Genomic DNA, 57671 nt, shown 5'->3' on the forward strand with positions numbered 1-57671 from the left:
TGGGAGTCCATATACAGAATGACGACTACTTTAACAAGCTATAAACCAAAAGAGTTCGTCATCCTAGCGAGCTCAAGCGAGACTAAGGATCTAATAACAGTGCCCCCAAACTCTTCTTCATTCACCTTAAATCACAGCACAAACGGATAATAGACTCTGAATCACACTCGTTCCTTGTTGTTTAGAATGACGACATATACCCAACAAATCCACACACAAATTAAGTCAACACTTTTCTTTACTAACCCTATCGAGCATAATATGTACTGATGTATAGATGGTGGGTATATGAAGACCGTAGATAGGATTTTGCAAATCGTTAAGCGTGATGGCTCTGTCACTGCGAAACAACTCTCTTCTGAACTGGGTATGACAACCATGGGTGCGCGTCAGCATCTGCAAGGTTTAGAAGATGACGGCATCCTGTCGATCCATGATGTGAAAGTCAAAGTTGGGCGCCCAACTCGTCATTGGTCCCTTACGCAAAAAGGTCATGAGCAATTTGCTGATCGCCACGGCGAACTAACCATTCAGTTTATTGAAGCGGTAGAGCACATCTTCGGTAAAGACGGATTGGAGAAAGTCACGTCTGAGCGCGAGAAACTCACCCTACAAAACTACCAGCAACACCTTGAGCAGTGCGACTCTCTGGAAAGCAAGTTACAGACACTTGTTACTCTGCGTGAACAAGAAGGCTACATGGCAGAACTAGAGAAAGATGAACATGGGTTTATTCTCATCGAAAACCACTGCCCTATTTGCAAAGCAGCCACTCGCTGCCCAAGTTTGTGCCAATCTGAACTCAATGTCTTCCAATCACTTTTAGGTAGCGAAACCAAAATCGAACGAGATGAGCACATCATCAGTGGTCAACGTCGCTGCGTGTACCGAATCCAGCAATAAACCTTCGATCAAACTAACCGCCATTATGAACATACTCTCTTATAAATGAGACTATGACGCAATTCATCCGCTCTCATCCTCTATGTGGATTAAGCTTTTAGTAACTAGGAGCAACATCCAATGGATTTGGAGCGGCTATGCCGAACAGCTACACACCTCAAGTTTTGCCCTCATTCGATGAAATGGTAAAAATGGCAGAACGCGACCCCGAAGCCTTTGAGCAATTTCGTCACGATATGGCGAAAGAAATGATTGAAGGTGCTTCAGAGCAGATGCAACCACGATTGTGGGCACAGCAAAGTCACATAGATAGAGTCATTCATAACTGCAAAAATCCCAACCACACAAATGTCGTATTAATGAATGAATTGCAGAAACAGGTCGTGAAATTCAGAGAGGCATTACAAGGGGAAACCACCCCAACTAAAAAAGCCGATGTGGTTGAGTTGAAAACGTTTAAAGATAGGGATGATTTTTACTAAAACTCGTTGGATAAATCGAGAAAGTCAGGATTCGTTTTTCTCACTAAATCTAACTTCCACTCTCGCTTCCATTGTTTCAACTGCTTTTCTCGGTTTATGGCAGTTGCCATATCTTCAAACAGCTCAAAGTAAACGAGCTTGTGAACGTGATATTTCTTGGTAAAACCCTCAACGATTCCGTTTTTATGCTGCCATATTCTTTGGGCTAGTTGGCTAGTAACACCAATGTAGAGAACTGAGTTATTTTTTGAAGTTAGGATGTAAACGCAAGGTATCTTGTCGATGGTTCATTCTCCTTAATGATCTGTGGCTACTTTTCCATTGTAATTCACTAGCTCGGTCGTTTACTGCAAACTCGGAGCACTCGGTGAGTAGATTCTGAATCACGCTCGTCCCTCGCTGTTCAGAATGACAGTTAATTTAACTTACTATTAAATAAAAGAAATCAGTCATTTTCTATTGAGCCTCAGCGAAACTAAGAATCTACTTTCAGCAAGTACAATACCTTAGAAAGAACGCCCTCTCATAGTTACTTTAAGTCACTATTAAATAAAGGAATCCGTCATTCTAGCGAGCCCTAGCGAGACTAAGAATCTACGTCCAAGGAGTTCGATACCTAAAGACCTTACTCCGGCTCAGGACCGTATTTATTCTGACCGGCAGAACCTTTCAAGAAACCACACTCGATAAGAATCCATAGACCACATAGCAGAGAGACCGAAGCAATCAGCATTTGCGGTGTAGATGGATCCTGTGCGGCTGGGTTAGTCATTGGCGTGGCAACTCGACCAATGATCAATGGGATGTTCAACGCTAGCCAGTAAATCGACTTATTACGGTCATGCCAACGCTTAGTGGTTATCGCCAAATCTGGGATCAGAAGAATCAATAAGAAGATAGGCAGAAGAATATAAGAAAATGCAGGGAACAACTTACTGATGCCCGCACCAAAACCTAAGATTAGGATGTAGTAGATGATGTTCCACATCCAGTAAGTTTTACGACCTATACGCCCTTGGAAAGAAAACAATAACTCTTTAATCGACATCGACTTTTACCCTAATTTTGAAAGGCTATAGATTAGCCGAGTCAGCATGGTTTGAAAAGTTCATCCCCCCAGAGGAAAACATCACCAGATTTCAAACTGTAGGGATGCACATTTAGAGCCTTCAGCTTGTCGACTCTAAATGTCTAAATGAGGCAGTTTGGACTTTAACCCGAGCAATAGAGCTAGTTCACTACTTTCTGGAAGCAATCAATATCCATATCGCGCACATTCACCGTTAAGCTACGAACATGACTCGCTTGTTCCTGTAAAACAACCATCAGTGCTCTTGATAACTCGCGTTTTTGTTCTGCATTTCTACCTGCCAACAAATCAAAGTTGATGTGAATAAAATCAACACTATCGCCCTCTTCTCCCACCAACCAATTGTGGCAACGAAGCGCACGTGATTTGACGGACGCAAGCTCGAACAAACCACTCTCCAAGGTGACTTTGTGTAGATCTTCTAGTAATCCCTGAACATTCACACGCTCATCGACTGAGTTGGAATATTCTAAAACTAAGTTTGGCATTTTGATTCCTTTCTTATTACGGCGAACTTTTAACCCACAGTAATACCAATCTAAGGCGCATTTTCCGAGGAATGGACTATCATTCTGTCTACGCGATCACCAATCGATTGCTTTTGACAAAAATAACAGAACTAATGCAGCACCGACCAGATGAAGAAAGCCGAATAAGACATGACGCCAATCATGATCTGTTCACATTATTCTGTTATATTCCTACGTAGATTTTTTACATTAATAGACTATTTACATTAAAGATAAGGGAGATATTCCTATGCGTCGTCCTGTAGTGATGGGTAACTGGAAACTAAACGGTAGCAAAGCAATGGTAACTGAGCTGCTAACTGGTATTAACGCTGAACTTGAAGGCGTTGAAGGTGTTGACGTAGCAGTAGCTCCACCAGCTCTTTACATTGATCTAGCTGAGCGCGTAATCGCTGAAGGCGGTAACAAAGTTATCCTAGGTGCACAAAACACTGACCTAAACAACAGCGGTGCTTTCACTGGCGACATGTCTCCAGAAATGCTGAAAGACTTCGGTGCTTCTCACATCATCATCGGTCACTCAGAGCGTCGTGAATACCACAACGAATCTGACGAGTTCATCGCTAAGAAATTCAACTTCCTAAAAGAAAACGGTCTAACGCCTGTTTTCTGTATCGGTGAATCTGAAGCTCAAAACGAAGCTGGCGAAACTGAAGCAGTATGTGCACGTCAAATCAACGCAGTTATCGACACTTACGGTGTTGAAGCTCTAAACGGCGCAATCATCGCTTACGAACCAATCTGGGCTATCGGTACTGGTAAAGCAGCAACAGCTGAAGATGCACAACGCATCCACGCTTCTATCCGCGCACTAATCGCAGCGAAAGACGAAGCAGTTGCAGCACAAGTAATCATCCAATACGGCGGTTCTGTTAAGCCAGAAAACGCTGAAGCTTACTTCTCACAACCAGACATCGACGGTGCTCTAGTTGGCGGCGCTTCTCTAGACGCTAAGAGCTTCGTAGCTATCGCTAAAGCAGCGGCAGCAGCTAAAGCTTAATTTAGCTTTTTACTAAGCAGGAATACAAAGGGATGCATCACGCATCCCTTTTTGTTTGCTTACGATCTAATGAGTTTTGTCATTCAGAGGAGCCTAAGCGACATCAGGAATCTACTTATAACGATAGCAAAACCCACCTTCTCTTAAGCAGGCTCTGCCACTTTCACCGTTGGCTTTTTTGCCAACTCTGCACTAGATGCTTTTTTGTATAGGTTCTCGTAGCAGTAGTTTGTCGCCTCGATGTAACCCTCTACGCTACCGCAATCAAAACGCTGACCTTTAAATTTGTACGCTAGCACACAACCAGACTGTGCTTGTTTCATCAACGCATCAGTAATTTGAATTTCACCGCCTTTACCTGGTTCAGTGTTTTCGATCAGTTCGAAAATATCTGGCGTTAAGATATAGCGACCAATAATCGCAAGGTTACTTGGTGCAGTGCCCGGCTCTGCCTTTTCTACCATGTTATCAATTCGGAAGATGTCGTCTTTGATCATCTCACCAGCAATCACGCCGTATTTATGGGTTTCAGTTTCTGGAACTTCTTGAACGGCTACAATAGAACAACGGAACTGCTTGTACAGTTCTACCATCTGCGCCAATACCCCCTGAGCTTCATTCACACAGAGGTCGTCTGCTAAAACAACAGCAAATGGTTCATCCCCAACCAACTCACGCCCCGTTAGAATAGCGTGGCCTAAGCCTTTCATCTCACGTTGACGGATGTATGTGTAACTCGCTGAATCAATCAAAGAGCGAATATCATCCAATAGAGCTTCTTTACTTGTGCCTGAGATTTGATGTTCCAGCTCGTAGTTTTTGTCGAAGTGATCCATCAGGGAGTGTTTGCCACGGCCTGTGACAATACACATCCCATCCATGCCTGCCTCAATGGCTTCTTCAACACCATATTCGATCAATGGCTTGTTCACCACTGGCATCATTTCTCTCGGCATGGACTTAGTTGCAGGTAGGAAACGAGTACCGTAACCTGCTGCTGGAAATAGACATTTTTTAATCATTTAAGTATCACCAACTGAAAAAAAAGCCCCCAACGTGGGAGCTTTGTAAATTTAATAACGCTTTTCTTAGTCGCTACCAAACAAGTCACGTGTGTAAACTTTATCTGCAACGTCTGCTAACTCTTCAACCATGCGGTTAGAGACAATCACATCTGCTGTTTGCTTGAATTCGTTTAGATCTTTCATCACGCGAGAATTAAAGAAGTCATCTTCTTTTAACACAGGTTCGAAAACCACAACTTCAACGCCTTTCGCTTTGATGCGCTTCATGATGCCTTGGATAGAGGAAGCGCGGAAGTTATCAGAACCTGCTTTCATGATAAGGCGATAGATACCAACAACTTTTGGTTCACGCTTGAGGATAGATTCAGCGACGAAGTCTTTACGAGTACGGTTCGCATCCACAATCGCGCCGATGATGTTGTTTGGCACTTCTTGGTAGTTCGCAAGCAGCTGCTTGGTGTCTTTTGGAAGGCAGTAACCGCCGTAACCGAAAGATGGGTTGTTATAGTGGTTGCCAATACGCGGGTCTAGACCTACACCCTCAATGATCTGACGAGCGTCTAAGCCGTGCGCCTCGGCATAAGAATCCAGCTCATTGAAGTAAGCAACGCGCATTGCAAGGTAAGTGTTTGAGAACAGTTTTACTGCTTCAGCCTCTGTAGAGTCAGTAAAGAGCACTTGGATGTCCTCTTTTACAGCACCTTCAACTAACAAACCTGCAAACATTTCCGCACGTTCGCTACGCTCCCCTACAATAATACGAGATGGGTGAAGGTTATCGTAAAGCGCTTTGCCTTCACGAAGAAACTCTGGAGAAAAAATTAGGTTCTCACAACCCAATTCTTCTTTAATGCGCGCGGTATAACCCACTGGTACGGTAGACTTAATTATCATTACCGCTTCCGGGTTAATCGCCATCACATCTTTAATCACCGCCTCAACAGAAGAAGTATTAAAGTAGTTGGTTTGCGGGTCGTAATCCGTAGGTGTTGCAATCACTACATATTCCGCACCTTGGTATGCTTGTTCTTTATCTAACGTAGCAACAAAGTTTAGTGTTTTCGTCGCAAGAAAATGTTCAATTTCAGCATCCACAATCGGTGACTTACGCTGATTCAGTAAATCAACCTTCTCAGAAATGATATCTAAAGCGATCACCTCGTGATTTTGAGCTAACAACATGGCATTAGACAGTCCAACATAGCCGGTTCCAGCAACTGCGATTTTCATGGATTAATCCTTCATTTATTTTTGGCAGAGGATACCAAAATGCAAAAAATGAGTTAGGACAGCGACTTCTACAGCAAGTGGAATAACCTAACAAGAGAAAATTCAGCTGCCCTCAAATTATAACTAATTGTTCAACAAACTAACCTAAGCTCAGGGACTAAGATTGGCTCATGAACTTTACAGAGTCTAAATAATCAACTTCAGATTGATTATGACTCCAAACTAAGTCGCCAATACCGTCTGTAGGATTAAAGCCTGTTGGGGCGCTTAATAGTAATGTACGAATGCTTTCGTGATCCATACTGTGACATGCGAAATCAAGTTCACTTAACAATAGGTCGTATTCTTCCAAAGGTAAATGTACCTCATGAGCCGTCATGATTCGTTCATGCGCAGTCTGCTTGACATTGTCACCAATAAGTAGTTCTTCATAAAGTTTTTCACCGGGACGAAGTCCTGAGAATTGAATCTCAATATCGCCATGAGGGTTAACTTCAGATTTGACTTCAAGACCAGATAACTGAATGAGATTGCTTGCTAAGTCTGTAATTTTGACTGACTCACCCATATCTAAAACAAATACATCTCCACCTTTACCCATTGCACCGGCCTGAATTACTAACTGCGCAGCTTCAGGAATCGTCATGAAGAATCGAGTTATCTCTGGATGAGTCACGGTTACTGGTCCACCTGATGCTATCTGCTTTTTGAATACAGGAATAACTGAGCCAGAGGAACCAAGAACATTGCCAAATCGCACCATACAGAATCGAGTACCATTTGGATTTACATTTTCCTGTTCAGCGAGAGCTTGCAATCCAAGTTCTGCCATTCGTTTAGTTGTCCCCATTACGTTAGTAGGACGGACGGCTTTATCAGTAGAGATTAGTACGAATGATTCAACACCGGCTTTAATCGCTGCACAAGCAGTATAATAGGTACCATAAATATTATTACGCACACCTTCAATTACGTTAAATTCGACTAGTGGGACATGTTTGTATGCTGCTGCGTGATATACAGTTTGCACTTTAAATGCCGTCATCGTAGTTTCCAAGCGGTGTTGACGCTGAACTGACCCCAATAACGGAACAATATCGCAAGTTAAACCTCTTTCAGCCTTAAGTTGATTTAACTCTCGATCAATTTGATATAGACCAAACTCAGAAAGTTCAAACAAAATGATAGACTTAGGTGCCTGTTCTACGATCTGACGGCACAACTCAGAACCAATAGAGCCTCCAGCGCCAGTAACCATAACCACTTTGTCTTTAATATTAGCTTCCAGCAACACTTGTTGAGGAGCTACTGGATCTCGTCCAAGTAAATCTTCAATCGCGACGTCCTTAAGTTCATCAATTTTGGCTTTCCCAGAGACAATATCTGTCATGTCTGGAACCGTGAGTACTTCAACAGGTAACTTAGCTAATTCGTCCAGGATCACCTTACGACGTGAACGCTTAGCACTTGGCACTGCGAGTAAGACTTGAGAAACTTCATATTTATTTATGAGGGGCATTGCGTCTTCAATAGCAATAACCGGCAACCCTAAAATCATAGTATTGCAAAGAGTTGAGTCACCATCAATAAATGCTCTTACGCGATAGTCTCCACTACTTCTTAATGCCATTGCCAATTGTCGACCGCCAGATCCTGCACCATAAATGAGAACCTCTTTACTCTGCGTTGAATAGCTTTGAGCTATCAAAGATCGAACGATAACACGGGGACCTCCACAGAAAAGAGCGAGAAATGCACCATAGATGACAGGAACAGTTCTAGGGAAAGGGTCACTCATGTAAAAGCTAAGGGCGGCTACAAGTGTGGCAGAAATTACAGCCCCGGCTGTCACAACAAATAAAGCCTGAAAAGTGAGATAACGGAGAACAGCTCTATAGAGCCCTAATCGAGCAAATACAGCAATAGTGACTATTGTCACTGCAATTTGAATCCCCCAGACAGCAGGATAAGTAAAATAATTGGTTTCTCCAGAACGAACTAAGATTGCCAAATGAAAAGCCAAAGAGATCAGAACTACATCAATCAGAACACTGACAATTCTTTTATGCGTTCTAGAAAGCTGCCATATAAATTGTAGACGTTGCATAATAATTCTTATTTGTGGGTGTATCCGGAAAACTGGATATAGTTTAACATAAAGCATCAACCTCGTCGTAATAAGCCCTGACATTAACTCATCTTATGAGAGGGCTCTTCACTTGGAAGGAAATGAAGAGTGGCAAAAAATAAAAGAGCGACTTTCGCCGCTCTTTTTGCTATTTTACGGCATCTCCAGAACCGCTACCAGTTACTGTCATCATTATGTACTTGAAGTAACTCTTCAACGTTAAAGAGTCGATCATCTTTCTATCCGTTTCAGCTAACAGTTTTGGGGTCGACATATCGATGTTCTGAACCTGCGCAAGACCAGTAATGCCAGGAAGCACACAATAGACGCCTTTCGCGTCACGCTCTTTGATAAGCTCTTCTTGATTAAACAAATTTGGTCGTGGGCCAACCAAGCTCATTTCACCTTTCACTACATTGATTAGCTGCGGTAACTCGTCAATCTTAGTTTTGCGTAAAAAAGCGCCCAGTTTTGTGATGGACGCATTACTCGCTAGATGGCTAGCGACTGACTTTGTGTTTACTGACATCGTGCGGAATTTAATTAGTTTAAATGGCTTCTTGTTTTTGCCCACTCGAGTCTGCACGAATATCGGTGAGCCAGTATCAAACATACCCAATACGATAACAATCAGGAGAACTGGCCACAGAAACAGTAAACCCCAAAATGCTGCCAAAAAATCTACTATACGAATCATTTTCGTCCTTTATTCAGTTGTGACATGACTGCTTCCATCGAGCATGGAGGCGTCCAGTCCAATAATTGTTTTAAATTGGAATTATCAACGTGTAGGTTACCAACTAGCTGCTCGACTAGCTGTGTTTTACCTGTCAATCGACCAGCAAGTCTAAATAAACCGATAGGGATGGGAAGTTGAATAATTTTACGATTAAAACCTCGCGCAATTTGGTTAGTAAACTCCCCTATAGATACTGTCTCGCCTTCACTCGCCAAAAACACTTGGCCATTTGCGTTTGGATGCGTAGTACAATGTACAAGAAGGTCAGTTAAGTTCTGAGCTGCGATAAAATCACGCTTATTCTCGATTGAGCCAAACGGAAGGAGAGGAACTCGTTCTATGAGTTTACTCAATAAGCCGAAGTTACCCGGGGCATTTAACCCGTATACCAGTGTTGGTCTAACTATAACAACCTCAAGCCCAGTCTCGTCTGCAATTTGCTTCAAGCCTTGCTCAGCAGAGAGCTTAGAGCGCGTATAATCATTATCAGGTATAAGTGGGCTATTTGGAACCAATGGAGCTTCAAATGTGTTCGCGCCATGCACACCAATCGAGCTGACAAACACAAACCTTTTGACACCATTCAGTGCAGCTTCCCGAGCTAAATGTAATGTACCATCCACATTTACCTGCTGGTAATCATCACTCGTGAATGTTCGTGAATGAGCGAGCGCGGCAAGATGGATTACGGCATCAATACTACTAAAAGCATCAGACCAATCCGTTTGCCCATTAAGGCCGCTAATCGTAAATTGCTCACAATTCCAATGATCACAGTTATCATTTTCACGGACAACAATACGCTTTATGTTAGTGTAGCCGCAAAAGTGGCTTCCCACGAAACCACTGCTACCGGTCAGTAGTATATTCATCAATTAAGACTATCTTTGATTAACATTTATTTTTAACAACTACTTAACCGAGTAGTGTTCGCGGTACCATGCGATAAACTCAGCAACACCCTTCTCTAGGTTCATCTGAGGCTTATAGCATGTTGCTTTAAACAAATCAGTGGTGTCTGCATAAGTTCGGTAGACATCTCCAGGCTGCATCTCTCTAAAGTTTTTCTTGGCTTCAATGCCAATTTCGACTTCAAGGGCTTTAATGAAGTCCATCAAGTTTACCGGTGAGCCGTGGCCAATATTATAAACGGCGTATGGTGCAGAACTTGTTGCTGGCGTACCCGTTTCGACTTTCCACTCATCCGTTCGCTGTGGAACCACATCTGCAATTCGTACTACACCCTCTACAATGTCATCAACATGTGTGAAATCGCGCCACATATCACCATTGTTATTAATATCAATAGTTTCACCGGCAAATATCTTCTTCGCGAAGATGAAAGGCGCCATATCAGGGCGGCCCCAAGAACCATAAACTGTGAAGAAGCGCAGCCCTGTTGTTGGAATATCATACAGATGAGAATAACTATGAGACATCAGCTCATTGGATTTTTTCGTCGCGGCATAAAGTGATACTGGGTGATCTACCGAATCTGATGTGGAGAATGGGACCTTTTCATTCAGGCCATAAACTGAACTTGAAGAGGCATAAACCAAATGTCCTACGTTATGATTTCGACAAGCTTCTAGGATATTTAAGTGGCCAACCAAATTGGAGCTTGCGTAAGCTTGTGGGTTATCGATCGAATAACGAACACCTGCTTGAGCTGCTAAATGAATAACTCGGTCAAACTCGTGCTTTGAAAAGAGAGCTTCCAGCGCAACACCATCAGCAATGTCCATTTGCACAAACTCAAATGCTGGTGTTTGAATTCTTTGCAGTCTTGCATGCTTTAACTCTACATCATAGTAATCATTGATGTTATCAATACCGATGACTTCATGCCCAAAAGAAAGGAACTTTTCAGCAACGGCGCTGCCAATAAATCCGGCAGCGCCGGTAACCAAGTATTTCATATTTACTTCCAATTTTTACTGAACGCGTTAGAACAACATTCAAATTATTATTTTGTACGAGAGTCAAAAGACTTCATCAATTGGGTCAGTCTCACTTGAAGCCCAATCGGTAGCAAAGAGCGGACAAAGGGGACAAAGCAAACTAAGGATTTCATCAAACCCAGTTTACAAGACATACTCCCTTTAAATCCAATCTTGCCTTGCATCCAAGCCAGTTTCGGTGACTGTTTTTGCAGTGTATGCTGATCAAAGCGGTACTCCATCAATTTCTCTTGAAGGTTACCAAGCCTTAAACCATGCTTAGCGGCTCGAAACCAAAGCTCATAATCCTGACGCCTTCTCAACGAGTCATCATAGGCACCAATATCATCTAATCTTGCTTTGACGAACATAACACTAGGATGAATGAACGGGTTGCACCAGAGCTTGCTCAAGATATCAGCATGACTCTCTGGATTAACTCTTACGCCCGTTACTTCACCAGTAAAATCGATGACTGTAGCAGCTGTACCAACAATATCGAGTTGATTTGAGATGATATAGCGCTCTTGCTTTTCCAGCCTTTCAGCAGCACAAACATCATCAGTATCCATTCGGGCGACTAAATTCCCCGAGCAGTACTTCAACCCTTCGTTCAGCGCAATAGCCAAACCGGAGTTCGTCGCCAACGGTACCTTAATGATTGGCAACAAAGTGCAGAATTCATCAACAACTTCCGTCAGCGCATCATTTACTGGACCGTCGAAAACAATCACGACTTCGTCAGGTTGTCTTGTTTGTTTGGTTAGACTTTCCAAACTCTGGACCAAAAATTTAGAATTCTCTTTATCATAAAGAGACATCAATATAGAAATCTTATTCATCTTTCTTAATCAGCTCATATTGACCATCTGCCAATCAGCAGATCAGTGTTACTTAGCCGACTACTCCTAATTTAAGCTGATGCGATAAAGCTGTCGCTTGCCCGAAAATACAGAGTCGAAGAACACACTGTTGCCATCAGGTGACATTCTTGGGTGTAAGTCGCAACGCGTTTCACCATTAAAGTTAAACCCATGGAAAAATTCGCCAAGATGCTTAACCTCACCTGTTTTCCAATTACACAGCATCAAATACTGCATGCGGGCTTTATCTGGATACGTGTCGGTAATAAACCAGTCTCCAACTACATGTGGGTGTCCATCGCCATAAGAATCTAAGACACCGTTAGCAAAGTGGGTCATATTGCCAGTGTGAATATCGATCAGCCAGTATGCATCTTTTTCGCCTGGCCCTCTCAGATAACCCAAGATTGTTGAATCATCCGCCCAAAAACAGTGACTCACCATACCGTAGGCAGCGAGTGTCTTGACCTCTTTGCCATCACTCGTAGACAACATTAATCGGTCAACACGACGCTGGCCGACAAAATAACGATGAAGAAATATAAAATGCTCACCAGAGCGAGAAACACTCACATGGTTTACTTTGTGGGTGGCATTATCGAAGCTCGACTGATGATCAATGGCCTTCACATCATCAATAGATAGCAGTAGTTCACTTTGACCCGATTCAATTGAAACCTTCGAAATACCATCTTTATCAGTTTGCTGAAGCTCTTCTTCCGTCAGAGAGGGAAGATTTCGATAGCCATAGTCGGGTCTCATCGCCATCAATCGGCGGTAATTCAAAGACAAGAAGTAATCACTCTTGAATGAGTCTTGCACAGCATGTTCAAATCGTCTGACTTCTTGCTGAGTCTCAATTGAGAAAACGCGACTATAGTACTTCTGGAGTTCATCATCAAAGTCGTTGAAGATGAAGTGTTCCGAATCAAGCCAATGTGCCCTGGAGCCTTGTTGCCAATTGAAGGTGCGAGTATCAACTTCAAAAAGTAGCTCTTGGTTAGGATCGACCACAGCAATGGTCACCGAATGACTACTTTGTGGTAAACGATCTGTTCGCGAACTGGTTCGATGCACTAGGGTGTAACCGCTCTCTGAAACCGGAGATTTGTCGAAGTAACCAAAGAAGCTCTCGCTTTCTTGATTTCGATTTATGCAAAAAATCTCGAATTCAGACTTATAATGATAATTTTTTTTTGACCGAAAGTAGACAAGCTTAGAATAAAAAGTTTTTACTACACGCTTGGCTGTCGGGGTTTTCGTCAGAATACGAGCTATCGCTCTTTCTAAAGGGCTAAATGACTCACTCAATTTAAAACGTCCTTACTAAAATACGATAGTTAAATATGAACAACTAACAAACTACGAAGCTTTAAAATTCATTAAAAACAGAAAAAAACCATTTTAAAACTACATCCGGCTACGAATCCGTATTAACAGAATTGGCGATACCAGACCAAGAAATGCTAATATAGCAGTTTTTAGTCTTGGACAAATTAAAAAAGAATCGTAGTAATACCTAACAGCTTCAACACGACGACCAATCGAAATAGCTTGGGCTGCTAAAAAATCAAACTGCTTTGAACGCCTCAGTTTTTGTTCTTGTTCATTTAAACAATCACTAATCAACTTCTGGTGTTTTCTATTTAATAGTTCAATACCCTGTTCATAGCGACTTAAATTTGAAGAGATTCTATTCCTAACAAAAGAACGGTTTGATATAGCTAAAGGCTCTTCGACAATGCCTATTTTAAAGCGAGAGGATATAATACGAATCCACAAGTCATACTCTTCTCTTGCTTGAAAACTTGTATCAAATCCGTTAACTTTGAGAAAAATACTTTTTTTCACTACACAAGAGATTGTTGCTCCAATATAGTTTTCCATACAAATTGATTTTAATGGTTCGGAGAGATTGCGAGATTTAGTTGGATATTCTACGCCTATACTTTCGTAATTTACTATTAGCTGGGAAAAAACAGCATCAAGATTTTCTTTTTTTGCAAGTGATAACTGCTTCTCCAACTTATTAGAAAGCCAGACATCGTCATCGTCTAAAAAAGCCACAAACTCAGAATTTGCGATACTTGCTCCCAAGTTTCTTGAGGATGATGCTCCAGAGTTAGGGTTAGTAATGAACTGAATCCTCAGATCATTATAACTTTCTACTAATTCTTTCGTATTTTGAGATCCTGTGTCATCTACTACAATCACCTCGTTGGCGCGATAGGTCTGATTCAAAACACTATCGATGGCTAGCTTTAATGTTTCAACTCTATCGTGTGTTGGAATTACAACAGAAACTTTCATGTTAGACTCGTTTATTATTTATTAAATGACATATTGGAGATAATAGTGACGTAATATTGACTGATTCAATCTCATCCAAGCTAAAAAGCTCTCCGCTATGGTTATTGCGGGTGGAAAAAACCGCTTTGATACTAGCAACATCATTTTTGCAGAAAGTAAACCTATCATTGAGTGGTATATCTTTTTCAGAAAATTCCCCATCCAACAAAACTAAAACATGTCTATCGGAAATTAGAGAGTCGTATATTTTACCTGGCAACTGACCTCCATGACGATTCAGTACAATTACATCCAAGTTATAGGACTCAGAAATTTCTTCCAGTTCAGATTTAGAAACTCTTGAATTTATACTAACGGCCGGACTAGAAGTTTTTAGTTCACAACCTTCACCATAGATTGCAAGAGGTAAATCCAAATCCTCACAAGCTTTAACCAAGTTTTGAAGATTTCTTATGTTGGAATGATAATCTCCTGCATAAAGTGCTCTAACGTTATTTGGTATACCGGTGGGAATAGCCAACCTCTTAGCTCTTGCGTTTGCTAAAGAAAAACTGCTGACGCCTCTAGGAAGACAAAACATCTTATCACTACTTAGCGGATACAGTTTTTTCTGCCTTTCTAGCGTAGCTATTGAGTTATAAAGCACAATATCACTTTTTGATAAAATGCGATTCTCTAAGAATTTAACTAGCTGGCCACTACCAAATGAAAGATCATCATACCAAGGGTCGCCCCAATATTGAACTTTAACAGCATCAGTTACTTTATAAATTTCATTACAAACGTATTTGTGTATCCCTTTTGGATCAGATGATGAAAATACTACCTGATATTCCTTAACATTCAGGTTATTTGGTAGTGAATCCCTGAGTAAGTATACCTTATCGGGGATAACTTTCTGTACCTTATCAATAACAAACTTTTTTAATTTTCTAATGAAAGATTTCTGAGCATCATTCGCCTTAGTAGTCCGAATGCACTCTATAGAAAAGTAAGTACTAATATACTGACTTAAATCTGTCGTCTTATTTTTCTTATCATCACGAATAATCTCCAATACATCAACAGCGTAGTATTCGGAAAGCCCCTCAACCAAAAGACGATTTCTAATCGCTGCAGATGAGTTTGAGTATTGAAGCTCAGGGGTAACAAACAATAACCTATCCAATTTAGTCACCAATAATAATTAAAATATTATATTTTGATATAACGGCAAAGAAGAAAAGTTATACCAGAGATTTAGAGTGGAATATAATAACAAACAATAATAGAGAGCAAAAAAAGCAACCTTATTATACTCTACGAAGAATTTTAATATCACGTCAATTACAAACACAAGTGGCAGCATAACTAACAAGTCAGACGCTCTAACTGAAAATATAGCTATATTAGAAAACAATGCATTGCAGCTTAAACCAATCAAAAAAACGAGCACCATAGTCCTATGTAATGGGGAAACTACTAAGCGCCTATGTAATATAAATAAAGCTACGAGACCGAGAGCAAGATAGATCAAACTACGAGGTCCAAAAATACTAATAGCATCGTAACGGCCCAACTCCGTATACCCTAACATTTTTGTCGCAAGGCTTGGGTCTACCAATGTTAGAATTTCATATATTATGTCGAATGGACCATTAGAAAAAAGAGCTACGGATAAGTAAGTACTACATAAGAGAAACAAAACAACTATCTCACTACGTCTTACACTAACCACTGCATATAAAGGTAAAGCCAAAATTGAAAAGATCTGTATTAAAGAAGCCAATATAACTAAACCGTAAAATTTTATATAATTTTTCTGATGAATTTCTAAAAGTGCGTAAAAAACAATAGCCGCTGATAAAGCGTTTCTTATTTGTCCCATATCTTTAGACAGAGTAAAACTAAAGCAAACAAACAACCCTAGAAATGGAAAGAAAGAGTTTCTTTGAATTATTGAAGCTTTTAAAAAAAGAGTAATAGCCCCAATAAAGAAGATAAAAAATTCAAAAGGAAAGCCTACTATTCTAAACAATGAGCTAGTAGTAGCAAAAATAAATTCTTTTCCCGAAGAACTTATATTATATTCATATAATGGAAATGATAAATCCTCGAAGCTAGTACTGTAATATAAGTTTTGATAACTAAAATAGTCAATTCCATCATATCTAAGGGAAACAAACAAAATAATAGGGATGAGAAGAAAAATTATAATATGATTTCCTAACCTATTAAACCGCCCGTCAGCCCCTAAGAAAGCAAAGACGAAGTATGGTAATAAAACTAAGAAGTAGTAAAAATGCATCGTTATCTAAGAACCTCTAGACGTCCATAGCCGGAAGAGTATAGAGTTGGTGATTCAAGGTTTTGACTTTGGAAATTATCAAGAACAAACAAACTTCCCTTTGAATAGGCGATAGTTCTAACCTTGTCAGAAAACTTGACTTCAAAAAAATTTGGCATGACTTTTATACTACATTTTTTATAATCAAAGCTCGAAGAGAAAGCCGTGGGGAAACTATAAGCTTCTTTAGCAAAGCTTCTACCAAAATCAACTCTGAATTTATCTCGCATAACAATATCCCTTGTATACGTATAAGTCCCAAAGAACTGGTTAGTAAGCGTCCCTTTGTGATATACCGCATAAGCTCCATAATCAGCATGAGCATGTCCACCCTGACCACTTTGCCCAACATCACCATGATAAATGACCAATTTAAAAGTATTTTCTGTATCATATATAGACGTCAGACCGAAACAACTGTGAGTCTCTATTTTTAACTTGATATCACTAACATCAAATTTTTGATAAGCTAGAGACCTAGTCTTACATAGATCATTAAATGCGCTAAAACATTGAGCAGTTTCAATTCTAGATAGACCTAACGTTCTTCCTTTAGTTAGCATCCTCACTAAAGTCCCCTCACAAGAGGTTGGTTCACCCCCACAGACAAGAACATTATGAATATCTACAAGAGTGTTATGAGAATTGACATTCTGCTCCCAATGGCAATTTAGATAACTACTCTTAACATCCTTTAGGTTAATAAATCTTTTCTTCGCATTAGATAAGCTATACAACTCTCCGACAGGGTCTATACAAATAAATCTTCCAGAGTCATTATCACCTATTTGAACAATATCGCCATTAGGCATAGTGCCAGCAATAGTAATGTTTACGAGTTTACCAATCTTTGAAATTCTTTGATTTCCTAGCCATTCTTTTACCCAGTCAACGTCGTACAGCCCCATTAGAACTGCTACAGGATACATTAATAATTCAGAGCTTAACCTATGATAACTCAAAGACGATTCAAAATTACTTCCATCAAAATTGAACTGATTATCGAAACATGACAATAGCTCACGTTTTGAGAACTCATGCCAATTAAGCACACTTCTATCACCAGTTTTCAGTAACCAACTAGATATAAAAATCAACCCACTAATATTTGACAAATAGTGATTATTTGAACGTTCTGGATAGACTCTATTTCTCTCTAGATGTGAATAAATGAAATCACCATGAAGAAAAATCAAATTTTTTAATTCTTCAATAAATATATCACTACCTATACTTCGTTTACTAAATGAAGATATAAAATCAAAACAAATTATGATATTCGTAGCCCTAATGGCAACATCCATAGGGCAACTCCAATTCACTCCGTAACCGCAGCGATTACTATTAGTAAAATCTTCAATTATTCTTTGAAAAAAGACAAAAACCTGTTCAGAACTCGCTCCGTTATTAATAGAAAGAAACGCATACTGAAGCAAAAATTGTAAACGTCCTAGCTCCCAAGGATGCTTAATGTCAACTTCCTCAATGGATATTGCCTTGGTCGCATCATAATGAATTTTGTTCTCGTCCCAAATATAACCAGAAATAACATCTCGGTTCCATATAATTCCATTCATTTCATTTGAAAAGTCAACCCAACCACTCCCCAGTATATCGAAATGATGATTCTCATAAGCGCCTAAAATATATTCTGAAGATAAACTATCAACCTCAACCTTATCAAAGCGATCTGCTGACAATAATGAGCAAAAAGATAGTTCTTTGGTATAGCCAAACTTTCTAATTATTGGATACTTAAAACTGTCGACGATTCTTACTCTAAATCCCGTCATTTTAGACAGTATTTTTTTGAAAAAAAATCTATTTAATAGCATTTAGATACAACTCACAGAACTTATTTATCTGATTTTCCCAAGATAAAGGATTAGAAACAATTTCAAAATTATCTCGATGTGTAAGCTGCTGCATCATCAATCTGACTTTGTCACCAAGTTTTTCTTCCGGTTGCACAGGTATGTTATATCCAACGTTAAATATATCATTCATCTCACAAATGTTACTGTAAAAACCAATTACCGGTGTACCTAATAATATTGACTCTAAATATCCAATACTAAAACCCTCTTTAAGGCTTGGTGCGAGATTGAACTTAGCGCCTTTCACATATGAAAGCATTGACTGGCGATCCATTGGGAGTTGATGCTTAATTTTTTGACGGATATATTCATTAGAAACAGATTCCATTAGCTTCTCATAGTCCTCGGCATTACAAACAACAACCAAATAAAGATCTTGCATTTCTAATATGATATGCTCTATTTCTTCAGCGATTCTACTGAGACCCTTTCTAACCCAAGTATCCGAAATCCCGTTAAAAATTGCATACTCATAATCTAAGTTAACCTTCTCAACTTCATTAATGGTTATGGGGTTATTTATCTTTACTATTTTGTCATCATTGACCAATTGTAGAACGTTTGACTTTGAATAATCAGAAATCGAAATTACTTTAAATGCAGAACAGATATTTCTATGTAGAAAACCTTTATCAACATCGAAGACTTGCTTATGACCAATACCATGGTCTGTAATAACAAAAGGAATTTCTATTACTTCGCAAGCAGTAGCTATGATATTATGAATACCGTGAACATGAACCAAACTAATTTTGTTTTTTCTTGTAAAATAGCTAAGCGAACCACAGTCAGCGATAACCCTCAACTTCCTTTTTAAAGGCATTTCTTTCTCTATTAACCGGGAAAAGTATCGAGCACCAACAAAAAGAAAGCATATAAAAGAAAACCACGTTGAGTATTTAAAGCAATTATTACCTATATTAGTCCGTGTTCTATTAGACAGTGGTAATGAGTTATCAAAAAAGTAGCTATTAACACCCTTAAAGAGTAGATTTTGAGCAAGCTCAGATACATGGGATTCGACCCCGCCTTTTTCAACACCGCCTAAAACTGTCGGAATTGGCGATACATGTAAAACATTCATTCTAAAGTCTCTTTTGCTTGCTTTGTTATATTTATATATAGTCTTCGGGGTTAATATTGGTTCTAATTACCCTTGCTGGCACCCCAGCAACGATAGAGTTATCTTCCACATTCTCCAGCACCACAGAGTTTGGTGCAACAATTGAGTTATTACCAATTACTATCGGACCAAGAATTCTAGCGCCAGGACCTATATATACATTATCACCAATAACAGGTACATCATTATACTTAGAACGCCCCCCAATAGTAATTCCCTGCCCTATATTGCAATTGTTACCTATTTTAGCGCGAGCATGAATAACGACACCAATACCACCATATGCAAAAACTACGTTTTCCCCTATTTTAGTAGTATGAGGAATAGCGCAGTTGAACATAAAGAATTGAAGTTTGTATATTAATCTAGACAGGTTTTTAAAACCTTTTATGTGAAGGTAACTTCCAACACGTATGAGTCTCAATAACATAATTCTTCTCTATATATACATTTCGAGTTTTCGAACCTGATGTAGATAGTCTTTCATAGATTTAGACCTAATCCTTTTGGCTAAATAGTCTAGTATTTTTCTAGATATATTCGGCATGTATTTTATCGAAATTTGAGCGGACTTTAAAATCATTCTGTCTCCAAAAGATCCAAAGTTTTCATAATACACACGCAACTTCATCAACAACAGCAGTGAAGTATACTTCTGGTTATATTCAGTAACACCATATAGTAATGACAAATAGAATTTAAATATAGATTCCTTGTTCATATTCAATGAAATCTTGCAAAAGACTATCTCCTTATATTCTTCTTCAACAAGATCCAAATACGAGAAAACATTAAAAAATGTGCATCGGTTCCAAGAATTTTCTTTATCTCCTCCCCCCCAGTGTACTATCGATTTGCATGAATATAAAACCGTAGTATTAGAATTCTTTTTAGGAAGGAAAAATGGTACGAGCTGTGGTCCGGACATACAGCAACCATGCCTAATTAAACTCAATGCTGGTAAAATGAACTCTCTTTTATAAACATTATTTGAGATTAGAAGTAAATTCGAGAAACTATCTAGCTGCTTAAAAGAAGATTCCATACCTTTACAAATAAGGTTTTCTTTACGGCTATCCATCAGTTCCGTCGAAAAGTTGATAAATTCAGGTTCATCGTTATCTATGATAGTTTTCTTAATTATCGCTACAGCATTGTATTTAACAGGATCATCATCGCTTAGAAGCCAAAACCATGGTTTTGATATATTTTCAAAACAAGTAGATATATTTGATGTCAAACCAATGTTAACTGAATTTCTCATATAAATAACGCGACTATCGCTGATTAGCTTGGAGACTGTATCTTCATCAATTAAATCATTATCGTAAATTTTCACAATATCATTCGGACCAAGTTGAACCAACAAATTATCAACCTGTTCTATTAGTTTATCTACTCTTTTATATGTAGGAATACAAACTTCAATCTCAATTGAATTCATGATTTAAAACCTCACTTTGAAATATTTTAGCTGACCAAAAAACAAAACACGTATTAACTATTAGCGGCCCAAACATCCCATATTCCGTACTAATAAAAATTGAAAATATATAAGATAAAGGAATTGTGATATTTTGAAGAATAGAAAACTTAAAATAAGGCTCTTTCTTAAAGCATCTTGAAAAATTAGCCTCTGTTGTAATAATCAACATACTAAAGAAAAACAAGAATATTAGAAATGTAGTTTCATTTTTCGTTACTTTTTCAAAGATATAGAAATCAGGAAGAATAAAACTTATTGCAAAAAATGTTAAATACCCAAAAAATAATATTCCCAATGAGTACATTTTATGACGTTTGAATTTAGACACAGCTTCCACAACGCTACCGGATGATATTTTATTTGAGAAGTAAGTAATTTGACTGTTTATTATCGATGAAGCTACTATATAACCTGCTCTTGCAAGAGCTAAGGTAAAAGCAAAGCGACCAGCAAATTCAATATCGGACATTTTATAGCTTATTAGAGTCATAGAGTTCCACAAGAAATACCCCAAAATCCAAGAGACTGATATCTTAGATAGCAAGGGCCAAATATTAGTAAAAGTAACTCTAACGCTGTCTTTAGATTTAACTGTTACAAGCATCTTATATATGTAACTTAAGTCACGTCTCAATAGAAAAATTAATAATACATTATTTGTAAATAGTAAAACTGATGTACTGTATAGACCCCAGCCGAAATAAATAGCTGAAACTAACGTGATCGACGACACTACACTTGCGACTGTTCTACATTTATACAATTTAACTTGTCTTTGTATACTTTCAACTAGCACTTGGATCGGCGTTAAAACAGTAAAAATCGAACTTAGCAGTACTATGAGTAACCAAGGCTTTTTCCAGTCTATATCTCCTGTATAGTCTGAATAAAATATTAGCCCACCAAGCCCTATGAAAATTAGGATAAATAACGCAACTACTAAAAACCAAATTATCGAAAAATTAAATAAAGATCTTATTTTCTCTCGAGAAATTTGACTCCACTCACCGTTGTCATTTAATGAAAAATCATGAGATATATATTGTTTTAATACAAATCCAACTCCGGCTTCTGCTAATTGTTGAAGAGCGATTAAATTAAAAAATGAAAAATAAAAAAACATTTCATCTACACTCAATTCTTTAGAGATTACTAGTAATGTAATAGGACCAATGAGTATGCGCGCAGATTGTGAGATCAATCCTTGGATTGCTATATTATTCAAAGTAATACCTAAACTTGATTATCAATAGTCTTTCAAATACTTGATAACTCTATATATAACTTACCTCTTACGAAATGAGAACCGTTGAAGTAAGCATCATGAACCTTAACAAGCAATAAAGCTCGAATGATTGTAACGAATAACTTTTCAATGAATAGATAGAAATGAGAATGTTTAGATTAAATAAAAAGAGACAAATCATGCCTAAGAAAAATTAATTATGATAAGCTATTGATGCTGCTAGCAAGATTTAAAAATCATCATAATAACCATCAATTCACATTAGCTTAAATACACACTAACCGAAAATTTTTAACATAAAAATCCGGCACAAAAAATTTTATTGAGGCATTTACTTATAAATAAATGCTTAGTTATATATCTTTATCTTAACCAACAGTCAGTAATATAGATACAATTAACTCTTGTGTTTGATTGCTTCTACACAAGATAATAAATACAACGCCTGGTTGTAATAAGTGTAATTTCATTTATATCTGAACTATTACATAGTAAAATTACATTCAAACTAACCTTATTTATTAAGCATCAAACCTACCTTCTCATATTTTATTTTTTACTTGGTATAAGTAATTTTGATCTGATATAGTCTTCTATCTTATCTTGGATTATAACACTCTCATAATCTTTGTTATCCCAGAGATTCATCAACTCAACATCCCTGTAAGGGATTGCGCCAAATTCCACTTCGATATTGATGTTTTTATTGATAATATCAACAAGCTGTTTTGGACTATAGTTTGACGATGATTTTATCTGTATCTTATTGTTTTTTGTATTTTTAAATTGTTCTATTATTACTTTACAAACTTCTCCCACTTCAGATAAATTAAGCTCCTGCTCCCCCTCTGTTATTTCAATCTTCTCCCCTATCTTTGCCATCTTCAGTAAATAATCTAGGAGCTTACCTCTATTGTCATATTCACCATATGTACCGTACAAAACTATTTCTCTACATCGAACCGAAGTATAAGTATTGTAGTAGTCAAAAAAAGATACAAGCGCCCCTTTTGAAGCTGAATAAGCATCAATCGCACACCCCTTATGAGTCGCATCTCCAAACTGCCAATAGCTACCTATATAAGTAAAGTTACAATTCGATATTCTTCTAATCCTTTCAATTATCTCTAAAGGTTTTCTAATATTAACATCAATTATCTCATTGATATTCTCATTATTATAACAAGCTGAAAGATATATTATCTCTTGAGGTTCAAATCTATCGAGCACACTTTCTATATCTTCATCAAATGAGAACTCAGCTACTGGCGCGATATTAACAGGCCTTCGGCTAACGTTTCCGACCTCATAACCATAAGAAAGGAGTCTATTGATTAATTCTCCACCGATATACCCGCTACCGCCAAATATTAAAACTTTCATTCTATTTATGAGAGTGAGGTAAACCCTCACTCTCCCCATTTAATTTAGAAACTTATACCAAAAAACTCTTCGAACTTTTCAACTACAAAATCTAAATGATCTTGCTCAAGACCAGGATAAACACCAATCCAGAAAGTATTATTCATAATAAGATCTGTGTTAGTTAGGTCACCAACAACACGGTAGTTGACGTTCTCAAAATACGGTTGGCGTGTCAGGTTGCCAGCAAACAGAAGGCGAGTACCAATCTTGTATTGGTCCATAAACTTCAGCAAGTCTACACGATCAATACCAGAATTTTCACGAATGGTAATTGGGAAGCCAAACCATGATGGGTCAGAGTTTTCAGTTGCTTCAGGAAGAATAATAAACTCTTCACATGATGATAGCCCAGCACGTAGATAGACGTAGTTATCTTTACGCTTTTGAACTAGGTCTTCAACGCGATCCATCTGAGCAAGGCCACAGGCAGCCTGCATGTCAGTAATTTTCAGGTTGTAACCTAGGTGAGAGTAGGTGTATTTATGATCGTAACCATCGGGCAAAGAGCCTAACTGTTGGTCGAAACGCTTACCACAAGTGTTGTCACAACCTGGTGGGCAGTAACAATCACGTCCCCAATCGCGGAAAGATTCAACTAGCTTTCGTAGTTCTTTATCTTTTGTAAATACAGCTCCGCCTTCACCCATGGTAATATGGTGGGCTGGGTAGAAGCTCACCGTCGCGATATCACCGATAGTACCGACCATTTGACCATTGTAAGTTGAGCCTAAAGCATCACAACAGTCTTCGATAAGCCACAGGTTGTATTTATCTGCAACTCGACGAGCTTCAGTTAGGTCGAAAGTGTTACCCAATGTGTGTGCAACCATGATTGCTTTAGTTTTTTCGGAAACCGCCGCTTCAATCATCTCAGATTTGATTTGGTAGGTTGGGATATCAACGTCTACAAAAACAGGTACTAGACCATTCTGGATGGTAGGGTTTACTGTTGTTGGGAAACCAGCAGCAACGGTAATCACCTCGTCACCAGGTTTTAGTTGACGTTCACCTAGCTTAGGGGATGTTAGTGCAGTTAATGCAAGAAGGTTAGCTGAAGAGCCTGATGTCGTGGTTAGGACGTAAGGCACACCTAAGTATTCACCAAGACGCTTTTCGAATGCCTCATTAAAACGCCCCGTTGTTAACCACCCGTCTAGGGAGGCTTCAACCATTAGTTGAAGTTCTTTTGCACCAAGAACTTTACCTGATGGAGGGACAACACTCTCCCCACCAACAAATTCTTTTTGTGCGTACTCTAGCTCTGCATATTGCTCGACAAGGTCAGCAATCTGAGCCCTTAGTTGCTCTTTCGACATTATTTATTACCTGCTCTTGCGGTCATGTATTCTTTTATTTCATTAATCGTGTAGGCTTTAATGTCTTCGCCATTAAGCCAAGCTTTTTGCCAACTAACGATTTTATCTAAAGTTGTTCTAAGATCCCAAACCGGCTGCCAATTGAGGCGCATTTTTGCTTTAGAACAATCCAGTTTTAGATAGTGAGCCTCATGAGGGTGTACTTCTTTGCTCAAGAACCACTCTGCACCCTCCCCCCATGATTGGGTTAGGTGATTGACGATTTTCTCAACGGGTTGGGCATCTTCATCTTTGGGGCCGAAGTTCCAGCCTTCAGCAAAACTTGGACCTTCTAAGTATAATTTTTCTGCTATCGTAATATAGCCTGATAGCGGCTCTAAAACATGTTGCCATGGTCGAATGGCATGAGGGCTTCTGATTTCAACTTTGCGATTATCTCCAAAGGCTTGAAGAATATCTGGTATCAAACGATCTGCCGCCCAATCGCCACCACCGATAACATTACCAGCACGGACAGATGCAATAGCACAGCCATGCTCTGGGTATTTTTCAACATTAAAGAAAGATTGGCGATAAGAAGAAGCAACCAACTCAGCACAGCCTTTACTGTTACTGTATGGGTCATAACCGCCCATCGGTTCATCTTCACGATATCCCCATACCCACTCTCGGTTCTCGTAACACTTATCAGATGTAATGTTGACGACAGCTTTCACCCCACCAACTTGTTTCACGGCTTCCAATAGATAGACCGTTCCCATTACATTGGTAGAGTATGTTTCCATTGGGTCATCATATGAATGGCGGACCAAAGGTTGCGCAGCCATATGAATAACGATTTCAGGTTTAAAGTCGTTTATTACATGGCGCAGGTGGGTAAAATCACGAATATCGCCTTCTTCTGTAGACATTCCTTCCCAGACCTTGGCTTCTTCAAACAAGCTTGGGGTTGTTGGAGCTGCTAAAGAATATCCCTTTACAATAGCTCCCATTTCCTGAAGCCAAAGAGATAACCAACTACCCTTAAAACCGGTGTGACCAGTAATAAAAACTCGTTTACTAGCCCAAAAACTAGGGTTCATAATTACTCCCAAATTTTCCAAGGGGCTTTGTTTTCTTGCCAAAGCTCTTCCAAGTACACTTTATCTCGCAATGTATCCATTGGTTGCCAGAAGCCATGATGCTCATAGGCCATCAACTCACCATCTTTTGCTAGTTGATTAAGCGGATATTGCTCCCACACGCTACTGTCACCATCGATGTACTTCAATACGTCTGGAGAAAGCACAAAAAAACCACCATTAATCATAGCACCGTCGCCTTTTGGCTTTTCTTTAAAGCTGTTTACTTGGCCGCCTTGAATATCTAATGCACCGAAACGACCCGGTGGGTAGGTTGCTGTCAACGTTGCCTTTTTGCCATGTGACTTGTGAAATTCAATAGTACTAGTAATGTCGATATCACCAACACCATCACCGTAAGTGAAACAGAATGCATCCTCATCTTTAATATGCTCTGCTACACGGCCTAAACGACCACCTGTCATCGAGTTATCACCGGTATCAACCAAGGTTACTGTCCAAGATTCCGCACGCTTACGGTGCACAGTCATCTCATTGTTTTGCATGTCAAAAGTAACATCTGACATGTGCAAGAAATAGTTAGCGAAATACTCTTTTATTACATAGCCCTTGTAACCACAGCAAATAATGAAGTCATTAATACCATGCGATGAGTACTGCTTCATGATGTGCCAAAGAATAGGTTTACCTCCAATCTCTACCATCGGTTTTGGTTTCACGGATGTTTCTTCGCTTAGGCGTGTACCTAAACCACCAGCGAGGATCACTGCTTTCATATTATTAGCTCCAACTAACTTTATTTTGCGGGGGTAAATGCATCTGAAAAAAAGCCACTTTCAGGTAACCCTTTCTTTTCAAAGACAACTTTCGCTTGCTCTATCATTTTTAAGGACCCACAGGCATAGATATCAACCGAGGACAAGCTTTCAAAATCTTGGGTCACGATATCTTGCACATAACCGACTCTGCCTGAAGGTATTAACTCTTCTCTCGATAAAACGGGTGTAAAAACAATATTTTTATATTGTTTAGTTAAATGTTCAAAGCCTATGTCGTAAAATTCATTCTTGTATCTCATACCCCAGTAAATATGGATAGAGCGTGAATCTTTCGCTTCCATCAGTTGCTCCACCGCTGCTTTAACCGGAGCGATACCTGTTCCTGTCGCGATCATTATTATGGGCCTGTCCCCACCACGAACGAAAAATGTGCCTTTTGGCCCTTCAATTCGCATCAATTGATTTAACTTCAAATTTGATGCGAATAGAAGATCTGACATTTCTCCATTTTCAACACGGCGAATGTGCAGTTCTATTTCCTTAGTTTGCGTTTTCGCATTGGCAATAGAGTAGCTACGTTTTATACCTTTATAATTGAGATCAACATATTGACCCGGCAAGTAATCAAAATCCGAGGTTGGCGGAAAACGGAGCTTTAATACGATGATATCAGAGGTAGGAAATTCAATGCTAGATACTTTACAGGGTAGTGTCTGAGTTTTGATGTTTGCTAATTCTGGGTAGTAGTTGGCTCTTAGTACGACATCGCTCTTTGCTCGTGATTGACACGTTAAAAAATGCCCTTCAGAAATAATTTCACCATTTTCATCCTCAACCTTACCTTGAATTAACTCAGCAGAACAAACACCACAATCACCAGTTTTACAACTATGCTCTAAAGTGACTGACTGTTGGAGTGCGTCCTCCAATAGGTTATCCTTACTCTTATAATTCAAACCTGCTGGTTGAATTTCAATCTTATACTCCATCTACCAAATACCTTTAGTATCAACAATAAAATCGGAGTGCATTTCTTCTACTTTGAATTCTTTATGGTCGACAAGCAGCACATGGACATCTGCACTTTCTTTTGCAATATCAAGGCTAACCAACTCAACATCTAAATTAGTTGGTTTTGATCCAATATTTGGTTCAACCGCTAATACTTTTCCAGCATGCATTTCTGTTATCTCCTTCGTGATTAACATCGCTGGGCTTTCACGTAAATCATCGATATCAGGCTTAAATGCAAGACCGTAGCATGCAATAGTAATGGTATTTGCTGTTTTTTGGGGGTTGGCTTGCAGGAAGTCTGCAATAGCTAACTTCACTTTATTGATTACCCATTCAGGTTTTGTATCGTTCACTTTGCGTGCTGTATGAATGATCTGAGCTTCTGCTGGCGTTTTTGAAACGATAAACCAAGGGTCAACAGCGATACAGTGTCCACCAACACCGGGGCCAGGTTGAAGAATATTAATACGAGGGTGACGGTTAGCTAATGAAATAAGCTCCCACACATTAATATCTAATTTGTCACAAATCATAGATAGCTCATTCGCAAAAGCAATCTGTACATCACGACAAGAGTTTTCTGTCAGCTTAGCCATTTCAGCAGTGCGTGCATTAGTGATCACACACTCGCCTTCAACAAACGCTTTGTAAAGCTCAACTGAACGGTTTGAGCACTTGGGTGTTAAACCACCAATAACACGGTCATTTTCCACCAACTCACGCACAACATGACCAGGCAAGACACGCTCAGGGCAGTGCGCAACATTAACGTCAGCGTCTTCACCTGCTGTTTGCGGGAAGCTGAGATCAGAACGAGCTTCTGCAAGCCAGGCTGCCATTTTCTCTGTGGCACCTACTGGAGAAGTCGACTCTAGGATCACCAAGTCACCTTTTTTCAATACTGGCGCAATGGCCTTGCTAGCCGCTTCAATGTACGTCAAATCCGGTGCAGGCACTTCACCTTCAGAACACGGTAAAAAGGGGGTTGGTACTGCGATCAGGAACGCATCAGCAGGCTCAGGTGTTGTCACTGCTTTCAAGTAACCTTCTGTAACCGCCGCACTCACAATCATATCAAGTTCAGGCTCTACGATATGAATTTTGCCTAGGTTAATCGTATCCACCGCATGTTGGTTAACATCAACACCAATCACCTTCTTTTTTCTTGACGCAAACATGGCCGCTGTTGGTAGTCCAATATAACCAAGACCAACTACTGAAATTGTTTCAAATGACATAAACTAATCCAAAATCTATTTTAATAATACTCTAAGAATGCGTTGACAAGCTTCTCCATCCCCATACGGATTGTGTGCAAAGCTCATCTTTTCATATTCATTTTTGTCCGTTAGGAGTAGGTGAAGGTTTGAGACGATCGTATCAATATCTGTACCGACAAGCTTAACTGTACCTGCCTTTACCGCTTCTGGACGCTCCGTGGTATCACGCATTACAAGAACAGGTTTACCTAAGGAGGGCGCTTCTTCTTGAATACCACCTGAGTCCGTCAAAATGATGTCAGCGCAAGTCATTAGATAAACAAACGGCAGATATTGCTGTGGTTCAATAAGATACACATTGTCCACTTCCGAAAGAATTCGATTCACAGGCTCACGAACGTTTGGGTTTAAATGCATAGGATAAACAATCTGCACTTCAGGATGTTGCTTTGCTATTGTGGCCAAGGCTTCACAAATTCGTTCGACCCCCCCTCCAAAGCTTTCACGGCGATGCCCTGTAACAAGAATAAGTTTCTTTGATGTGTCTAAAAATGGAAATTGCTCACGCAACTCTTCATTAAGTACAAAATCATTCTGGATTTTATTTTGCACCATCAACAAAGCATCAATCACTGTATTACCCGTGACTGAAATATCTTCTTCGGCAAAACTCTCTTTTATTAAGTTTTGTTTTGAGGTTTTAGTTGGCGCAAAATGATATTTAGCTAGTGCACCAGTTAAACGACGATTGGCTTCTTCTGGCCATGGTGAGTAAATATTGCCAGTACGAAGACCAGCTTCCACATGCCCTACCTCGATTTGCTCATAATATGCAGCAAGACTTGCCGCTAGCGTGGTAGCGGTATCACCATGCACTAGAACTACGTCTGGCTTAAATTCCTGTAGTACAGGTTTGAGCTCTAACAATATGCGCGCAGTAACATCATTGAGAGCTTGACCAGGTTGCATGAGGTTTAGATCATAATCAGGTATAATTTCAAAAAGCTCTAACACTTGATCAAGCATTTCACGATGCTGAGCGGTCACGCAGCACTTCGCTTCAAACCTATGATCTGCTGCCAATGCATGAACAAGTGGTGCCATTTTGATGGCTTCTGGGCGTGTACCAAATACCGTTAGCACTTTTTTTTTGGACATTTTTTAGCCTAATTTCAATTATAAATTTTGTCATCTACGTGAGATTTCACTTCAACGCCTCAGACTTTTCTTCGTCTGAAACGCTTGTTGTTCAAGATGAGACAGCTTTATTTTACTATCTCGCTGTAATTAATTGATTTCACCTATCTTAAACAAGCCACTCCAAATAGGTCCTTGAAAACTAGCTCCTAGCTCCTAGCTCCCCTTTATCTTCCTTTCGAAACGCAAAGCGTACTAGTACAATCGCCACACCTAGCATCCCCCCAAGCAATGTAACTAGCACACAAATTAGAGCGCGTTTCGGACCATCTTTAAGCTCCGGTACAACGGCAGGGTCAACAACTTTGAATATGAACTCTTCTTGTACTTCAGCCAGCATCAAACTTTTGGTCTGCTCTTCGATCAGTCGGTAAAACGTGCTTTGCATATCCGTAACAGCAGTTTTTTGTAGCTGAGCGTTTAGGTAAGCTAAATTTTGTGAAGTTTCAGCAATCGTTCGTTCACGCATTACTTGGTTGATGTCTTCAATTAGCCAGTTGACCCATTGCTGAGCTAAGTAAGGTGAGTAGTTTTTAACAGATACTGTGTATAAACCACTCTCTTTATCTTGGCTAATATTCAAAACCTCTTTACTGAAAACTTCAAACGCTTCCTGTGCTGTTGGTGTCGCACCACGTAGGCCATCGGGTTCGCGAAGCCACTCACTATTCTTCGAGTTATAAAGTTCCTCATCAAGAATGAGCATATTGCTTTCTAAATCCCAATTTTTTGCTGCCATCAAAGGAACAAGCAAATCATGCTTTTTAATAAATGCTTCTACAAACTGACGAGACTTCATTACTTGCACTGCCAAATCTGTTTGCGAGGATTCTCCTGCACCAAGGTTAACACCTGCTAACGCAGCTAAACCTCCTAGCTGGCCTGCCATTTTTGATAAGCCACCACCATTTGAGCTTTCTGCCGGCGCAAGTAATGCATCTGATTTGTATATATTTGGCAGGCTAAGTGCGTATAGCACCGCACCGACCGCAAAAACAAATGTGGTCACAATGATGAACCACTTGCCTTTCCATAGAGCGTTAAAAAGTTCACGCAAGTCAATCTCATCATCTGCAGATTGAGGTGGATATGGTAAGTAGTTTGGATTGAGTTCTTTTTGTGGTTCCATGGAAGTTCTAGGTCCTAGGATCGGTGAAAATGTTTACGGAATACGGAATACGGAATACGGAATACGGAATATTGCTCCGGTGAAATACCATGCAAACCGTTTACCTGAGCTTTCAAACGCAATCTACACTCAATCCGAGAGTAGATTCCTAGTCTTGCTTCTGCTCGCTGGAATGACGTTTTCTTCTCCCGTATTCAGTAGCTAAGCGCTCCATAATCTGTATTTAAAAAAGTTCTAGGCCCTAGGAACGTTTATTCCTAGGACCTTTATTTACCTTTACTTCAACGCGTTGATCGCTACACCTGTTTGGTAAAGGATCTGGGTGGCAGCAGTCCAAGTACTTAATGCATCGCGGTAGTCGGTATCAATTGGCACAACAATTGTGTCGCCCGCTTTTAACTCTTCATGATTGTTACCGAACCAGTAACCAGAAGTTGGTTTGTATACTGAACCATCAGCGCGCACGACAAAAATACGATCTTCATCTGCTTGTTTTTTCGCGCCGCCGGCTTTGTTTAGGTAATCATCTACGTCTAGCTTGTTATCTAACAAGTAAGTGATTGGAACCTGAACTTCACCCATGATTGAAACCGTATTACGGAAAGTCGGTACAAATAAGAAGTCTCCATCTTCTAACATAAAGTCCGCAGAACGCTCGTCTTTTAGGATGCGATTAAGCTGCACAACCATGCGACCAAGCGCTTTGCTCTTACTTGCTTCTTCCACAAACGCCAAGGTTTTTTCTGGGTCAGAAATCACTGAGCTCATATTGCTGTCTGCACGAAAGGTTTTTTTCGCGGTTTCTGCGCGCATATCTGCGGCGTATTGATTTAGTAGCTTTTGCTCTTGTAGGCGAAGCGCTTCACGTGTGAAGATCGCACCTTGAGGATGGGCAAATTCCGTCAAACCACCAGCACGCTCAAGTAACTCGCCTAAGGTCTCCCCCTGACGAACCGTGTAAGTACCAGGGAACCGCACCTCACCCTGCAGGGTTACTGTGCTCTGTAGTTTAACGTTCGGCTTTTCTAGGATGTTCAAACGGTCACGGCCAACAAGGATTGCATCATCTGCTGTACCTCCTTGAATCGCTTTGCGTAAATCAATGCGTTCCACATCAATAGAAGCGCGTTCGTCCTTGCTACTGATCACAGTACGAGCCAACTCTGCATTAATGGTAAATGCATTGTACGTTAGACCACCTGCCGCTTCGATAAGGGTAGACACTGACATGCGTGGCGTAAGTGGGTAGCGACCAGGGTGTTTAACCTCACCAAATACTTCAGCGATTTGCGGTGCTAAGCCTAAACGAGATTGTTGCTGGAGCTGCAAAAGCACCGGAGCAAGTAAAGTTCGACGAGTGTTTTGCTTCAACGCATCAAAATCTTCTTTTGTGATTTCTTTGCCACGGAATATGATTTTTGGCTGTTCTGATTCTTCAGTTGAAGATCGTCCCATCGGCATATTGTCTGTTGCTGAAGAAATAGCAACAGAAGAGCTCATCACTTCTTGCTCTTTTTGTTGATCCAGCTCAGCTTTAAATTGTGCTTGCTCAAGCGTTTTCGCTTTCGTAACCGTATCTTGATCTGCAAGGGTATCTAAATCTTCATTATTGAAACGGTTAAATACCAGCACTCGGTCACGTGAGTTTAACTTTAGGTTATCTTTGCTGCTCGGCGAAAGAATCGCGTTAGCAAGATTTACTTGATAAACCTCGATGTCACGTTGTGGGTTAATCTCACGAACAACGACAGCATAGTTAACATCTGCAGTAGAGTTAAATGACGTATCTACCGATTGGAACAAGTCAGCAACGCGAAGGCCACTCCTCCATTCGATAAAGCTCGGATGACGAACATCACCTTCAATTTGCACGTAACGGGTTAGTTCTTCGCTCTTCTTCAGTACATTAACGGCGTCGCCATCTTTGACTTTGGTTTGTTGATCATGTGACTGACTGAAGTTCAGGGTTAATGCGTCACGCGCACCTTTCGCTGCATAACGTTTGACTTCAATTTGGTCACTGTAAGCGTTGGCAGTAAAACCTCCCGCCATTTGAATCGCCTGTTTGTAGGTTTCGCCTGACTTTACTTCATAGATTGCAGGGCGGTTTACCTCACCATCAATAGTGATGGTATTGCCAACAGCACCAATAAAGACCACATCACCAGGTAACAGTCGAACATCGTTGCGCGCGTCGCCTTTCAGCAATAGGTCATACATATCAAGTTTGCGAATCACCTGACCATTGCGCTTTAGCTGCACGTTGCGCAATGCACCGCTCTCCCCAAAGCCGCCACTGTAATAAATGGCTTGAGAAATGGTGGTTAGCGCGCTAACGGTGTAAGCACCAGGTTTGTAGGCATCCCCCATAACAAACACTTGCATGGTACGCATTTCTCCTAGCGAAATATCGCTACGCACACCGATCATTTGCTCTTTTACTCGTTGGTTTAGGGAGTCACGAACGTCAGAAAAGCTCATGCCTGCTAATTGGACTGGGCCAAGTGAAGGAAAGTTGATAGTACCCGCGCGATTTACTCGCAAACGGTGAGTCGTATTCTCTTTACCAAATAGCTGAATAACAATTTCGTCACCAGCGCCGACAGTGTAGTCAGCAGGGACAGGCACATCGTTTACTGGAGCAAATGTTGTTGGTGAACCCGCAAATAGATCCAAGCCGAAGCGCTTTAGCTCTTCATCTTCTTTCATTACATCCGCTTGGTTCGTTTGATTAGCGTTACTCACCTCTGGGCGAGGATCAATCACTTGAGGGTTTTGATAGCTACTCGGCTGAGAAGAAGAGCCAGAAGGGAGAGAAATGCCGTACTTACTTGCTAGTGCTTGTTGTTGGTCAGCAGGTAGACTTTGGAACATTTGCATTTGTTCCGGGGTTGGAGTTTGCGCATGACTGAATGGCGCAAAAACACTTGCCAATACACAAGCGGCAATCGAGAAATATCCTTTAAGCATGATAATTCGCTATTTAAATCGAGAGTTAAAAAATCCTAGTTACTAAAACTAGGCACTAGGTCTTTTAATTAAAATCGGTGCTGAAAGCCGAGTGTCAGGGCATTCAGACGAACTTGGTCTTCTGATGTATTGTCAATAAACTCGAAAACAACCGCATTGTGCTTATCTAAGGCGTAATGCATACCTAAACCAAAGCTAAAGCCTTGATCTTTATTAGAGCCGACGTTCTGTTGGTCAATTTGGACACTGGAGTAACCCGCCAGCCCGTAAAGTGCGAAACGTTCAGAAACCGGCATGTTCAACTTAACAAAACCACTTGCTAAGCTGTCTACTGCAAGTCCGCTTTCGCGCTGTACTGAGGTGCCGTAACGCGCTTCTAACGCGACATAATCGTTAAAGAAATAGCCTGCTTGCGCTTGAAGAAGGAATGGATTGCCTTCGGTTACGGAAGAAATAGAAGAGTGGTGGTATTCGGCATTAGAGTAGCTCACTAACGCACCTGCATAAAAATCTGCTGAGGCCGTAAATGAGCACAAGCCTAAGCTGATTGCACTCAACGCCCCTAGCCATGGTCGTTTGTTCATCACGTAAGTGTTCCTTGGGTATTGACTGACCGCTGCACATGAATAACGCACGCAGTGAATGTCTGTTAACTCTTTGTCTGTTTGCTTGTGCGTTTTCACGCTACCGCCCTGCGGCATTACGCGTAGCCACTGTTCGCTGATTACCGAGCTGCTCGGCTTATTGATATAAGTGCTTTTTTCAAGCGTCGCTTTTGTGAGGAGAAAATCAAAAGCTCATACTTGAAAAGCACAGCATAAAAGCTGGCAAATTATGCATGGATTAGCGCAAAACGGCAAGGGGGCTCACTCTAAGGTTTGAGAATGGGCATTCTTGTTTTTGAGAGCAATGAAACTCTGGCATCATTCCTTTATAATGTTACAAAGCGTAACGTAAAACTTATATCGAATGTCGATTCGCTACTTACTTTTGATATTGACTAGTTGGTGTTACTTAGTGGAGTTATCCTTCATTACTCCACTAAGCTCTAGTTAAAATCACTAATACCGCCTGCAAATGAATTGTCTTTTCAATGAGACGCATTCTTTAGAACTTGGTAAAATTCCATAGGAAACTATTTACATGCTGATTGTTTTTTAACTAAAATGACAGATGGTATGTTCTAAACAGACCAAACATCGATGTTTTAAAATCTGAAATACAAGGATTAATAATGAAGAACACAGCTCTAGCTATTCTTATGGCTCTAAGCGCATCAACTGCATTCGCAGCTGAAGAAGCAGGATCTGCTGGTGCAGCATCTGCATCTGCAACTGGTACAACTGCAGTAGCAGTAGGTGCAGCAGCAGCAGTAACTGTAGTAGCAGTTGCAGCGTCAGACAGCGACTCGTCAACAACTACTACTGGTTCTGCGACTACTTCAGCGAAGTAATTTTTGTTTAAGTCGAACTAGATAAATCGCCCTGAACTGTTTCAGGGCGATTTTATTTGTACGAGGGAAAAATGAATACCTTTCTATCGCAGAAATGGATGCGCTTACTTGTTGTTTTACCTGTATTAAACCTCACTTTTGGGTGTACTCAGAAATTCAATGATGTCTCGGCGACCGTTCAAGAAGCTTATGGTAACTACATCGATGTTGAGTTGACACCAAAAGAAATTGAAGCCGTTCCTTATGCCAGCGCTTATCTAAAAATCGGCAGCCAAAAGCAAGTCTTCGTTGTTCTCGCCTTTGCTGAATCAAACCCACTAACGGGTCAAACTCAACTCAAATGGGTCAGTGCCGATAAAGCGATGGTGGTAACAGAGAATGGCCATATTGTTAAAACCATTGGATTGCAAACCACTAACCTAGCCGGTGTCTACGGTGACGTGCCTGCTTACTCAAAATCATCTGTTCAATATGCGCTATCTTACGATTGGTCTGAGCAATACCGTTACGGCTTTCAAGCTCATGTAGAGCGATCACGTCAAGGCAAAGAGACGGTAACCACCCCTATTTCATCGACAGAAACTGACGTTTATACTGAGCTCGTCACTTTTCCAAGCTTAGAAGAAAGCGTAGAGAACACCTATTGGGTAGACAGTGATGGGCAAGTGGTGAAAACACGTCAGCACTTGGGACCAAACATGGTGCCAGTTGAATTGACAATTTTGAAAGGGTACAGCAAATCATGAGTAAGCGACTGCTCTCTTTACTAAGCTTGGCAGGTGCTGTAAGTATTACCACACTGCCTACGATGGCCAAGAACCACAGTTTACCGCCATTACAAGTTGAATTAGTGGGTACTGGAAAAGCCTTACAATTTGAACAGCCAACTCGTTTAGACCACATCCTAAAACTCGCACAAGAGCAGAACGTTGTCTTGCAATATCCTCTTGCGATTAGTTTGTTTGATGATTCAGAACAGGCACAGCAAGAAAGTCTGACGTTAAAAAACGCCGTGTTGAACCAAATGATTCAATACAACCTTATTGGCCATCCATTTTACAAATTTATTCAGCAAAGTCAGTTTGCGCCTCGCGTTCTTTCCGCCGTCGATGTTGATCAAATTCGCTTAGATAAATTTGATAACCCACTTTTAAAAGGACAGTTTGCCTTAAGTGCACCTAAGCGAGCAGAAAAAGTATTGTATGTGGGCAATGTGGACAAGGTTTATGCCATCAAACATCTAGCTGGTATCCCCCTACATGAACAAATCGATAGCCTAAAAAGCAGTGAGGTTGGTGAACTGGCTCAGCCACCTATTCTAATCTACCCAAATGGTGAAGTGGTTACACCTCATCATGGAAGTTGGTTGACCAAACAATATTATTTACCGCCCCTGACCATGGTCTACATCCCATTTGACGATTTTGAACAATCACCAATGGATCAAGACATCGTCAAACTGCTGTCACAGCGTAAACCAGCCCCATCGAAGAGTTAAATATGAACCTGATAAGAACCAGTTTATCGCTTTCTTTAATGGGTCCAGCGTTGGTTTGGGCTCAAGATATGCCTTTTGAGGCACCGCCATTACAACCTTCACAGATGGATTTTGGTGGTGTGGGCTTAATGCAAATGCCAACCGGCCGTATGGCACCTGAGGGCGAGTTCAACTTTGCTATTAACAATAGCAATGAGTACACGTTTTACAATGTGACTCTACAAGTGATGCCATGGTTAGAGACTACAATTCGCTACACTACTGCAAAAGATGTTCTTTACAGCGAAGACCCTAATTTTTCTGGTGACAATGAATACACCGATAAAGGTATCGATTTTAAAGTTCGCTTATTAGAAGAGTCTGAGTACTTACCAGAGCTGTCTGTTGGTATTCGTGACTTTGCGGGTACTGGCCTGTTTGATGGTGAGTTTGTTGCTGCAACAAAACGTTACTCTAACCCTAACCTTGGTACCTTTGATTTTACCTTAGGTATGGGCTGGGGTTACCTTGGAACGCGTGACAATATCAGTAACCCCGCTTGTAAGTTGTCAGACAGTTTCTGTGAGCGACCTTCCGACTTTAAAGGCAATGGCGGTAGCGTAGATTTTGAGCGTTGGTTTAAAGGACCGGCAGCTCTATTTGGTGGTGTGGAATATCAAACACTACATGCACCACTGCGCTTCAAGCTTGAATACGACAGTAATGACTACAGCGAAGATTTTCCTGTGGTACGCGGTGGCATAGACATGACGCCCCACACCCCTTGGAACTTTGGTATACTTTATCGTTTAGGCCACATGGCGGATCTGCGTTTGAGTTATGAACGTGGCGACACGTTGGTTGCTGGTGTGAGTCTTTATACTAACTTCAATGAAATGCCGTCTTTCTGGCGTGATACACCAACACCAGAAGTTGAAGAAAAGCAACCAGAGCAACTGTCTGATGTAGATTGGGAACGTGTTACTGAGGAGCTGGATAAGATTGCTGGCTACCAAAATACCCAGCTCTATGTTGAAGACAATACCGTTTCGGTTGTTGGCGAGCAGAAAAAGTATCGTGATCGCAAGGAAGCTCATGAAAAAGCAGCGGCAGTCCTTTACAACGAAATGCCAGACAACATTGATACCTTTACTATCAATGAACGCAGCCGTGGCTTGCTCGGTGATCAAACGGTTATCTCAAAAGATAAGTACCGTGACTTTGCAGAAGTTAACTACATCAACCCGACTATTGAAGATGCGACGTCTACATCAAGCAATAAGCCTCAGGGCAAACCTGCTTACGATGGGTTTGAGCGTTTTGATTGGGGCTTTGCACCAAAACTGGCTCAAACCTTGGGTAACCCAGAAGACTTCTACTTGTTTAGTGTTGGTTTGAGCGGCAACACTTCTTACTGGCTAACGGACAATCTAGAAATCGGCGGCTCACTTTACTGGGATTGGTACAATAACTACGACAAGTTTAACTACGTAACACCACCTGATGGCACAAGCGTCCCACGTGTACGTACTATGTTCCGTGCTTATCAGAATGAACACGCGGTAACTATGTCGAACCTTCAATTGACTTGGTTCCAAGAGTACTCCGATACCATGGACCAGCAATTCTATGCAGGTTACCTAGAAAGCATGTTTGCGGGTGTAGGTACCGAATTCTTGTACCGTCCAAAAGGCGCAAACTGGGCGCTTGGTGCTGATGTTAACTTAGTTTCTCAACGTGATCCTGAAAGCTACTTTGGTGTTTACGATGAGAAGTGGCAGCATATCCCTGAATACGGCCGCCCATTCCAAGTGGTAGATAAAGGCTTTACTGGCTTTGTGTCTGGTTACTACTACCCTCAATGGGATTTCCTACAAGATTTGATGATCCAAGTCGATGTGGGCCAGTTCCTAGCGGGTGATGTAGGTACGCAAGTGAACGTGTCTAAGCAATTCAAGAGTGGCGTGATTGCAGGTGCTTTCGCCTCATTTACCGACTTATCTGCTGAAGAATTCGGCGAAGGTAGCTTTACGAAAGGTTTCTACATTTCGATTCCATTTGACATAATGACGGTGAAACCAAGCAACAACCGTGCAAACTTTAGCTGGCAGCCATTGACTCGCGATGGCGGTCAGAAACTCGGTCGTAAGTACAGCCTAATTGAGCTGACGGATGAGCGTAATCCTTGGTACCAACGCCCAAATACGTCAGACGAAAAATAATATAGCTCTGACTAAACTATTCAACTAAAACAAAGGGAGCTTCGGCTTCCTTTTTGTTTAGCTAATGACAAGGACTTACCCTAGTACTAGCACCTAAAGGCTTAACTCTGCTAAACTTCCTGAGAAAATTTTAATCTATGGTGGAAGTCTTATGATCATCGTAACTGGTGGTGCTGGCATGATCGGCAGCAACATTGTTAAAGCACTGAACGAAGCAGGTATTAACGATATTCTGGTTGTCGACAACCTAAAAAATGGCAAGAAGTTTAAAAACTTAGTTGATCTTGATATCACAGATTACGTGGATCGTGATGACTTCCTTACTCAAATCATGGCAGGTGACGACTTCGGTCCTATCGAAGCTATCTTCCATGAGGGTGCTTGTTCTGCGACAACCGAGTGGGACGGCAAATACATGATGCTAAACAACTATGAGTACTCGAAAGAGTTGCTTCATTACTGTCTAGATCGTGAAATTCCATTCCTATACGCATCCTCAGCAGCAACATACGGCGAAACAGAAACGTTTGTTGAAGAACGTAAATACGAAGGCGCACTTAATGTATACGGTTACTCAAAACAGCAATTTGATAACTATGTGCGTCGCCTATGGCAAGATGCCCAAGAGCATGGTGAACAGCTTTCTCAAATCACTGGTTTCCGCTACTTCAATGTGTACGGTCCACGTGAAGATCACAAAGGCAGCATGGCATCGGTAGCCTTCCACCTAAATAACCAAATCAATGCTGGTGAAAACCCTAAATTATTTGCAGGCAGCGAATCATTCAAACGCGACTTCGTTTACGTTGGTGATGTGTGCAAAGTAAACCTTTGGTTCCTAGAAAATGGAGTTTCTGGCATCTTCAACTGCGGTACTGGTCGTGCAGAATCTTTTGAAGAAGTAGCAAAAGCAGTGGTCAAACACCACAACAAGGGTGAAATCCAAACCATTCCGTTCCCTGACCACCTAAAAGGCGCTTACCAAGAATTCACTCAAGCGGACCTAACTAAGCTTCGTGCAGCTGGTTGTGATGTAGAATTCAAAACGGTAGCTGAGGGTGTTGCTGAATACCTAGCGATTCAAAACCGTTAATTCCCTTCAAAGGTGGTAGTTAACTCTCTACCACCTTTACTCTGATACGATTACTAGTATCATTTCTACAGACCCCCAATCGCCTTTCTTCAAAAATATAGGTACTTAAAACTTCATGACTAATCAACGTGATGATTTCGATCCTAAAGCTTATAACCCTGAATTTGAGCGCCACTTTTTAGCGCCGAAGTATTGGGGGACATGGATAGGCGTTGCCCTTTCTTTGCCGCTTGCTTTATTACCTTTAGGGGTTCAGAAATGGCTAGCAAAAGCCATTGCGAAGAAACTGGCTAAATCGCACAAAGGTCCGGCTCACCGAGCTCGTGTCAACTTTGAGCTGTGCTTCCCAGAGAAATCATTTGAAGAGCGCGAAGCACTGATTGAAAAAACGCTTTATACCGCAGCATTGTTCTTTTTCCGTTTCAGCTTACTAAGCTTACGCTCATCTAAATGGTTACAGCAGCGTTGCCAAATCCGAGGTTTAGACATCCTACAAAAACACATCGACAATGATGAGAAAGTCATTTTGATGGTTCCACACTCATGGGCGATTGATATTCCTGCGGTGTTGCTTGCTTCGATGGGAATGCCCGTCTCTGCAATGGCAAAAAAGCAGAAAAATGAAGTGGCTGATTGGCTAATGCACGAACAACGTGTGCAATATGGCGGTCGTGTTTATGAGCGCTCTGGTGGTGTTAAGCCGTTTTTGAAATCAGTTCGTGACGGTTACATTGGCTATTACTTACCCGATCAGGATCATGGTCCTGAACACAGCGTTTTTGTCGATTTCTTTGCGACCAGAAAAGCAACGCTTCCAGGCTTAGGTAAAATTGCCAAACTATCACGCGCTAAAGTGTTACCTATGTTTGCTTCTATGAACACAGAAGATGGTACGTTTGATATCGAAATCTTACCGGCGTTTGAGCTAGATAAAGGCGAAGAACAAGACGCTCGCACTTGTAATCAAGCGATCGAGTACTTTGTTGCAAATAAACCAGAACAATACATGTGGGTGCTACAACTTCTGCACTCTCAAGAAGACGGCAATAACTATTACAACCTATTTAAACCGAGATACAACACTGACTGGCAAATAAGCAAATGAAAAAAATCTTAATTATTGGCCCTTCTTGGGTTGGCGATATGGTGATGTCGCAGTCTCTTTATATCGTCTTAAAGCAACTCCATCCAGAAAGCCAAATTGATGTAATTGCACCTGGTTGGTGCAAACCAATTCTTGAGCGCATGCCAGAAATCCATCAAGCTATTGAAATGCCTATTGGTCATGGTGAATTCAACTTACTCGGTCGTCGCGAAATCGGTAAATCATTACGAGAAAAACAGTACGACCACGCATACATCCTGCCGAAGTCTGCAAAATCTGCTCTTATCCCGTGCTTCGCAAACATTCCTCTTCGTACTGGTTGGAAAGGTGAAATGCGTTACGGTTTACTTAATGACTTGCGACCAAACATGAAGTCTTTTCAGTTCATGGTTGAACGCTATGTGGCATTAGCTTACTCACAAGAAGAGATGATCGACTCATCCTCATTGGGTGGTTTAGAAACCCTACCTCGCCCTAGCCTGTTTATTGATAAAAAAGAGCAAGCTGAAGCGATTACTAAGTTTAACCTCAATCAAGAGGCACCTGTTGTTGGCCTGTGCCCAGGAGCAGAGTTTGGTCCTGCGAAAAAATGGCCTGAAACACATTACGCAGAAGTCGCGTCAGCAATGGCAAATGCAGGAAAGCAAGTGTGGCTATTTGGTTCTCAAAAAGACCTTGAGACCTGTAACAACATCAAGCAATTAGTACCTCAAGAATACCAGCACCAGATTCATGTTTTGGCAGGGCAAACGAGCCTGATTGAAGCAGTTGATCTTCTAGCAGCATGCCACACTGTCATCGCGAACGACTCAGGACTTATGCACGTGGCAGCTGCCGTTGGTTGTAACGTCGTTGCGGTCTATGGTTCCACATCACCAAAATACACACCACCGCTTGCGGAAAAGGTAGAGATTGTTCACACCGATATTGACTGCCGTCCCTGCTTTAAGCGTGAGTGTGAGTTTAAGCATCTTAAGTGTTTAACTGAGTTATCACCAAAACAGGTGCTAAACAGCATCCAAAAACTTGAAGCGATAACGGTAAGTTCATGCTAATCCGCATTTTTTACACATTGCTACTTGCCCTTGCGTCCCCTTTCCTTTTATTTGGTTTATATAAAAGTAAACCAAACAAGCCCAAATTTGGTGAACGATGGAAAGAGCATTTTGGTAGAACCCCAAAACTAGAGACAACTGAGCGCCCCATTTGGATTCATGCGGTTTCGGTCGGTGAAAGTATCGCCGCTATCCCACTCATTAAAGAGTTGAAAAAGCAAAACCCAACCCAACCTATTTTGGTCACCACCACAACCAGTACTGGTGCGGAACAAATTGCTAAGTTGGGCGACTTAGTGGAACACCGCTATATGCCTATCGATTTCGGTTTTGCTGTGAAAGGTTTTCTAAAGGCAATACGCCCAAAGCAAATGTTGATAATCGAAACCGAACTTTGGCCAAACACGCTTAATAAAGTCCACAATGCAGGAATCCCTATCATAGTGGTCAACGCTCGCCTCTCTGAAAAATCGTGTAGGAACTACGCAAAAGTGCAGCCTCTGTTTGACCTATTACCCCCTTGCATAGATAAGGTCCTTTGCCAGACGGAGTCAGATGCTGAGCGTTTCGAACGTTTAGGTGTCGAGAAAAACAAACTTTTTGTCACTGGCTCGATAAAGTTTGATATCCAGATATCGAACGACGTAAGAGAAAAAGCTAAATCGCTAAGGAATGCTCTCGGATTAGAGCGCCCGATTTGGATTGCAGCCAGCACTCATAAAGGCGAAGATGAGCAGGTATTAGAAGCCCACAAAAAAATCTTAGAATGGCACCCAAATGCACTTTTAATCCTTGTTCCACGGCATCCAGAGCGATTCGAAGATGTATTTGAGCTTTGCCAAGGTCAAGGCTTTGAAACTGCTCGACGTACAAGCCAAGAAGAAGTAACAACATCGACCCAAGTTTATCTTGGAGATACCATGGGTGAGATGCTTACCTTGATTGGATCAGCCGACATTTGCTTTATGGGTGGTAGTTTGATTGGCGATAAAGTTGGTGGGCATAATGTTCTAGAGTCTGCGGCTTTAGGTGTGCCAGTCATCACTGGGCCGAGCTATTTTAATTTCCAAGAAATTGTCGACAAGATGGTATCTTTTTCTGCGATAGCTATTACTTCAAACGCAAACACCCTTGCAATTGAAATAAAGGATCTAATTCAAAATGAAAGTGCTTACCATCAAGTAAAGGTAAGCCTACTTTCTGTCGTAAACTCAAACCAAGGCTCATTACAAAAAACTCTGGATAAGGTAACTTTATAAACTATGGATCTTTTTGTTGTTACATCACCCATGCAGTATGTTTGTGCATTAGAGGCTAAAACATTCTTTAACAGCCAAGAGGCGATCTTACTGTTGGTAAACCAAAAAAGTACGCTTGGTTTAGAGCAACAAAACCGACTTTTTAATACTAAAGAGTGGCAAAATATCATCACCATTGATAGGGGAAACCGCAGTATTGCTGTCCCTAAAGCAATCAAAGAGATCAAGAAAGCCCTAAATGGGCGTTCGATACAACGTTTTTTCTATGCTGAATTTAATGCCTGGCGAACAAAACTAATACTAAAAAACCTCAATATAGAGAAACAAATCTATTTTGATGATGGTACGCTTACACTGTCGGAGTATCCGAAGTATATACTGCCTAAACAAGACTTTTACCGCCCAAGGTTCCTTCAAGATTTAGTAGTGCGTCTTAATGGATGTAAACCAATTGGTCATTTAAAACCTTCTGATAATCTAGAAGTTTTTACGATGTTCAACTTAAACCCAATAGCACATAAAGTACATAAGAATTCCCTGAGCAGATTAAAGGGGGAGTATGGTAACCCATCTCTATATAACAGAGATGCCCCAATTGGCTATATAGGACAAGGGGCTATTGGTGACAAGTATCAAAAATCGGTATCACAATACATTGAAGAGATTGATACTCTTGCTAAGTCTAGCAATCGAAAAATTATATACTTCCCTCACCGAACAGAGCGAGATGAAGTAAAAGAGGCGCTACAGGGAAAAAGCTACATTATATACCACCGTAGTGAATATCCTCTAGAAATAGAGTTAATCGATAAAGGTATTGAGCTCTCTGGATTCGTAGGGACTTACTCCACTGTAATGTTTACTTGCAGACTACTCTATCCAGATATGCCCATTTATACGATATCCGACGACTACCCTGATAAAGTGTTTCGAGCAGAACTAAGAAGACAATTCAAAGCTATTAATGTAAAAAAAATTAATAGCTTTGAAGACCTATAATTAAGACCTTTTATTCAGAAAATACTCTGCTAATTCAAAATCCAACTGCTGATCAATATCGAATGAGTCCTTGTTTTCCATCACAAAAGCAAAGGACTCACTTGTATAGCAGATCTCTTGGTATTCGAGTAATTTTTCAACATCAAATATATAAATCGCACCATTGAAGCGATAAAAGCTACCTAAATCTTGAGAACGCTTTAGAGCTTCTGGTCGAATAAAGTTTTCCATTGAACCATTATCTGGCAATATATTTGACCAAAGTGGAGGATGCTCGCAAGGTGTCACAGATACAACAGAAAAAGCTTGTTTCTCAATAAATAGCTCCAGAGCCTGATCGATATGCTGTGAGGTACGCAACGGCGATGTGGGTTGGAGTAAAATGACTATATCAAAACCAGTACCAAATTTTTCCAAGGTGTACGTCAGGACATTCGCTGTCGATGCAGTATCAGAAGCTAAGTGCTCTGGACGAAGTTCAGGCGCAGGAATCCCTAAATCTGCAGCTACATCAGCGATCTCCTGATCATCTGTGCTTATAAAGATATCATCAATATACTCACTACCTTTAGCTGCATCAATAGACCAACCAATTAATGGCTTCCCTGCAATTGGCAAGATATTCTTTCTTGGTAACCGTTTACTCCCTCCTCGAGCAGGGATAAACGCTAATACCTTTTTTCCATCAATCATTAGAACATCCCCAAGCTGTGGATATCCGCTTGTGCGCGATTAAAATCATCCATACGACCGATATCAAGCCAATACTCATGAATAGGAAACATTAGGATATTGTTTCTTTGCTCCATGTGCTGCTCTAGCAAAGTTGGCATATCAATTTTGTGATTTTGGGGAACCGAGTTAATCACTTGTGGAGAAACCACATAAATACCAGCATTGACAAAGAAACGTTGAATTGGTTTTTCGACCATACTCGTTATTTTGTTACCTTCTCCATTGATCACACCATAAGGGATCTGATAATCGTACTCTCGCACACACATTGTCGCATCAGCTTGATTTTCGTTATGGAAATCAAGTAGGCGCTGAAAATCCACCTTCGTAAGTACATCACCATTCATCATTATGAGCGGTAAACCTTTCGGTAGATCATCGGGTAGAAGCCCCAGAGCCCCTCCGGTACCAAGTGGCTCATCTTCATGAACGTAAGTGATATTCACGCCTAGGTCGGTACCATCTCCAAAGTAGTTCTCAATTTGCTCTGGCATGTAGTGAGTCGAAATATAAAAGTTTTGGAAACCCGCTTTTATAAAGTTACGTATCAACGTTTCAAGGATCGGTTTACCACCAACTTTTAGCATAGGTTTAGGACAAGTATCGGTTAAGGGTTTAAGACGGGTACCAAAACCACCAGCCATAATAAACACTGGGTTTTCATACCTAGGTTTACAAAGTGCACCTTGCAAGGTTTCTAAACCAACAACCCTATAATTCTCAATTAAAGGAACGGAGAGAATGCCTTTTGACTCCATTAGGTCAATAAGCACTTCTCTTTCTGCATTAACATCAGCAGTGGTAGGACTGGTGTTCATAACCATTGCAATTGGGTCTGTGAGTGGGAGATTTCTTAACAACCCTCTTCGGATATCACCATCTGTTACGACCCCAACTAAGTGCTGCTCGTTATCAACCACTAAAGCAACGCGCAAGGCTTCTTTGTTGATAATTTCTAATGCTTCTAGAATTGTTGCTGAAGGTTCTAGCAGCACATTTTTCCACTCGTGACTCATTGACAATCACCATAAATCTTTATGAACTTACAGAATTTTACTGGCTCGACTTCTTGATTAAAAGATCGAACTTCTTCTTCTACCGTTTTTATAAATCCTAATGATTCAACCGATTTAATAGAAGGGATATTTGAAGTTGCAATCCAGGCGATTACTTTATCGACTTTATATTTCGTTGCAGATAATCCTTCCTTGATCATGAACTTTGCTAACCCACGACCACTCTTCTCAGAAGATATACCATATGCGATCTCAACTTCGTCAGCATAAGAATTATAATCTATATACAAATAACCTATCGCTTCACCCTTTTCACATAAAAGGTAGAACTCTCTAGAGCTACTCTCGATGGCCGCAAAAAAATGATGCTCTAGTTTTTCTTTAATAGGAGCCTCAGAAAAGCCCGACCAGTAGATATTTTGGGGTTGGCTTCTCAATCGAAAAAAGCTTTCAAAATATTCATAACTAGCGAGCTTCAGCTCTAATTTTTCTTCATTCATTTATCTAGTTTCTTAATCAAGTTACAAATTCGTGAGATATCTTTTTGCGTATATCGACTATCCAAAGGTAAGGAAAGAACGTTTTCTGATAACTGATTTGAAACCTGCTCAACTTCAGGCCAGTGAATCGCCAAAAAGATTGAATGCTCCATCAGTCCCTTTCTCACTTTATCGCGATTAGCTAACAGTAGTGGCAAGAAAGAGGGGAAGTTCACATTAATATCTATATATTGGTCGCTTCTAAGAAGTTCTTTGGCGGTCGTCAGATTTTCTTTACGTATCTTTAATTCTACGTGTTTATCACTATAGAACTGACATGCTAGAACCGTACTTTTATCTTCTGGTTCATAGATTCCAACACCGCTATCCAACAAATTTTCGGCATATGAAAAAGATGATAAGTAATCACTCTCATTACCGATAGAATTACTGAGAAACTTAGCCTTTATGCTTTTTGCTTGATATTTGATCTCTGAAAATTCTGACAAACATAACTTATTCAATCGTTCTAATGGCACGTTTGATATCAGTTGGCTGAAATCAGCTATTGCGGTTATTTTTCTTAGGCTATTAAAGTAACACCACTGTACATCAGCCAAGACCTTAGGAGGCTCGACACCAAAAACATCATCGATAATGAATGGAACTTGAGAGCACTCTATCAAATTGAGAAACGAAGTACTCTCATGACCAAAATACTTAACTAAATATATTGCACTAATATCTTGATAATCATCAGAAAAATCGAATTCGAAGTTATCTTGAACTGCATAAAATAGTACTTCGATATCAAATTCTAGTAATACATCAACAACAATTTGACATACAAAGTCTGGAACAAGAACCCTTTTCCCCTGAAGTGACATTGAGCGAACAGCCCATCTTAGCGAAGAACGCCCACTATTCGTCACTCCATAAAAGAGACCATCCTTGGCAAGCTCTTGCTCACCGCCTATCGTTCTATTTTCAGTATTTAACATCATAAAATGGCTTAGTTTTTAAACTATTCAAATCAACAGCTCTCAGAACATCTACCACTTTTTTAGAACTATTTCCCTGTCCGTAAGGGTTCACTATTTGCAATAGAGATTCTTTAAATGCAACGCTATACACTTGGTCTAAAGCAGACGAGATTTCGGTGGCGCTTACGGCTACATCAAGAGTACTGTTCGCTCTCACTCTTCCTTTCTGGCGATCGCCGATATTAATAGTGGCAAGTTTAAACGATGGCGCCTCTACGATACCGCTAGATGAGTTCCCGACCACGGCATCAACGTATTGTAATGCTGATAAATACCTGAGCTGCCCCAGCGAAGTAAATGCAATCGCTTTGTCACTATTCTCTGCAACATAAGCATCGATCATTTTATTAATCAAACGACCACCAACATCAGCATTTGCCTTAGTAAATATGATTAACGTGTCATTGAGATTGTCAAAACCTGACAGAATCTCAGAGAAGTCACGTTCAACCTCTTCAACATTCTGAGTGGTCTCTGGATGATAGGTAAATAGCAAGTTTTTTGCTTTCAGCTTACAATCTATCGAGTTTTCAAATTCTTCTTTGGACATCAACTGCATGCGCAGCAAGTTATCTAAGCCGACTTCCCCAACCGTAAACACTCTTTCTGGCAACTCTCCCATTTGAATAACACGCGTTGAATATTCATCCATTGCGGTAAAGTGTAAATGAGACAATTTGGTCACTGCGTGACGAATCAGTTCGTCGATCGCGCCTTCTGTTAGCTCTCCGCCACTTAAGTGAGCCACTGGAATACGCGCAATATTTGCGGCAGAAACAATCGGGATTAACTCGTAACGATCACCTAATACAACCACGATGTCTGGCTGCAATTCATCAAATGCTTCAGCGAAGCTGATCTGCGCAAGCCCCATGCTTTTGTTAACTCCGATTGGAGTATCTGATGACAACAATATTTCTATTTTCTTGTTTACACAAAATCCATCATCAAGAATTTGCTGATTCGTCAGGCCAAATTCAGGAGACAGGTGGCTGCCTGTTGAAATGATCTGCAACTCTAGCTCTGGAGCATTTTCAATGTCTTCCAATAGACATTTTAATAAACCATACTCAGCTCTCGTAGCCGTCACGACACAGATTTTTCTCATCAGATTAGCTCTCCAATTTGGTAGTCTTTTTGGGCTACAGAGCCAACGACTTCATCCCATCTTGTTGGAGAGATGCCATTACCAGGGCGTTTAATTTCTAGCATATCAGGAGTAATCAACTGCCCTGCTGAGATCTCTTGTCCTGCAACAATACTTTTTCTAACAACATTTCGATTAGCCTGCTCTGTTTTTGTCGGTACTTTCCAACCTGAACCAAGCGCTTTTTCAATATTACGAATTGATGTGACCATATCTGACAGCTCTTGTGGTTCAAGGCTCGCTTTATGGTCTGGTCCTTCCATAGTGTTGTCTAGTGTAAAGTGCTTTTCAATAACCTTTGCTCCCATTGCCACGGCTGCAACGGGAATTTCGATGCCTAAAGTATGGTCAGAGTATCCGACTGTAATACCTGGGAAGGCCTTTTCTATCGTTAACATCGCCGCTAAATTAACATCTTCTGGTGCAGTAGGGTAATCTGTCGTCGCATGCAAAACTGTAATGTCACCTAGAGTTAAGCCTGCATCAACTAGGGTCATGATTGCATGTTCAACTTCATGTAAGTAACCCATTCCAGTAGATAGAATAACTGGCTTTTTAAAGCTAGCGATATGACGTAAGAATGGTGTATTGGTTAATTCACCAGAGCCAATTTTGAAGACATTTTGCAGCTGATCAAGAAATGTTGCGCTTTGCTCTTCATCTGGCGTAGACATAAAAGTAATCGCTTTTGAGTCACAGTAAGCCTTCAAATCTGAAAAATCATTGTAGCTAAGCTCTAAACGCTTCAGCATCTCAAACTGCGTCTCTTCTCGCTGAGTATTCTCTACTTGATACTCGGCCATTTGCGCATCTTCCGTAACCAGCAGCTCTGTTTTCCATGTTTGGAATTTTACAGCGTCAACGCCAGCTTCTACGGCTGCATCAATCAATTTCTTTGCTAGCTCAAAGTCACCATTATGGTTTACACCCGCTTCTGCGATGATAAAAGTCTTGTTTGTCATGGTTACCTCTAAGCTCGGTATAATTGAAATAGTTTTGGAGGGCTTACATCTTTATGTTGTTCAGCCCACATTTGATTCAGCATTTGACGTTTTTCAGGAAGAAAGTCTAAGCCCGCAATGTAGAATGGCATCGTAAGTGGTGAGAACTTCGACTTAAACTTAAACAGGCTGTCATCAGGAGAAGACGTTCTACCACCACCCAGCATCATATAACGGCAACCCTTGCTTTTGGCATGTTCAAAGGCGGCATCAAGTAGCAGGTAGTTACCATTTTCTTTGGCTAACGCTTGGTTGTTCGCCGACAAATGATAGTGAGCTAATTCTTTCCCGCACATAAAAAAGCCGATAGAGGCGAAAGTACTCTCTTTCTTCGTTGCTAGTAAGTCGACTCCTTCCAGAGCGCTCAGAGCATTAAAATAATCTTCTTGGAAATAAAAAAAGTCACTTGCAGAGTTTTTCTGCATCGTTTCGTAATACATTTCCATAAAGCTGGAAAGCTCGACTGAGCCCGTCTCTATTGTGAGTTTTTTCTCAGCCTTTTTTATTATGTTTCTTGTCGTTTTTGAATATAACTTGCGTCGTTCTTCTGTGCTTTTTTCCAAATCAACAATGACCACTTGCCTTTCTGGTAAGTTCATTTCGAAAAGCGAGGCCATATTCCCTAAAGAATTAAATGGATGAAAACGGATAAATTCACATACTATGTTTTGCTCTTTACAGAAATCTCTGTAGGCACCAAAAGCACGACATAAAAACGGCTCATCTAATGAGTTCGAAACTGGACCACCGTAACCATATGGAGTCTCTAAATCATATAACTCTTCGTCAATTTCTTTGCCTGAAACATTTTTGATACGGCGTTTTAGAGCACTAAACTGCACATTGGAATCACCTTCTTCATACTTGAATTCAAAGTGTTCACATTCACCTTCATACAACGCGGAATATGCTCGTTGGTAATAGATATCTGAGGGTAAATTTCTAATTGTAATATCAGTCATCATCTAGCTCGAAGTATTGGAGTACTAGGCAAATTAATTAGGTGCGCCTCAATAAACTCAGAATACGTTAGGTCACCACGTATTGAATTCTCAAACATAGGCAATCTATGCATAAGCTGCCAAATTGGCCGAGTCATCACTCCAGAATCATTTGTGACACTGAGGATCTCTTCACGGCTTTCTTTATCCGAGCAAATGATCGCATTTAACCAATAGTTTGACTGCGCATATTCAGGCTCAGTGACAAACTTGATGTCTGAACCTTTAAAAAAGTCATTGTAACCTTCAGCAAGCACTCTCTTTTGTTTTAGGTACTGCTCGATAACTTCCATCTGAGCACACCCTAGAGCTGCATTCAGGTTTGGCATACGATAGTTGAAACCAGGTTCATCATGGAAGAACTCATACGGATGAGGAACTTTTGCTGTCGTAGTAACATGCTTAGTTCGCACACCTAATTCTTGAGTCTTACATAACACCATGCCACCACCGCCTGTGGTGATGATCTTATTGCCATTGAAGCTGACAGCACCAAAATCACCAATAGTACCGGTGTGTTTGCCCTTATAAAACGAGCCTAGACTTTCTGCGGCATCTTCAACCAACGTGATGTTCCATTTCAAACAAACAGCAACCAGTTCATCAAGCTCTACAGGGTGGCCAAACGTGTGCATTGGTACAACGGCTTTGATTCTTCTACCTGTTTTTTTATGGATACACCCCGCGTCGGTGACTTCAGCATTCTCTTCTAAAAATGCATCCACAGCCTTAGGGCACAACCCTAAACTCACTGGAGATACATCTAGAAAAATAGGCTCAGCCCCCATATGATAAAGAGCATTGCAGGTTGCAACAAAAGTCAAAGCTTGCGTGACGACCAAGTCGCCTCTTTGAACATCAGCCATGTACAATGCAGCATGCAATGCTGCTGTACCATTCACTGTCGCTACAGCTTTAGCCGTACCAGTGTAAGTTTCAATTTTTTTCTCAAAATCATCAACAAACTTACCGACGCTAGAAACAAATGTACTTTCAATCGTTTCCATTACGTACGCTTTTTCGTTGCCATCGAAAGTCGGTGCATGTAAGGGAATAAATTCGTCTGTTTTGTAAGTATCTCTCACAAATTCAACAATAGATGTCGCTTTCATTGAATGCTCCACTTACATCTTGCTATCGAGGTATTTACCTGTTTCTTTGTGCCCAAAATCAGGGATCATGGTAAAGAACAGTTTCACAATCTGCTCTTTAGTCCAAGCTCGCTCACCTTTCATCTCAGAGATGCTGTTTTCAAACAAAGTAAGAAGCTCTTGCTCATAAAGAGGTTCATTTTTGATGATGCCCAGATTTTCGAATCGAGACATATCCAGATCTTCTTTATCTGTAAAAAACTCTTCGAAGTCTTTTTCACCCGTTGTATCACTTGCAGTAAACAAACATGGCCACTTGCCCTGCTCTGGAAGTGTATGTGCAAGTTGACGAGCTTCTTCTTCTGTTTCACATAGGTGAGGTTCAAAACCAAGTTGCTCTAGGTATTTCACCGCGATATCTGCAAACGAAATAAGATGTAGAGCTTCACTCAGTTTCGGGAAGAAAATGTCACGGTTTTCGCCAAAGATACAAGACATTAAACATAGTTCTCCCGACTCTTGAGGGGTAACAAAGTAACGCTTGATGTCGTTTGGGGCCACGATAGGTTGGCGCTTTTGAATACGTTGGTTAAATCCGTGAAGTAGCGAGCCATCAGAGAATGCCACATTTGCAAATCGAGCCGTTGAGATTGCCATTTGCTCGCTTTTACGCATCAGGAACATTTCCATAATACGTTTGGATGCTCCCATCATATTGACTGGGTTTGCAGCTTTATCTGTTGAAACACAGAAATACTTTTTCGCGCCAGCATCAATAGACTGCTGGATCGTTTTGTCGGTATTAAAAACATTCACATCGATCATGCGCATCAGTGTGTAAGGATCTTTTTCACTTCTAACATGCTTAAGCGCAGAGAGGTTCAATACATAATCGAACTTACCATCAGCTTTGATGAATGCGTCGTACTCTAGAGAACCAATGTCCAAAGCAAATGTTTGGAAGTCACCATCAATATAACCAAATGAGCTACGGATATCTCGAACAAGCTCTACCATATTGTTTTCACTAATATCGACAACATGTAGCTTCTTAGGGTTACGTTTAAAAATCTCTTTAGTTACCGCTTGTCCGATAGAGCCAGCGCCACCCAGAACAAGGAAACTTGACGCAGAAACAATGCGTGACAATTCAGATTCATGATGCTGAATGTCTTGATCAAACAAAGCCTCAGTTCGGCCAATCAGGTTTAATATTGAAGTCATTGCTATTCTTTCTCTATTTGAGGCTATCTAGCCGTAATACTTTTATTATCGCCCACTATCGAGCTGTTATCAGCCACGTTTTTTGTGATGACCGCATTTGCTCCAACGTAACAATTCTTACCAATTGAAATCCCACCAATGATCTTTGCCCCACTGCCAATGTAAGTATTTTCTGACACGTGAGCCATCGAGTTATCGGAGTCAAAGTTGCTGCCAATCGTGACTTGTTGATAAATTCGACATCCTTTTTCCACTTTTGCTTGCGAACCGATCACAATTCCACAAGGGTGAGGAAACAAGACTGTTGGATGAATGTCGGCTAAATGGCTAACATCACAGTTGTAAACATAAAAAATACGTCTTTGAAAACGCTTGCGTATAAAACGAGAGTGTTGCGTCCCCCAAAACATTAGATCTAATTCGGCGCGAAACTTATTTGAGGGTTCAGACGTAGAAAGCCATTTTATCAATAGTTTAAGCATTCTATTTGACCTTCTTCGGTGGGTTACGAAATAAATGCCACTTACGCCAAAGAGCACACTGAATAGAGTACAACTCGCGCGTAAGTCGATTCATTTTATTACTCTTCTCGAGCTTACCGACACTAGAATCAAAATCTGTTTCATTCTTAACGATACCTGGCATTATGCCTCGGCATGCAACTTCATTTGACCAAAACTGGTCCATGTAATCATCAACAGGCAGTAGCCATTCTTGAGCAGATTCAATGAACCTTTTTGCTGCCATTGGAGTGACGAAGTAAGATCGAGTTGCGCCTGGGCCTCGTAAATACTCGACGACATCATGAGATTTATATGAACCAATTTTGACGAATGGCCGTTTGCGTCCATTAACAAATAAACGAACATAACCATATGGTTGGAGCTCGTTGATGTTTTTCATCGAATCATCAAAACATTCTTCTAGTTGAGCATCATCCTCAATGACAACAATCGGCTCATTTAACTCTAGGCACTTTTCCCAAAGCAAATAGTGACTGGCGAAGCACCCCAATTCACCTGGTGTCATTCCATAGCCTTTCACTCTAAGTCTTTTCTCAACGTTGTACTTGCTAAACAGAGGATGCTCGCCTTTACGTCCATCTATTGCATCAAAAAACTCAAAGTCTTGCTCTACACCAGCAAATTGAGCTTCGATATGCGCGCGGCGCTCAACTGCGCTTTCCAAACTAATCACAAACGTACGCATTCTCTATCCTTTATTACTTTGGTGGTAACCGCTTAGCAAACAGTCAAAATCTTGGAGGCTCCACGCAATCGCGCATTTACCTTTTTCTTTATTAAATGAGCGCAATAGTCGCTCTAAGTTCTCTTTAGAAACCTTAGTATCTGTAGATGAAAAGCACTTATCAAAGTCGATAATCCAGACCTTGTCTTGATCATCAATTAAGATGTTATGAATGTTCAAGTCGGTATGGTTCACGTTAGCTCTATGCATCTTGGCAATTTCTTGCCCAATCTTCTGGTACATCACTTCCGGTAATGGTTTTTCTCGCAAAATACTGACCAAATCTCTGGCATTTGGGATTCTTTCGCTGAGCAGACCCGCTTGGTAAGTCAAACCTGTTTTAACTGCTCGCGCGGCAATCGGGCGAGGAACATTAACGCCGGCATCTATCAAAATCTGCAAAAGATTTAACTCCTGAGCACTACGAGTTTGTTCCCAACCAGAAAACCAGTATTGGTCTTTCACAAGTTTGCCGAATAGGCCACCTCGGCGATAATGTCGAAGGGCTGCTTGCATAGAGTCGAGTTGAACAAACCAGGTTGTTCCCCGACCAGAAGCGCTGCCCAAGATTTTACCTTGTTCTTGCCAATAGCCGGCATCAAACAATGGCAATGTTGGGTCTGAAATGATTTCATCATCAAACCAAATCGTGCAATTACCTTGTTGTGAAGTTTGAATCATATCTTTGATACTCACAGATAAAGTGATTTAGAGATACAGACTAAGCAAGATATACAGCCATGTGAATCCAGCGAACGCTAATGCCACCATAACCGCCGCTGAGCCGATATCTTTTGCTCGCCCACTCAATTCATGATGCTCGACACCCACGCGATCCACTACCGCCTCTATCGCGGAGTTGATCAACTCAACAATCAGAACAAGAACGACGACACCAAGCATCAAAATGCGTTCTATGACACTCAAGTCAAAAACACAGACCAAAACGATGGCAATGGCTAGCATCACAAGCTCTTGTCTAATCGCCGCTTCATGTTTAAACGCCGCCCTTAAGCCTTTCGCAGAATATCCCGTCGCTTTGATGATGCGCTTTAAACCAGTGTTTCCAGGTTTACCCGAATTTGGAGATTGATGTTGTTGGCTATTTGACATTGCGAAGACTCGTCAGTGCTCAGTATAGAAGCGGTGTATTTTACATTTATTGGGGATGTCTGCATAATTTACCTGCATCTATTTATCTGATCAGACAATAACTATGTTCACTTCTGCCCCTTCTTCACTCTGTATATTGCGTTTATCTGCAATTGGTGACGTTTGTAATACTATCGCGACGGTTCAAGCGATTCAAAAACAATGGCCTGAGACCCATATCACTTGGATTACTGGCAAACTTGAAGCTCAATTGCTACAAGCGATAGATGACGTTGAAGTGATTGTTTTTGATAAAAAAGCAGGACTTGATGGCTACAAGTCATTGTGGAAGCAACTCAAAGGACGCGAGTTTGATGCTTTGCTTCATATGCAATATGCCATTCGAGCGAGCGTGGCGACGTTGGGTATCAAAGCGAAATACAAACTTGGGTTCTCTTCTGACCGCAGCCAAGATTTTCAAACTTTGTTCACCAATGTCAAAGTTCCTTCACCAAGCTCTTTGCATGTTGCGGATGGTTTAATGGCGTTTGCCAATCAGATTGGAGTACCTCAATCGGAACTATCTTGGTCTTTATCTTACTCAGAACAGGATGGTACTTGGGCTAAGACAAAACTAGATACGGTGAAACCAAACTTATTATTGGTTCCCGGAGCAAGTAAAGCCTACAAGAACTGGAACGCGAAGGGTTATGTGGATGTCATTAATCATGCGCGAAAGAAAGGCTGGAATGTCATACTAGCCGGCAGTCCTGCAAAGGTCGAAGTTGACCTAGCAAATGAGATTCAAGCTCTGTTGCGTGAACCTTGTTTAAACTTAGTAGGAGAAAGCTCCATCCTACAAATGCTAGCTTTAATCGATAAGGTGGAGATGGTGATAGCACCAGATACTGGCCCAGCCCACATGGCGAGTGCAATGAATACACCGATTATTGGTTTATATGCCCATCACAATCCTATTCGAGTAGGCCCTTATCGCTTTTTAAAGTATGCCGTATCTGTATATGAAGAAGTGATTCTTGCAGAAACAGGAAAGACTAGCCAAGAATTAAGTTGGCGAACCCGAGCAAAGGATGAAGCCGCAATGAACCGCATTACAAGCGACCGTGTCGTCGCTATGTTCGACCAAGTCGTAGAAGATTTGTATCCACAATATCAGTAAATTATACCTGTAGAAGATTGTTTAAGAAGGAAACTACCTTGTCTAAACCTACCTTAGCCGTCGCGTTGATCGTAAAAAATGAAGAGAAGCACCTGAAAGCTTGTCTAGACACAGTAAAAGATTGGGTCGATGAGATTGTTCTTCTAGATTCAGGTAGCACTGATACCACTGAAGAAATCGCTAGGCAGTATACTGATAAGTTTTATACAAATTTAGAATGGCCTGGGTTTGGCAAACAACGCCAACTTGCTCAAGACTATGTGGAATCGGATTTCGTGCTTTGGTTGGATGCCGATGAGCGTGTTACCGATGAATTACGCC

The 57671-nt window shown here is 40.8% G+C and carries 56 protein-coding genes (1 of these 56 running past the window's edge); 14 read left to right on the forward strand and 42 right to left on the reverse strand.

The annotated features are described in order from the left end of the window. Positions 1-288 precede the first annotated feature (288 nt). Both H735_RS24190 and H735_RS24195 read left to right on the forward strand, forming a co-directional pair. A complete protein-coding gene (locus H735_RS24190) occupies positions 289-903 on the forward strand; it encodes a helix-turn-helix transcriptional regulator (RefSeq protein WP_005446749.1) in 615 nt (204 codons plus the stop codon). Positions 904-1040: 137 nt separating this feature from the next. Continuing rightward, a complete protein-coding gene (locus H735_RS24195; RefSeq protein ID WP_020195822.1) occupies positions 1041-1385 on the forward strand; it encodes a DUF3135 domain-containing protein in 345 nt (114 codons plus the stop codon). Here the strand turns inward: H735_RS24195 and H735_RS30455 are convergent. The 3 genes from H735_RS30455 to H735_RS24205 all read right to left on the reverse strand — a co-directional run bounded on the left by H735_RS30455 (position 1382) and on the right by H735_RS24205 (position 2963). Beyond that, positions 1382-1669: a GIY-YIG nuclease family protein gene (locus H735_RS30455; RefSeq protein ID WP_080628652.1), complete on the reverse strand. Its 288-nt coding sequence runs from the start codon at positions 1667-1669 to the stop codon at positions 1382-1384. The genes H735_RS24195 and H735_RS30455 overlap by 4 nt on opposite strands. Positions 1670-2010: 341 nt before the next feature. Then, positions 2011-2433: a DUF805 domain-containing protein gene (locus H735_RS24200; RefSeq protein WP_005451171.1), complete on the reverse strand. Its 423-nt coding sequence runs from the start codon at positions 2431-2433 to the stop codon at positions 2011-2013. Between the two features lie 182 nt (positions 2434-2615). Then, positions 2616-2963 (reverse strand): 5-carboxymethyl-2-hydroxymuconate Delta-isomerase, encoded by a 348-nt coding sequence (locus H735_RS24205; RefSeq protein WP_020195823.1) that lies wholly within the window; start codon positions 2961-2963, stop codon positions 2616-2618. A 271-nt stretch (positions 2964-3234) separates the two neighbouring features. Between H735_RS24205 and tpiA the strand changes: the two genes are divergently transcribed. Further along, positions 3235-4005, forward strand: coding sequence for a triose-phosphate isomerase (gene tpiA / locus H735_RS24210; RefSeq protein ID WP_005428123.1), 771 nt, complete (start codon positions 3235-3237; stop codon positions 4003-4005). Positions 4006-4148: 143 nt separating this feature from the next. Here tpiA and galU read toward each other — a convergent pair whose 3' ends face one another. From galU to H735_RS24340, 26 genes are all read right to left on the reverse strand, one after another. Beyond that, positions 4149-5027, reverse strand: coding sequence for a UTP--glucose-1-phosphate uridylyltransferase GalU (galU, locus tag H735_RS24215; protein WP_020195824.1), 879 nt, complete (start codon positions 5025-5027; stop codon positions 4149-4151). 66 nt (positions 5028-5093) lie between these two features. Continuing rightward, the gene (locus tag H735_RS24220; protein WP_020195825.1) at positions 5094-6260 is read right to left on the reverse strand and encodes a nucleotide sugar dehydrogenase; all 1167 of its coding nucleotides are present in this window, start codon (positions 6258-6260) and stop codon (positions 5094-5096) included. Positions 6261-6417: 157 nt separating this feature from the next. Beyond that, positions 6418-8367 (reverse strand): polysaccharide biosynthesis protein, encoded by a 1950-nt coding sequence (locus H735_RS24225; RefSeq protein WP_027726661.1) that lies wholly within the window; start codon positions 8365-8367, stop codon positions 6418-6420. A 169-nt stretch (positions 8368-8536) separates the two neighbouring features. After that, positions 8537-9085 carry a sugar transferase gene (locus H735_RS24230; RefSeq protein WP_020195827.1) on the reverse strand — a complete coding sequence of 183 codons (549 nt, stop codon included), beginning with the start codon at positions 9083-9085 and terminating at the stop codon, positions 8537-8539. Then, on the reverse strand, positions 9082-9999 hold the full coding sequence (locus H735_RS24235) for an NAD-dependent epimerase/dehydratase family protein (protein ID WP_020195828.1): 918 nt from the start codon (positions 9997-9999) through the stop codon (positions 9082-9084). The genes H735_RS24230 and H735_RS24235 overlap by 4 nt, the downstream gene beginning before the upstream one ends. Before the next feature lie 39 nt (positions 10000-10038). Further along, positions 10039-11046 (reverse strand): NAD-dependent epimerase, encoded by a 1008-nt coding sequence (locus H735_RS24240; RefSeq protein WP_020195829.1) that lies wholly within the window; start codon positions 11044-11046, stop codon positions 10039-10041. 47 nt (positions 11047-11093) lie between these two features. Beyond that, positions 11094-11909, reverse strand: a complete 816-nt coding sequence (locus H735_RS24245) for a glycosyltransferase (RefSeq protein WP_020195830.1) — start codon at positions 11907-11909, stop codon at positions 11094-11096. Positions 11910-11975: 66 nt separating this feature from the next. Further along, positions 11976-12956 carry a glycosyl transferase gene (locus tag H735_RS24250; protein ID WP_227741535.1) on the reverse strand — a complete coding sequence of 327 codons (981 nt, stop codon included), beginning with the start codon at positions 12954-12956 and terminating at the stop codon, positions 11976-11978. 384 nt (positions 12957-13340) lie between these two features. Then, positions 13341-14240: a glycosyltransferase family 2 protein gene (locus H735_RS24255; RefSeq protein ID WP_020195832.1), complete on the reverse strand. Its 900-nt coding sequence runs from the start codon at positions 14238-14240 to the stop codon at positions 13341-13343. A gap of 1 nt (position 14241) precedes the next feature. Then, complete coding sequence (locus tag H735_RS24260) at positions 14242-15408, reverse strand: glycosyltransferase family protein (RefSeq protein WP_152447619.1); 1167 nt, start codon at positions 15406-15408, stop codon at positions 14242-14244. Positions 15409-15426: 18 nt separating this feature from the next. Beyond that, on the reverse strand, positions 15427-16527 hold the full coding sequence (locus tag H735_RS24265) for an EpsG family protein (protein ID WP_020195834.1): 1101 nt from the start codon (positions 16525-16527) through the stop codon (positions 15427-15429). Positions 16528-16529: 2 nt separating this feature from the next. Then, positions 16530-18401, reverse strand: a complete 1872-nt coding sequence (locus H735_RS24270) for a hypothetical protein (protein WP_020195835.1) — start codon at positions 18399-18401, stop codon at positions 16530-16532. Then, positions 18388-19527 (reverse strand): glycosyltransferase, encoded by a 1140-nt coding sequence (locus H735_RS24275; RefSeq protein WP_020195836.1) that lies wholly within the window; start codon positions 19525-19527, stop codon positions 18388-18390. The genes H735_RS24270 and H735_RS24275 overlap by 14 nt, the downstream gene beginning before the upstream one ends. 31 nt (positions 19528-19558) lie before the next feature. After that, complete coding sequence (locus H735_RS24280) at positions 19559-19996, reverse strand: serine O-acetyltransferase (RefSeq protein WP_020195837.1); 438 nt, start codon at positions 19994-19996, stop codon at positions 19559-19561. A 9-nt stretch (positions 19997-20005) separates the two neighbouring features. Beyond that, the gene (locus tag H735_RS24285) at positions 20006-21010 is read right to left on the reverse strand and encodes a glycosyltransferase (RefSeq protein WP_020195838.1); all 1005 of its coding nucleotides are present in this window, start codon (positions 21008-21010) and stop codon (positions 20006-20008) included. Further along, the gene (locus tag H735_RS24290; protein ID WP_020195839.1) at positions 20997-22277 is read right to left on the reverse strand and encodes a hypothetical protein; all 1281 of its coding nucleotides are present in this window, start codon (positions 22275-22277) and stop codon (positions 20997-20999) included. Before H735_RS24290 ends, H735_RS24285 begins: the two co-directional genes overlap by 14 nt. Before the next feature lie 570 nt (positions 22278-22847). Then, a complete protein-coding gene (locus tag H735_RS24295; RefSeq protein ID WP_161624577.1) occupies positions 22848-23681 on the reverse strand; it encodes an NAD-dependent epimerase/dehydratase family protein in 834 nt (277 codons plus the stop codon). Positions 23682-23725: 44 nt separating this feature from the next. Then, positions 23726-25039 (reverse strand): lipopolysaccharide biosynthesis protein RfbH, encoded by a 1314-nt coding sequence (rfbH, locus tag H735_RS24300; protein WP_020195841.1) that lies wholly within the window; start codon positions 25037-25039, stop codon positions 23726-23728. Then, positions 25039-26121 carry a CDP-glucose 4,6-dehydratase gene (gene rfbG, locus H735_RS24305; RefSeq protein ID WP_020195842.1) on the reverse strand — a complete coding sequence of 361 codons (1083 nt, stop codon included), beginning with the start codon at positions 26119-26121 and terminating at the stop codon, positions 25039-25041. The genes rfbH and rfbG overlap by 1 nt, the downstream gene beginning before the upstream one ends. A gap of 2 nt (positions 26122-26123) precedes the next feature. After that, positions 26124-26897, reverse strand: coding sequence for a glucose-1-phosphate cytidylyltransferase (gene rfbF, locus H735_RS24310; RefSeq protein ID WP_020195843.1), 774 nt, complete (start codon positions 26895-26897; stop codon positions 26124-26126). Positions 26898-26917: 20 nt separating this feature from the next. After that, positions 26918-27889, reverse strand: coding sequence for an FAD-binding oxidoreductase (locus H735_RS24315; RefSeq protein WP_020195844.1), 972 nt, complete (start codon positions 27887-27889; stop codon positions 26918-26920). Beyond that, a complete protein-coding gene (gene wecC, locus H735_RS24320; RefSeq protein ID WP_020195845.1) occupies positions 27890-29152 on the reverse strand; it encodes a UDP-N-acetyl-D-mannosamine dehydrogenase in 1263 nt (420 codons plus the stop codon). A 15-nt stretch (positions 29153-29167) separates the two neighbouring features. Continuing rightward, positions 29168-30292, reverse strand: coding sequence for a non-hydrolyzing UDP-N-acetylglucosamine 2-epimerase (gene wecB / locus H735_RS24325; protein ID WP_020195846.1), 1125 nt, complete (start codon positions 30290-30292; stop codon positions 29168-29170). Between the two features lie 181 nt (positions 30293-30473). Beyond that, on the reverse strand, positions 30474-31460 hold the full coding sequence (locus tag H735_RS24330) for a Wzz/FepE/Etk N-terminal domain-containing protein (RefSeq protein ID WP_020195847.1): 987 nt from the start codon (positions 31458-31460) through the stop codon (positions 30474-30476). Positions 31461-31736: 276 nt separating this feature from the next. Beyond that, positions 31737-34430 carry an SLBB domain-containing protein gene (locus H735_RS24335; RefSeq protein WP_020195848.1) on the reverse strand — a complete coding sequence of 898 codons (2694 nt, stop codon included), beginning with the start codon at positions 34428-34430 and terminating at the stop codon, positions 31737-31739. 68 nt (positions 34431-34498) lie between these two features. Continuing rightward, entirely contained in the window at positions 34499-35014 is a 516-nt protein-coding gene (locus tag H735_RS24340) for a porin family protein (protein ID WP_020195849.1), read from the reverse strand. Between the two features lie 650 nt (positions 35015-35664). On the opposite strand from H735_RS24340, the gene H735_RS24345 reads away from it, so the two are divergent. The 9 genes from H735_RS24345 (at position 35665) to H735_RS24385 (ending at position 45093) form a co-directional block, all read left to right on the forward strand. Next, complete coding sequence (locus H735_RS24345) at positions 35665-35883, forward strand: hypothetical protein (protein WP_020195850.1); 219 nt, start codon at positions 35665-35667, stop codon at positions 35881-35883. A gap of 71 nt (positions 35884-35954) precedes the next feature. Then, positions 35955-36629, forward strand: coding sequence for a YjbF family lipoprotein (locus H735_RS24350; protein WP_027726665.1), 675 nt, complete (start codon positions 35955-35957; stop codon positions 36627-36629). Further along, positions 36626-37381, forward strand: a complete 756-nt coding sequence (locus H735_RS24355) for a capsule biosynthesis GfcC family protein (RefSeq protein ID WP_020195852.1) — start codon at positions 36626-36628, stop codon at positions 37379-37381. The genes H735_RS24350 and H735_RS24355 overlap by 4 nt, the downstream gene beginning before the upstream one ends. A 2-nt stretch (positions 37382-37383) precedes the next feature. Next, positions 37384-39582: a YjbH domain-containing protein gene (locus H735_RS24360; RefSeq protein WP_027726666.1), complete on the forward strand. Its 2199-nt coding sequence runs from the start codon at positions 37384-37386 to the stop codon at positions 39580-39582. Positions 39583-39733: 151 nt separating this feature from the next. Then, entirely contained in the window at positions 39734-40675 is a 942-nt protein-coding gene (rfaD, locus tag H735_RS24365) for an ADP-glyceromanno-heptose 6-epimerase (protein WP_020195854.1), read from the forward strand. A gap of 115 nt (positions 40676-40790) precedes the next feature. Further along, the gene (gene lpxM, locus H735_RS24370) at positions 40791-41780 is read left to right on the forward strand and encodes a lauroyl-Kdo(2)-lipid IV(A) myristoyltransferase (RefSeq protein WP_020195855.1); all 990 of its coding nucleotides are present in this window, start codon (positions 40791-40793) and stop codon (positions 41778-41780) included. Continuing rightward, positions 41777-42835 carry a lipopolysaccharide heptosyltransferase II gene (waaF, locus tag H735_RS24375; protein WP_020195856.1) on the forward strand — a complete coding sequence of 353 codons (1059 nt, stop codon included), beginning with the start codon at positions 41777-41779 and terminating at the stop codon, positions 42833-42835. Before lpxM ends, waaF begins: the two co-directional genes overlap by 4 nt. Next, on the forward strand, positions 42829-44094 hold the full coding sequence (waaA, locus tag H735_RS24380; RefSeq protein ID WP_020195857.1) for a lipid IV(A) 3-deoxy-D-manno-octulosonic acid transferase: 1266 nt from the start codon (positions 42829-42831) through the stop codon (positions 44092-44094). The genes waaF and waaA overlap by 7 nt, the downstream gene beginning before the upstream one ends. Positions 44095-44097: 3 nt before the next feature. Then, on the forward strand, positions 44098-45093 hold the full coding sequence (locus H735_RS24385; protein WP_012126835.1) for a polysialyltransferase family glycosyltransferase: 996 nt from the start codon (positions 44098-44100) through the stop codon (positions 45091-45093). On the opposite strand, the gene H735_RS24390 is transcribed toward H735_RS24385, so the two are convergent. Genes H735_RS24390 through H735_RS24450 form a run of 13 tightly spaced genes read right to left on the reverse strand, consistent with a single transcriptional unit; the run spans position 45094 to position 56191 of the window. Next, positions 45094-45786, reverse strand: a complete 693-nt coding sequence (locus H735_RS24390; RefSeq protein WP_020195858.1) for an acylneuraminate cytidylyltransferase family protein — start codon at positions 45784-45786, stop codon at positions 45094-45096. It lies immediately after the preceding gene. Continuing rightward, a complete protein-coding gene (locus tag H735_RS24395) occupies positions 45786-46844 on the reverse strand; it encodes a nucleotidyltransferase family protein (RefSeq protein WP_020195859.1) in 1059 nt (352 codons plus the stop codon). Before H735_RS24395 ends, H735_RS24390 begins: the two co-directional genes overlap by 1 nt. After that, positions 46841-47344 carry a GNAT family N-acetyltransferase gene (locus H735_RS24400; protein WP_020195860.1) on the reverse strand — a complete coding sequence of 168 codons (504 nt, stop codon included), beginning with the start codon at positions 47342-47344 and terminating at the stop codon, positions 46841-46843. The genes H735_RS24395 and H735_RS24400 overlap by 4 nt, the downstream gene beginning before the upstream one ends. Then, a complete protein-coding gene (locus tag H735_RS24405; protein ID WP_020195861.1) occupies positions 47341-48327 on the reverse strand; it encodes a pyridoxal phosphate-dependent transferase in 987 nt (328 codons plus the stop codon). Before H735_RS24405 ends, H735_RS24400 begins: the two co-directional genes overlap by 4 nt. Beyond that, the gene (gene neuC / locus H735_RS24410) at positions 48311-49474 is read right to left on the reverse strand and encodes a UDP-N-acetylglucosamine 2-epimerase (protein ID WP_020195862.1); all 1164 of its coding nucleotides are present in this window, start codon (positions 49472-49474) and stop codon (positions 48311-48313) included. Before neuC ends, H735_RS24405 begins: the two co-directional genes overlap by 17 nt. Further along, positions 49474-50475, reverse strand: coding sequence for an N-acetylneuraminate synthase (gene neuB, locus H735_RS24415; protein WP_020195863.1), 1002 nt, complete (start codon positions 50473-50475; stop codon positions 49474-49476). Before neuB ends, neuC begins: the two co-directional genes overlap by 1 nt. Positions 50476-50483: 8 nt before the next feature. Beyond that, positions 50484-51476, reverse strand: coding sequence for a GNAT family N-acetyltransferase (locus H735_RS24420; protein WP_020195864.1), 993 nt, complete (start codon positions 51474-51476; stop codon positions 50484-50486). Continuing rightward, positions 51476-52627: a LegC family aminotransferase gene (locus H735_RS24425; protein WP_020195865.1), complete on the reverse strand. Its 1152-nt coding sequence runs from the start codon at positions 52625-52627 to the stop codon at positions 51476-51478. Before H735_RS24425 ends, H735_RS24420 begins: the two co-directional genes overlap by 1 nt. 12 nt (positions 52628-52639) lie before the next feature. After that, positions 52640-53830, reverse strand: coding sequence for a UDP-N-acetylglucosamine 4,6-dehydratase (locus tag H735_RS24430; RefSeq protein ID WP_020195866.1), 1191 nt, complete (start codon positions 53828-53830; stop codon positions 52640-52642). A 23-nt stretch (positions 53831-53853) separates the two neighbouring features. After that, on the reverse strand, positions 53854-54312 hold the full coding sequence (locus H735_RS24435; protein WP_020195867.1) for a serine acetyltransferase: 459 nt from the start codon (positions 54310-54312) through the stop codon (positions 53854-53856). 1 nt (position 54313) lies between these two features. Continuing rightward, complete coding sequence (locus H735_RS24440) at positions 54314-55039, reverse strand: glycosyltransferase family 25 protein (RefSeq protein WP_005428216.1); 726 nt, start codon at positions 55037-55039, stop codon at positions 54314-54316. A 3-nt stretch (positions 55040-55042) separates the two neighbouring features. Beyond that, positions 55043-55759, reverse strand: a complete 717-nt coding sequence (locus tag H735_RS24445; protein WP_020195868.1) for a 3-deoxy-D-manno-octulosonic acid kinase — start codon at positions 55757-55759, stop codon at positions 55043-55045. A 27-nt stretch (positions 55760-55786) separates the two neighbouring features. Then, the gene (locus tag H735_RS24450; RefSeq protein ID WP_020195869.1) at positions 55787-56191 is read right to left on the reverse strand and encodes a diacylglycerol kinase; all 405 of its coding nucleotides are present in this window, start codon (positions 56189-56191) and stop codon (positions 55787-55789) included. A 103-nt stretch (positions 56192-56294) separates the two neighbouring features. Here H735_RS24450 and H735_RS24455 point away from each other — a divergent pair, with 103 nt between their 5' ends. Beyond that, complete coding sequence (locus H735_RS24455) at positions 56295-57350, forward strand: glycosyltransferase family 9 protein (protein ID WP_020195870.1); 1056 nt, start codon at positions 56295-56297, stop codon at positions 57348-57350. Between the two features lie 38 nt (positions 57351-57388). After that, on the forward strand, positions 57389-57671 hold the beginning of the coding sequence (locus tag H735_RS24460; protein ID WP_020195871.1) for a glycosyltransferase family 2 protein. 500 nt of this gene lie beyond the right edge of the window; only the first 283 of its 783 coding nucleotides appear in the window; its start codon is at positions 57389-57391; the stop codon falls past the right edge of the window.

The sequence above is a fragment of the Vibrio owensii CAIM 1854 = LMG 25443 genome (assembly GCF_000817815.1).
In the GTDB taxonomy this organism is placed as follows: domain Bacteria; phylum Pseudomonadota; class Gammaproteobacteria; order Enterobacterales; family Vibrionaceae; genus Vibrio; species Vibrio owensii.

Excerpts from the sequence above, each read along its gene's own strand:
- neuB (WP_020195863.1), bottom strand. The coding sequence starts at position 50,475 with ATGACAAACAAGACTTTTATCATCGCAGAAGCGGGTGTAAACCATAAT.
- H735_RS24420 (WP_020195864.1), bottom strand. The coding sequence starts at position 51,476 with ATGACTGATATTACAATTAGAAATTTACCCTCAGATATCTATTACCAA.
- H735_RS24335 (WP_020195848.1), bottom strand. The coding sequence starts at position 34,430 with ATGCTTAAAGGATATTTCTCGATTGCCGCTTGTGTATTGGCAAGTGTT.
- waaA (WP_020195857.1), top strand. The coding sequence starts at position 42,829 with ATGCTAATCCGCATTTTTTACACATTGCTACTTGCCCTTGCGTCCCCT.
- neuC (WP_020195862.1), bottom strand. The coding sequence starts at position 49,474 with ATGAGAAAAATCTGTGTCGTGACGGCTACGAGAGCTGAGTATGGTTTA.
- H735_RS24205 (WP_020195823.1), bottom strand. The coding sequence starts at position 2,963 with ATGCCAAACTTAGTTTTAGAATATTCCAACTCAGTCGATGAGCGTGTG.
- H735_RS24220 (WP_020195825.1), bottom strand. The coding sequence starts at position 6,260 with ATGAAAATCGCAGTTGCTGGAACCGGCTATGTTGGACTGTCTAATGCC.
- lpxM (WP_020195855.1), top strand. The coding sequence starts at position 40,791 with ATGACTAATCAACGTGATGATTTCGATCCTAAAGCTTATAACCCTGAA.
- H735_RS24235 (WP_020195828.1), bottom strand. The coding sequence starts at position 9,999 with ATGAATATACTACTGACCGGTAGCAGTGGTTTCGTGGGAAGCCACTTT.
- H735_RS24435 (WP_020195867.1), bottom strand. The coding sequence starts at position 54,312 with ATGCTTAAACTATTGATAAAATGGCTTTCTACGTCTGAACCCTCAAAT.
- H735_RS24400 (WP_020195860.1), bottom strand. The coding sequence starts at position 47,344 with ATGAATGAAGAAAAATTAGAGCTGAAGCTCGCTAGTTATGAATATTTT.
- H735_RS24285 (WP_020195838.1), bottom strand. The coding sequence starts at position 21,010 with ATGAATTCAATTGAGATTGAAGTTTGTATTCCTACATATAAAAGAGTA.
- H735_RS24430 (WP_020195866.1), bottom strand. The coding sequence starts at position 53,830 with ATGACTTCAATATTAAACCTGATTGGCCGAACTGAGGCTTTGTTTGAT.
- tpiA (WP_005428123.1), top strand. The coding sequence starts at position 3,235 with ATGCGTCGTCCTGTAGTGATGGGTAACTGGAAACTAAACGGTAGCAAA.
- H735_RS24355 (WP_020195852.1), top strand. The coding sequence starts at position 36,626 with ATGAGTAAGCGACTGCTCTCTTTACTAAGCTTGGCAGGTGCTGTAAGT.
- rfbF (WP_020195843.1), bottom strand. The coding sequence starts at position 26,897 with ATGAAAGCAGTGATCCTCGCTGGTGGTTTAGGTACACGCCTAAGCGAA.
- H735_RS24345 (WP_020195850.1), top strand. The coding sequence starts at position 35,665 with ATGAAGAACACAGCTCTAGCTATTCTTATGGCTCTAAGCGCATCAACT.
- H735_RS24455 (WP_020195870.1), top strand. The coding sequence starts at position 56,295 with ATGTTCACTTCTGCCCCTTCTTCACTCTGTATATTGCGTTTATCTGCA.
- H735_RS24295 (WP_161624577.1), bottom strand. The coding sequence starts at position 23,681 with ATGAAAGTTTTAATATTTGGCGGTAGCGGGTATATCGGTGGAGAATTA.
- H735_RS24405 (WP_020195861.1), bottom strand. The coding sequence starts at position 48,327 with ATGATGTTAAATACTGAAAATAGAACGATAGGCGGTGAGCAAGAGCTT.
- H735_RS24445 (WP_020195868.1), bottom strand. The coding sequence starts at position 55,759 with ATGATTCAAACTTCACAACAAGGTAATTGCACGATTTGGTTTGATGAT.
- H735_RS24225 (WP_027726661.1), bottom strand. The coding sequence starts at position 8,367 with ATGCAACGTCTACAATTTATATGGCAGCTTTCTAGAACGCATAAAAGA.
- H735_RS24255 (WP_020195832.1), bottom strand. The coding sequence starts at position 14,240 with ATGAAAGTTTCTGTTGTAATTCCAACACACGATAGAGTTGAAACATTA.
- H735_RS24425 (WP_020195865.1), bottom strand. The coding sequence starts at position 52,627 with ATGAAAGCGACATCTATTGTTGAATTTGTGAGAGATACTTACAAAACA.
- H735_RS24265 (WP_020195834.1), bottom strand. The coding sequence starts at position 16,527 with ATGCATTTTTACTACTTCTTAGTTTTATTACCATACTTCGTCTTTGCT.
- rfbH (WP_020195841.1), bottom strand. The coding sequence starts at position 25,039 with ATGTCGAAAGAGCAACTAAGGGCTCAGATTGCTGACCTTGTCGAGCAA.
- H735_RS24190 (WP_005446749.1), top strand. The coding sequence starts at position 289 with ATGAAGACCGTAGATAGGATTTTGCAAATCGTTAAGCGTGATGGCTCT.
- H735_RS24280 (WP_020195837.1), bottom strand. The coding sequence starts at position 19,996 with ATGTTATTGAGACTCATACGTGTTGGAAGTTACCTTCACATAAAAGGT.
- H735_RS24200 (WP_005451171.1), bottom strand. The coding sequence starts at position 2,433 with ATGTCGATTAAAGAGTTATTGTTTTCTTTCCAAGGGCGTATAGGTCGT.
- H735_RS24450 (WP_020195869.1), bottom strand. The coding sequence starts at position 56,191 with ATGTCAAATAGCCAACAACATCAATCTCCAAATTCGGGTAAACCTGGA.
- H735_RS24395 (WP_020195859.1), bottom strand. The coding sequence starts at position 46,844 with ATGAGTCACGAGTGGAAAAATGTGCTGCTAGAACCTTCAGCAACAATT.
- H735_RS24340 (WP_020195849.1), bottom strand. The coding sequence starts at position 35,014 with ATGAACAAACGACCATGGCTAGGGGCGTTGAGTGCAATCAGCTTAGGC.
- H735_RS24385 (WP_012126835.1), top strand. The coding sequence starts at position 44,098 with ATGGATCTTTTTGTTGTTACATCACCCATGCAGTATGTTTGTGCATTA.
- H735_RS24360 (WP_027726666.1), top strand. The coding sequence starts at position 37,384 with ATGAACCTGATAAGAACCAGTTTATCGCTTTCTTTAATGGGTCCAGCG.
- H735_RS24440 (WP_005428216.1), bottom strand. The coding sequence starts at position 55,039 with ATGCGTACGTTTGTGATTAGTTTGGAAAGCGCAGTTGAGCGCCGCGCG.
- rfaD (WP_020195854.1), top strand. The coding sequence starts at position 39,734 with ATGATCATCGTAACTGGTGGTGCTGGCATGATCGGCAGCAACATTGTT.
- wecB (WP_020195846.1), bottom strand. The coding sequence starts at position 30,292 with ATGTCCAAAAAAAAAGTGCTAACGGTATTTGGTACACGCCCAGAAGCC.
- H735_RS24245 (WP_020195830.1), bottom strand. The coding sequence starts at position 11,909 with ATGAATAAGATTTCTATATTGATGTCTCTTTATGATAAAGAGAATTCT.
- rfbG (WP_020195842.1), bottom strand. The coding sequence starts at position 26,121 with ATGAACCCTAGTTTTTGGGCTAGTAAACGAGTTTTTATTACTGGTCAC.
- galU (WP_020195824.1), bottom strand. The coding sequence starts at position 5,027 with ATGATTAAAAAATGTCTATTTCCAGCAGCAGGTTACGGTACTCGTTTC.
- H735_RS24275 (WP_020195836.1), bottom strand. The coding sequence starts at position 19,527 with ATGAATGTTTTACATGTATCGCCAATTCCGACAGTTTTAGGCGGTGTT.
- H735_RS24270 (WP_020195835.1), bottom strand. The coding sequence starts at position 18,401 with ATGCTATTAAATAGATTTTTTTTCAAAAAAATACTGTCTAAAATGACG.
- H735_RS24240 (WP_020195829.1), bottom strand. The coding sequence starts at position 11,046 with ATGAAATACTTGGTTACCGGCGCTGCCGGATTTATTGGCAGCGCCGTT.
- wecC (WP_020195845.1), bottom strand. The coding sequence starts at position 29,152 with ATGTCATTTGAAACAATTTCAGTAGTTGGTCTTGGTTATATTGGACTA.
- H735_RS24330 (WP_020195847.1), bottom strand. The coding sequence starts at position 31,460 with ATGGAACCACAAAAAGAACTCAATCCAAACTACTTACCATATCCACCT.
- waaF (WP_020195856.1), top strand. The coding sequence starts at position 41,777 with ATGAAAAAAATCTTAATTATTGGCCCTTCTTGGGTTGGCGATATGGTG.
- H735_RS24230 (WP_020195827.1), bottom strand. The coding sequence starts at position 9,085 with ATGATTCGTATAGTAGATTTTTTGGCAGCATTTTGGGGTTTACTGTTT.
- H735_RS24195 (WP_020195822.1), top strand. The coding sequence starts at position 1,041 with ATGCCGAACAGCTACACACCTCAAGTTTTGCCCTCATTCGATGAAATG.
- H735_RS24350 (WP_027726665.1), top strand. The coding sequence starts at position 35,955 with ATGAATACCTTTCTATCGCAGAAATGGATGCGCTTACTTGTTGTTTTA.
- H735_RS24390 (WP_020195858.1), bottom strand. The coding sequence starts at position 45,786 with ATGATTGATGGAAAAAAGGTATTAGCGTTTATCCCTGCTCGAGGAGGG.
- H735_RS24315 (WP_020195844.1), bottom strand. The coding sequence starts at position 27,889 with ATGGAGTATAAGATTGAAATTCAACCAGCAGGTTTGAATTATAAGAGT.